The organism is Rhodanobacter sp. DHG33, from assembly GCF_014843005.1.
Lineage (GTDB): Bacteria > Pseudomonadota > Gammaproteobacteria > Xanthomonadales > Rhodanobacteraceae > Rhodanobacter_A.
Genome location: NZ_JACYXM010000001.1, coordinates 512,249 through 568,542, shown reverse-complemented (window position 1 = coordinate 568,542; position 56,294 = coordinate 512,249). Strand labels below are relative to the sequence as shown.

The 56,294-nt window shown below is 68.0% G+C and carries 51 protein-coding genes (1 of these 51 cut by a window edge); 33 read left to right on the top strand and 18 right to left on the bottom strand.

Annotated features, from left to right (window positions below):
* From leuD to IHE46_RS02435, 5 genes are all read right to left on the bottom strand, one after another.
* Positions 1–197, bottom strand: the start of a protein-coding gene (gene leuD, locus IHE46_RS02455) for a 3-isopropylmalate dehydratase small subunit (protein ID WP_192163003.1). It extends 385 nt beyond the left edge of the window; the window shows 197 of its 582 coding nt (coding positions 1–197); its start codon is at positions 195–197; its stop codon lies off the left edge, out of view.
* A 187-nt stretch (positions 198–384) separates the two neighbouring features.
* Positions 385–1,797, bottom strand: coding sequence for a 3-isopropylmalate dehydratase large subunit (gene leuC / locus IHE46_RS02450; protein WP_192163002.1), 1,413 nt, complete (start codon positions 1,795–1,797; stop codon positions 385–387).
* Positions 1,794–2,837, bottom strand: a complete 1,044-nt coding sequence (locus tag IHE46_RS02445; RefSeq protein WP_192163001.1) for a branched-chain amino acid transaminase — start codon at positions 2,835–2,837, stop codon at positions 1,794–1,796. Before IHE46_RS02445 ends, leuC begins: the two co-directional genes overlap by 4 nt.
* Before the next feature lie 18 nt (positions 2,838–2,855).
* A complete protein-coding gene (locus IHE46_RS02440) occupies positions 2,856–4,445 on the bottom strand; it encodes a 2-isopropylmalate synthase (protein WP_192163000.1) in 1,590 nt (529 codons plus the stop codon).
* Positions 4,446–4,828: 383 nt separating this feature from the next.
* Complete coding sequence (locus IHE46_RS02435) at positions 4,829–5,212, bottom strand: helix-turn-helix domain-containing protein (protein WP_192162999.1); 384 nt, start codon at positions 5,210–5,212, stop codon at positions 4,829–4,831.
* 164 nt (positions 5,213–5,376) lie between these two features.
* Between IHE46_RS02435 and IHE46_RS02430 the strand changes: the two genes are divergently transcribed.
* The 7 genes from IHE46_RS02430 (at position 5,377) to IHE46_RS02400 (ending at position 14,517) form a co-directional block, all read left to right on the top strand.
* A complete protein-coding gene (locus IHE46_RS02430) occupies positions 5,377–5,577 on the top strand; it encodes a hypothetical protein (RefSeq protein ID WP_192162998.1) in 201 nt (66 codons plus the stop codon).
* Positions 5,578–5,757: 180 nt separating this feature from the next.
* A complete protein-coding gene (locus IHE46_RS02425) occupies positions 5,758–6,837 on the top strand; it encodes a LacI family DNA-binding transcriptional regulator (protein ID WP_192162997.1) in 1,080 nt (359 codons plus the stop codon).
* Positions 6,834–9,878 carry a TonB-dependent receptor gene (locus tag IHE46_RS02420; protein ID WP_225562723.1) on the top strand — a complete coding sequence of 1,015 codons (3,045 nt, stop codon included), beginning with the start codon at positions 6,834–6,836 and terminating at the stop codon, positions 9,876–9,878. Before IHE46_RS02425 ends, IHE46_RS02420 begins: the two co-directional genes overlap by 4 nt.
* Positions 9,879–10,078: 200 nt before the next feature.
* Complete coding sequence (locus IHE46_RS02415) at positions 10,079–11,542, top strand: glucoamylase family protein (protein ID WP_192162996.1); 1,464 nt, start codon at positions 10,079–10,081, stop codon at positions 11,540–11,542.
* A 10-nt stretch (positions 11,543–11,552) separates the two neighbouring features.
* On the top strand, positions 11,553–12,827 hold the full coding sequence (locus IHE46_RS02410; protein WP_225562722.1) for a sugar ABC transporter substrate-binding protein: 1,275 nt from the start codon (positions 11,553–11,555) through the stop codon (positions 12,825–12,827).
* Entirely contained in the window at positions 12,824–13,699 is an 876-nt protein-coding gene (locus IHE46_RS02405) for a sugar ABC transporter permease (RefSeq protein ID WP_192162995.1), read from the top strand. The genes IHE46_RS02410 and IHE46_RS02405 overlap by 4 nt, the downstream gene beginning before the upstream one ends.
* Positions 13,696–14,517 carry a carbohydrate ABC transporter permease gene (locus IHE46_RS02400; protein ID WP_192162994.1) on the top strand — a complete coding sequence of 274 codons (822 nt, stop codon included), beginning with the start codon at positions 13,696–13,698 and terminating at the stop codon, positions 14,515–14,517. Before IHE46_RS02405 ends, IHE46_RS02400 begins: the two co-directional genes overlap by 4 nt.
* Positions 14,518–14,858: 341 nt before the next feature.
* On the opposite strand, the gene ugpC is transcribed toward IHE46_RS02400, so the two are convergent.
* A complete protein-coding gene (gene ugpC / locus IHE46_RS02395) occupies positions 14,859–15,953 on the bottom strand; it encodes a sn-glycerol-3-phosphate ABC transporter ATP-binding protein UgpC (RefSeq protein WP_192162993.1) in 1,095 nt (364 codons plus the stop codon).
* Between the two features lie 146 nt (positions 15,954–16,099).
* Between ugpC and IHE46_RS02390 the strand changes: the two genes are divergently transcribed.
* The 3 genes from IHE46_RS02390 (at position 16,100) to IHE46_RS02380 (ending at position 19,861) form a co-directional block, all read left to right on the top strand.
* Positions 16,100–17,455 carry a GH1 family beta-glucosidase gene (locus tag IHE46_RS02390; RefSeq protein WP_192162992.1) on the top strand — a complete coding sequence of 452 codons (1,356 nt, stop codon included), beginning with the start codon at positions 16,100–16,102 and terminating at the stop codon, positions 17,453–17,455.
* 37 nt (positions 17,456–17,492) lie between these two features.
* A complete protein-coding gene (locus tag IHE46_RS02385; RefSeq protein WP_192162991.1) occupies positions 17,493–19,094 on the top strand; it encodes a glycosyl hydrolase family 39 in 1,602 nt (533 codons plus the stop codon).
* Between the two features lie 62 nt (positions 19,095–19,156).
* Positions 19,157–19,861: a GNAT family N-acetyltransferase gene (locus IHE46_RS02380; protein ID WP_192162990.1), complete on the top strand. Its 705-nt coding sequence runs from the start codon at positions 19,157–19,159 to the stop codon at positions 19,859–19,861.
* A gap of 16 nt (positions 19,862–19,877) precedes the next feature.
* Here the strand turns inward: IHE46_RS02380 and thrC are convergent, their stop codons facing one another.
* From thrC to IHE46_RS02355, 5 genes are all read right to left on the bottom strand, one after another.
* Positions 19,878–21,188: a threonine synthase gene (gene thrC / locus IHE46_RS02375; RefSeq protein ID WP_192162989.1), complete on the bottom strand. Its 1,311-nt coding sequence runs from the start codon at positions 21,186–21,188 to the stop codon at positions 19,878–19,880.
* Positions 21,189–21,506: 318 nt separating this feature from the next.
* Complete coding sequence (locus IHE46_RS02370) at positions 21,507–22,475, bottom strand: homoserine kinase (RefSeq protein ID WP_192163135.1); 969 nt, start codon at positions 22,473–22,475, stop codon at positions 21,507–21,509.
* A 26-nt stretch (positions 22,476–22,501) separates the two neighbouring features.
* Positions 22,502–23,656, bottom strand: a complete 1,155-nt coding sequence (locus IHE46_RS02365; RefSeq protein WP_192162988.1) for a homoserine dehydrogenase — start codon at positions 23,654–23,656, stop codon at positions 22,502–22,504.
* An 89-nt stretch (positions 23,657–23,745) separates the two neighbouring features.
* Positions 23,746–23,898: a hypothetical protein gene (locus IHE46_RS02360; protein ID WP_192162987.1), complete on the bottom strand. Its 153-nt coding sequence runs from the start codon at positions 23,896–23,898 to the stop codon at positions 23,746–23,748.
* 121 nt (positions 23,899–24,019) lie between these two features.
* A complete protein-coding gene (locus IHE46_RS02355) occupies positions 24,020–26,014 on the bottom strand; it encodes a bifunctional 2',3'-cyclic-nucleotide 2'-phosphodiesterase/3'-nucleotidase (protein ID WP_192162986.1) in 1,995 nt (664 codons plus the stop codon).
* Between the two features lie 163 nt (positions 26,015–26,177).
* On the opposite strand from IHE46_RS02355, the gene IHE46_RS02350 reads away from it, so the two are divergent.
* Both IHE46_RS02350 and IHE46_RS02345 read left to right on the top strand, forming a co-directional pair.
* A complete protein-coding gene (locus IHE46_RS02350) occupies positions 26,178–28,406 on the top strand; it encodes an NADP-dependent isocitrate dehydrogenase (protein ID WP_192162985.1) in 2,229 nt (742 codons plus the stop codon).
* Between the two features lie 231 nt (positions 28,407–28,637).
* Positions 28,638–29,660, top strand: a complete 1,023-nt coding sequence (locus IHE46_RS02345; RefSeq protein WP_192162984.1) for a TraB/GumN family protein — start codon at positions 28,638–28,640, stop codon at positions 29,658–29,660.
* Between the two features lie 99 nt (positions 29,661–29,759).
* On the opposite strand, the gene IHE46_RS02340 is transcribed toward IHE46_RS02345, so the two are convergent.
* On the bottom strand, positions 29,760–30,092 hold the full coding sequence (locus IHE46_RS02340; RefSeq protein WP_192162983.1) for a carboxymuconolactone decarboxylase family protein: 333 nt from the start codon (positions 30,090–30,092) through the stop codon (positions 29,760–29,762).
* Between the two features lie 19 nt (positions 30,093–30,111).
* Positions 30,112–30,525, bottom strand: a complete 414-nt coding sequence (locus IHE46_RS02335; RefSeq protein ID WP_192162982.1) for a cupin domain-containing protein — start codon at positions 30,523–30,525, stop codon at positions 30,112–30,114.
* 115 nt (positions 30,526–30,640) lie between these two features.
* On the opposite strand from IHE46_RS02335, the gene IHE46_RS02330 reads away from it, so the two are divergent.
* The 3 genes from IHE46_RS02330 (at position 30,641) to IHE46_RS02320 (ending at position 34,318) form a co-directional block, all read left to right on the top strand.
* Positions 30,641–31,549, top strand: a complete 909-nt coding sequence (locus IHE46_RS02330) for a LysR family transcriptional regulator (protein WP_192162981.1) — start codon at positions 30,641–30,643, stop codon at positions 31,547–31,549.
* Between the two features lie 132 nt (positions 31,550–31,681).
* Entirely contained in the window at positions 31,682–32,764 is a 1,083-nt protein-coding gene (locus tag IHE46_RS02325; RefSeq protein ID WP_343229976.1) for a TraB/GumN family protein, read from the top strand.
* A gap of 81 nt (positions 32,765–32,845) precedes the next feature.
* Positions 32,846–34,318 (top strand): GGDEF domain-containing protein, encoded by a 1,473-nt coding sequence (locus tag IHE46_RS02320; RefSeq protein WP_192162979.1) that lies wholly within the window; start codon positions 32,846–32,848, stop codon positions 34,316–34,318.
* Here IHE46_RS02320 and IHE46_RS02315 read toward each other — a convergent pair.
* From IHE46_RS02315 to IHE46_RS02305, 3 genes are all read right to left on the bottom strand, one after another.
* Positions 34,315–35,259 carry an aldo/keto reductase gene (locus tag IHE46_RS02315; protein ID WP_192162978.1) on the bottom strand — a complete coding sequence of 315 codons (945 nt, stop codon included), beginning with the start codon at positions 35,257–35,259 and terminating at the stop codon, positions 34,315–34,317. The two genes, IHE46_RS02320 and IHE46_RS02315, sit on opposite strands and share 4 nt — an antisense overlap.
* Positions 35,260–35,305: 46 nt before the next feature.
* Positions 35,306–35,620, bottom strand: coding sequence for an antibiotic biosynthesis monooxygenase (locus IHE46_RS02310; protein ID WP_192162977.1), 315 nt, complete (start codon positions 35,618–35,620; stop codon positions 35,306–35,308).
* Positions 35,621–35,926: 306 nt separating this feature from the next.
* Complete coding sequence (locus IHE46_RS02305) at positions 35,927–36,136, bottom strand: hypothetical protein (RefSeq protein ID WP_192162976.1); 210 nt, start codon at positions 36,134–36,136, stop codon at positions 35,927–35,929.
* A 103-nt stretch (positions 36,137–36,239) separates the two neighbouring features.
* On the opposite strand from IHE46_RS02305, the gene IHE46_RS02300 reads away from it, so the two are divergent.
* The 5 genes from IHE46_RS02300 to IHE46_RS02280 all read left to right on the top strand — a co-directional run bounded on the left by IHE46_RS02300 (position 36,240) and on the right by IHE46_RS02280 (position 40,179).
* Entirely contained in the window at positions 36,240–37,163 is a 924-nt protein-coding gene (locus IHE46_RS02300) for a LysR substrate-binding domain-containing protein (protein ID WP_192162975.1), read from the top strand.
* Between the two features lie 85 nt (positions 37,164–37,248).
* Complete coding sequence (locus IHE46_RS02295) at positions 37,249–37,911, top strand: NYN domain-containing protein (protein ID WP_192162974.1); 663 nt, start codon at positions 37,249–37,251, stop codon at positions 37,909–37,911.
* A gap of 78 nt (positions 37,912–37,989) precedes the next feature.
* The gene (locus tag IHE46_RS02290; protein WP_225562721.1) at positions 37,990–38,832 is read left to right on the top strand and encodes a methyltransferase; all 843 of its coding nucleotides are present in this window, start codon (positions 37,990–37,992) and stop codon (positions 38,830–38,832) included.
* A 23-nt stretch (positions 38,833–38,855) separates the two neighbouring features.
* A complete protein-coding gene (locus tag IHE46_RS02285) occupies positions 38,856–39,392 on the top strand; it encodes a pseudouridine synthase (protein ID WP_192162973.1) in 537 nt (178 codons plus the stop codon).
* 40 nt (positions 39,393–39,432) lie between these two features.
* The gene (locus tag IHE46_RS02280; protein WP_192162972.1) at positions 39,433–40,179 is read left to right on the top strand and encodes a class I SAM-dependent methyltransferase; all 747 of its coding nucleotides are present in this window, start codon (positions 39,433–39,435) and stop codon (positions 40,177–40,179) included.
* A 3-nt stretch (positions 40,180–40,182) separates the two neighbouring features.
* On the opposite strand, the gene IHE46_RS02275 is transcribed toward IHE46_RS02280, so the two are convergent.
* Positions 40,183–40,980, bottom strand: coding sequence for a TatD family hydrolase (locus tag IHE46_RS02275; protein WP_192162971.1), 798 nt, complete (start codon positions 40,978–40,980; stop codon positions 40,183–40,185).
* A gap of 205 nt (positions 40,981–41,185) precedes the next feature.
* Between IHE46_RS02275 and gspE the strand changes: the two genes are divergently transcribed.
* From gspE to hrpB, 12 genes are all read left to right on the top strand, one after another.
* Entirely contained in the window at positions 41,186–42,880 is a 1,695-nt protein-coding gene (gene gspE, locus IHE46_RS02270; RefSeq protein ID WP_192163133.1) for a type II secretion system ATPase GspE, read from the top strand.
* A 114-nt stretch (positions 42,881–42,994) separates the two neighbouring features.
* Positions 42,995–44,212: a type II secretion system inner membrane protein GspF gene (gene gspF, locus IHE46_RS02265; protein WP_192162970.1), complete on the top strand. Its 1,218-nt coding sequence runs from the start codon at positions 42,995–42,997 to the stop codon at positions 44,210–44,212.
* A 41-nt stretch (positions 44,213–44,253) separates the two neighbouring features.
* Positions 44,254–44,679, top strand: coding sequence for a type II secretion system major pseudopilin GspG (gene gspG, locus IHE46_RS02260; RefSeq protein ID WP_192162969.1), 426 nt, complete (start codon positions 44,254–44,256; stop codon positions 44,677–44,679).
* A 67-nt stretch (positions 44,680–44,746) separates the two neighbouring features.
* On the top strand, positions 44,747–45,190 hold the full coding sequence (locus IHE46_RS02255; protein WP_343229975.1) for a GspH/FimT family pseudopilin: 444 nt from the start codon (positions 44,747–44,749) through the stop codon (positions 45,188–45,190).
* Entirely contained in the window at positions 45,187–45,600 is a 414-nt protein-coding gene (locus IHE46_RS02250; protein ID WP_192162967.1) for a prepilin-type N-terminal cleavage/methylation domain-containing protein, read from the top strand. Before IHE46_RS02255 ends, IHE46_RS02250 begins: the two co-directional genes overlap by 4 nt.
* Positions 45,597–46,265: a prepilin-type N-terminal cleavage/methylation domain-containing protein gene (locus tag IHE46_RS02245; protein ID WP_192162966.1), complete on the top strand. Its 669-nt coding sequence runs from the start codon at positions 45,597–45,599 to the stop codon at positions 46,263–46,265. Before IHE46_RS02250 ends, IHE46_RS02245 begins: the two co-directional genes overlap by 4 nt.
* Positions 46,262–47,122: a type II secretion system protein GspK gene (locus IHE46_RS02240; RefSeq protein WP_192162965.1), complete on the top strand. Its 861-nt coding sequence runs from the start codon at positions 46,262–46,264 to the stop codon at positions 47,120–47,122. Before IHE46_RS02245 ends, IHE46_RS02240 begins: the two co-directional genes overlap by 4 nt.
* Positions 47,119–48,279 (top strand): PilN domain-containing protein, encoded by a 1,161-nt coding sequence (locus tag IHE46_RS02235; protein ID WP_192162964.1) that lies wholly within the window; start codon positions 47,119–47,121, stop codon positions 48,277–48,279. The genes IHE46_RS02240 and IHE46_RS02235 overlap by 4 nt, the downstream gene beginning before the upstream one ends.
* Positions 48,276–48,920, top strand: a complete 645-nt coding sequence (gspM, locus tag IHE46_RS02230; RefSeq protein ID WP_192162963.1) for a type II secretion system protein GspM — start codon at positions 48,276–48,278, stop codon at positions 48,918–48,920. The genes IHE46_RS02235 and gspM overlap by 4 nt, the downstream gene beginning before the upstream one ends.
* Positions 48,917–49,594: a general secretion pathway protein GspN gene (locus IHE46_RS02225; protein ID WP_192162962.1), complete on the top strand. Its 678-nt coding sequence runs from the start codon at positions 48,917–48,919 to the stop codon at positions 49,592–49,594. The genes gspM and IHE46_RS02225 overlap by 4 nt, the downstream gene beginning before the upstream one ends.
* Before the next feature lie 3 nt (positions 49,595–49,597).
* Positions 49,598–52,039, top strand: coding sequence for a type II secretion system secretin GspD (gene gspD, locus IHE46_RS02220; protein WP_192162961.1), 2,442 nt, complete (start codon positions 49,598–49,600; stop codon positions 52,037–52,039).
* Between the two features lie 40 nt (positions 52,040–52,079).
* Complete coding sequence (gene hrpB, locus IHE46_RS02215; protein WP_192162960.1) at positions 52,080–54,596, top strand: ATP-dependent helicase HrpB; 2,517 nt, start codon at positions 52,080–52,082, stop codon at positions 54,594–54,596.
* 4 nt (positions 54,597–54,600) lie between these two features.
* On the opposite strand, the gene IHE46_RS02210 is transcribed toward hrpB, so the two are convergent.
* Entirely contained in the window at positions 54,601–55,233 is a 633-nt protein-coding gene (locus tag IHE46_RS02210) for a flavin reductase family protein (RefSeq protein WP_192162959.1), read from the bottom strand.
* Between the two features lie 38 nt (positions 55,234–55,271).
* Between IHE46_RS02210 and IHE46_RS02205 the strand changes: the two genes are divergently transcribed.
* Positions 55,272–56,021, top strand: coding sequence for a helix-turn-helix transcriptional regulator (locus IHE46_RS02205; protein WP_343229974.1), 750 nt, complete (start codon positions 55,272–55,274; stop codon positions 56,019–56,021).
* The last annotated feature ends 273 nt before the right edge of the window (positions 56,022–56,294 follow it).

Here is a 56,294-nt window from a genome sequence, read left to right as displayed (position 1 = left end):
TTCGCCTCCGGCCGGTTGAGCGGGAAGGCGGGGTTGTCGCTGCCGTCCGGCAGGTAGCGCCAGTCGTTGAAGCACAGCTTGCCCAGGCCGGCGCGCGTGGTGGTGGTGAGGAAGCGCGCGGGGATGATGCGGTCGGTGTCGATGTTCTCGTCCGCCATCACGGCGGTGCGCGAATGGATGCGGGTGACAGGGCGCATTAAAAAATCTCCGAAGGACAAATTCCCTTCTCCCCGCCGGGGAGAAGGTGCCCCGAAGGGGCGGATGAGGGGCGGGTGCTCGCGGTGATGTGCATCGAGGCGCGCTCTGATGCCGGCCTTTCGCAACCGTGGCCCCTCACCCCAGCCCTCTCCCCGGCGGGGAGAGGGAGCAAGGCAGCATGCGCATTCATGCCGCCACCTCCGTCAGATATTCGCGGGGGTCGGCGATCGCGCCGGCGACGGCAGAGGCCGCGGCGGTGGCGGGGCTGGCCAGTACGGTGCGTGCGCCCTTGCCCTGGCGGCCTTCGAAGTTGCGGTTGGAGGTGGAGACGACCAGCTGGCCAGGCTGCGCCAGGTCGCCGTTCATCGCGATGCACATCGAGCAGCCGGGAATGCGCCACTCGGCACCGGCAGCGCGGAACACTTCGTGCAGACCTTCGGCTTCGGCATCACGGCGCACCGCTTCGGAGCCCGGCACCACCAGCATGCGCACGCCGCTGGCGACGCGGCGGCCGCGCAGCACGCTGGCGGCTTCGCGCAGGTCGGACAGGCGCGAGTTGGTGCAGCTGCCGACGAACACCACGTCGACCTTGGAACCCTGCATGGGCTGGCCGGCGCGGCTCTGCATGTAGTCCAGCGCGCGCTGTTCGACGGCGTTGCGCGCGGCGGGCACCGGTGCGTCCATCGCGATGGCCATGCCGGGGTGGGTGCCGTAGGTGACGGTGGGTTTCACCGTGCCGGCATCGATGCGCACCTCGCGGTCGTACTGCGCGCCGTCGTCGGTCTTCAGCGTGCGCCAGTGCGCCACCGCGCGATCCCATGCTTCGCCCTGCGGCACGCGCGGACGGCCTTGCAGCCAGGCGAAGGTGGTTTCGTCCGGCGCGATCAGACCCGCGCGCGCGCCGGCCTCGATCGACATGTTGCACACGGTCATGCGCTCTTCCATCGACAGCTTCTCGATGGCCGCGCCGCGGTACTCGATGACGTGGCCGGTGCCGCCGTCCACGCCGATGTGGCCGATGATGTGCAGGATCAGGTCCTTCGCACCGACGCCCTTCGGCAGTTCGCCGTCGACGTGGATCGCCAGCGTCTTCGGCTTGCGCTGCAGCAGGCACTGCGTGGCCATCACGTGGCCGACTTCGGTGGTGCCGATGCCGAAGGCCAGCGCGCCGAACGCACCGTGGGTGGAGGTGTGGCTGTCGCCGCAGACGATGGTGTTGCCCGGCTGCGTGGCACCCAGCTCGGGACCGATCACGTGCACGATGCCGCGCTCGCTGCTGTCCCAGCCGTGCAGCTCGATGCCGAACTCGCGGCAGTTCACTTCCAGCTGCGCGACCTGCGCCTTGGCTTCGGCGTTGGCGTAGGGGCGCTCGCCATCGGCGCCGGCGGGCAGGGTGGGCGTGGAATGGTCCAGCGTGGCCAGCGTGCGATCGGTGCGGCGCAGCTTCAGGCCGCGCGAGCGCAGTTCGTCGAAGGCCTGCGGCGAGGTGACTTCGTGCACCAGGTGCAGGTCGATGTAGAGGATCGCCGGGGTATCGGCGGTCTCGGGCGCGACTACGTGGGCGTCCCAGATTTTTTCGAAGAGAGTTTTTGCACTCATGCCGAGGCTTCCATCGGAGCGGGCTGTTGTTGAGGAGTGCGGCCATGGATGGCCGCTTTTTGATCTTCGCGGTCAGGGACGGCCGCACTGGTAAACCCTTGGCCCAGGGTCGCCGTACGGGCCGGATCAACCACATCCAACCAGCCCCACTTGTCGTGGGTGCGGCCGTCGAACAAACCGAAGAACGCCTCGCGCAGCGCGCGCGTCACCGGGCCGGGCTTGCCGTTGCCCACGGGCTTGCGGTCCACCGAGCGCACCGGGGTGATCTCGGCGGCGGTGCCGGTCATGAACATTTCGTCGGCGGTGTACAGCGCCTCGCGCGGCAGCTCGCGTTCTTCCGCTTCGATGCCCAGCTCGGCGGCCAGCGTGAGCACGCTGTCGCGGGTGATGCCGGCCAGGATGCCGGCGCTGGACGGCGGCGTGACCAGCTTGCCGCGCTTGACCAGAAACAGGTTCTCGCCCGCGCCTTCGCTGAGCAGGCCGTTGTGGCCCAGCGCGATGCCTTCGTCGTAGCCGCCGCGGCGCGCTTCCAGTCCGATCAGCTGGCTGGACAGGTAATTGCCGCCGGCTTTGGCCCAGCTGGGGATGGTGTTGGGCGCTGGGCGGTTCCACGAGGACACGCACACGTCCGCGCCGCGTTCGGCGGCATCGCCGAGATACGCACCCCATGCCATCGCCATGATCGCCACGTCCACCGGCGCGCCGTCTTTCGGCAGCACGCCCAGGCCGCCGGCGCCGCGGAACACGATGGGCCGCACGTAGGCGGACTGCATGCCGTTGGCGCGGATCACATCGTGGCAGGCGGCGTCGATCTCGGCTTCGGTGTAGCCGACGTCGATCTCGTACACCTTGGCCGATTCGAACAGGCGGCGCGTGTGGTCGGCGAGGCGGAAGTAGGCCGGGCCGTTGGGCGTGGCGTACACGCGTTCGCCCTCGAACACCGAGGAGCCGTAGTGCAGCGCGTGCGTGCTGACGTGGACGTTGGCTTCGGCCCAGGGCTTGATACGGCCGTTGTGCCAGAGGAAGGCAGTGTTGCTCATGCGTTGAGGTTCCCGTGCTTACAGGTGGGCGACGATGGCCGGCGCGGGCGCCGGAGCCTGTCGTTCGATGCGGTTGACGATGGCCAGCGCGGCCTGCGCGGTGGCTTCCACGATGTCGGTGCTCATGCCGTGGCCGCGCCAGTTGCGCTCGGCGTGGCGTGCGGTGAGGTTGGCTTGGCCTTGCGCGTCGCCGCCCGCGCTCACCGCGCGCACGTGGAATTCGGTGACGTCCAGCGCGCTGCCGGTGGCGCGTTCGATGGCGCGCAGCACGGCATCCACCGGGCCGTCGCCGATTGCCGCTTCGCCGGTTTCGCGGCCGTCGGCGTGGCGCAGCTTCACCGAGGCCGAGGCGCTGCCGCCCAGGTGGGTGCTGGTGCTCAGCTGCACCAGCTGCCACGGGCCCTGCGCTTCGGGGTCGTGGCCCAGTGCCAGGGCTTCCAGGTCTTCGTCGTGGATCTCGCGCTTCTTGTCGGCCAGCGTCTTGAAGCGCGCGAAGATCGCGTCCATCGCGGTCTCGTCGGGGGTATGGCCCAGCGCCTGCAGGCGCTGGCGCAGCGCGGCGCGGCCGGAGTGCTTGCCCAGCACCAGCTTGGTCTCGGCGATGCCGACGTCCTGCGGGCGCATGATTTCGTAGGTGCCGCGGTGCTTGAGCATGCCGTGCTGGTGGATGCCCGATTCGTGCGCGAAGGCGTTGGCGCCCACGATGGCCTTGTTGCGCTGCACGTTCTGCCCGGTCAGTTCGCTGAGCAGGCGCGAGGCGGGGTAGAGCTTGCGGGTGTCGATGCGCGTGTCGGTGTTGAACCAGGCGCCGCGCACCTTCATCGCCATCACGATTTCTTCCAGCGCGGCGTTGCCCGCGCGCTCGCCGATGCCGTTGATGGTGCATTCCACCTGGCGCGCGCCGGCGCTCACGGCGGCCAGGCTGTTGGCCACGCCCAGGCCCAGGTCGTTGTGGCAGTGGCTGGAGAACACCACGTGCTTGCCGCGCTTGACGTGGGCGATGAGGTAGGCGAAGCGGTCGGCGATTTCGGTGGGCGTCATGTAGCCCACGGTGTCCGGCGCGTTCAGCGTGCTGGCGCCGGCGGCGGCGGCGGCGTTGAACACTTCGACCAGGAATTCCGGCTCGGTGCGCATCGCGTCTTCGGCGGAGAACTCCACTTCGTGCGCCAGCTGCATGGCGCGCTCCACCGAGGCGACGGCGGTGTCCAACACCTGCTGCTTGCTCATGTTGAGCTTGTGCTCGCGGTGCAGCGGGCTGGTGGACAGGAACACGTGGATGCGCGAGCGCTTGGCCGATTCCAGCGCGCGGCCCGCGCTGTCGATGTCGCCCGGCACGCAGCGCGCCAGCGCGCAGGCAGTGGTCTGCGTGAGCATGCCGGCGATCTGCGCGACCGCGGCGAAATCGTCCGGCGACGCCTGCGGGAAGCCCGCCTCCAGCACGTCCACGCCCAGCGATTCGAGCATCTGCGCCATGCGCAGCTTGGCGCGCCGGTCCATCGAGAAGCCGGGCGTCTGCTCGCCGTCGCGCAGGGTGGTGTCGAAGATGCGCACGTGTTCGGCGGCTACGTCGCCGATATCGCTTTGCGTGTCGTTCTGCTGGGTTTCCATGGTTGGCTCCGCTGTGTGGGTGCGGCGCCGAGGGCAACAAAAAACCCCGCTCCATTTCTGGTGCGGGGTTCTTTGGGTGTTTTCAGGTTCTTTCTAGCTACCTGGACACATGCCCTCAGCCCGCACCTCCGTTGGTAATAAGGAGTACGAGTACAAGGGCAAGAAGGAGGGTGCCGCGTAGTTGCAGCAGGCCGGCGACCGTCGCGAGACGGTTCGTTTCGGCAATGTTGCGGTGGCTGCTGCGATGCGACATAGGTTCGACCCTAAGGCATGCCTGTTCGGCCTGTCAACCGCTTTTTCATGAAAAGAACTTCTATGCCGCAGTTTTGGGCGTTTAGACGGCTAGGTGTCCGAATGCGGCGGGCCGCCGCAGGCGCGCGGCTTCAGTCGCGGACGTCGAGCAGCGCCAGCAGGCCCTGGCGGCGGCGCGGCGAGAGCCTGCGGGCGGCCTGCAGCAGGAGCTTTTCGTCGGCGCTCAGCACGTCGTAGCCATGCGCCTGTTCGCCCACCCCGGGCGGCATCACCATGGGGCCGCGGCCGGTGGCGAGCCAGTCGAGGCTGACGCGGCAGTCGTCGGCGATTTCGACCAGGCGGTGGATGTCGGGCATGGCGCGTCCCGCCAACCACAGGCGGGCGGTTTCGCGGGCGACGGCGTAATGGTTGGCCAAGGCGGTAGTGCGCTGCCGACCCGGGAGAATCGCCGTGCGGTCGAGCGCCTGGTGGAGGCGTTGCCCGAAATGGCGGGGTGCGGAGGCTCTGGGGCTCATGGACGAGCGAGTGTTGCATTTGCGACATGTTAGATATCCAAATCAGCATGGTTGACAGTCGCAAATTTGGGTTGCAATTATCGCGCGTCCATGCCCGCGGATTCCGAGGGTTTCCTGCCGGGGGACGCATGGACGCACCGGCCGTGGCGTAGGAGATGCCTGCAATGGACACGATGATCGTGCTGCACCTGCATTTGACGCAGGCCGAGCTGAGCAGCCTGCTGATGGCCCAGATCAACCAGACCCGCCACAGCCGGCTAACCCAGGGCAGGGAAAGCCTGCACGCCCTCACCGATCTCGCGGTGCTGGAGAAGCTGGTGGCGGCGCAGCGTGACGCGCGCCCGGGGATGCTGCTGGAGCCGTAGCCGACCGCCCGGAAACGGCGCCAAACCACCGTTCATCACTTGCCGGACCGCTCTGGCCCGGCATTCCGTGCGTCCGCCGGGCGCCTCGGCGGGGCACTTTACAAGGCTGCATGAAAACGTTTACGTTGTGCGCGCCCCCGGTCCGGTCCGGGGGCTCGAACTCGGGGGAGGGCGGCGGACGTGACGGTAACCATCAAGGACGTAGCGCGCGAAGCGAAGGTCTCGGTGGCCTCGGTGTCGCGCGCCCTGAACGGGGTCGGCGGAGTAACGCCCGCGACCGAGCAGCGCATCCGCGAGGTCGCCGCGCGCCTGCGCTACGTGCCCCACGGCGCCGCGCGCAGCCTGATCACCAAGCGCACGCATACGGTGGGCGCGCTGATGCCCGACCTGCACGGCGAGTTCTTCTCCGAACTGATCCGCGGCATCGACCTGGAGGCGCGCACGCACGGCCTGCACCTGCTGGTGTCCAGTTCGCACAACGGTGCGGACGACGCGGCGGCGGCGCTGCGCGCCATGCAGGGCCGCGTGGACGGCATCGTGATCCTGTCCTCGCCGGGCGTGGACGCGGCCTTCCTGAAAACCAACCTGCCGGAAAGCCTGCCCACGGTGCTGCTCAACAGCGACATGAAGGCCGGCGCCGCCGCGGTGCTGAACATCGACAACTTCGCCGGCACCTACGCGATGGTGCGCCACCTGGCCAGCCTGGGGCACCGGCGCATCGCCTTCGTCACCGGACCGAAGAACAACTTCGACGCCCGGCAGCGCGAGGCGGGTTTCCGCGCGGCGATGACCCGGCTGGTTCCGGGCACCTCGCCGCGCATCGTGTCGGGCGACTTCAGCGAGGCCTCCGGCTACCTGGCCGGGCGCGAGCTGTTGTCCGGCAAGGTGCGCCCGCAGGCGGTGTTCGCCGCCAACGACATGATGGCCGTGGGCTGCCTGCAGGCCTTCAAGGAGGCCGGCATCGCCGTGCCGGGCGACATCGCCCTGGTCGGCTTCGACGACATTCCGATCGCGCGCTACGTCACGCCGCCGTTGAGCACGGTGCGCGTACGGATCGCGGAGTTGGGCAAGAACGCCATGGATTTGCTGGCCGACCTGATAAATCGCCCCGGGTCATCGGCCGCATCGGTACACACGCTCGGCTGCGACATCGTCGTGCGCGAGTCTTGTGGGGGAGCATCGGGGCGGAATCTCAATCATCACAACCAAGAAAATCCATCGCGCGTCGAATCGACGACGAAATTGGAGGGGAGTTCATGAGCAGTCACCAGTCTTTCAAGAAGCGTTTGCTGCCGGCCGCCGTCGTCGCGGCCATGATGGTGTCGGCACCCGGCATCGTGATGGCGCAGACATCCGACGCCACCCTGCGCGGCAATGCCGCGCCCAACACCAGCGTCACCGTCAAGAACACCGCCACCGGCGCGACGCGCGTCACCCAGTCGAGCAAGGACGGCAGCTTCGCCATCGTCGGCCTGCCGTCGGGCACCTACTCGGTGCAGACCGGCGCGGGCGTGCAGAAGACGATCACGCTCAACGTGGCCTCGATCAGCACGGTCGACCTGACCGCCGCCGCGGCCAGCACGGCGGCGCCGGTCAATGCCAAGACGCTGGGCGGCGTGTCGGTATCCGCGGTGACCACGGACATCCCGGAAGTGACCACGTCCGAGGTCGGCAACATCGTTTCGATGCGCGACATCGCGGCGCTGCCGGAGGCTTCGCGCAACTTCCTGGAGCTCGCCGACATCGTGCCGGGCATGGTGTTCACGCGCAACGCCGACGGCACCACCAGCCTGCGTTCCGGCGCCCAGGCCAGCAGCAACATCAACGTGTACATCGACGGCGTCGGGCAGAAGAACTACGTGCTCTCCGGCGGCATCACCGGCCAGAACGCCAGCCAGGGCAATCCGTTCCCGCAGCTGGCGATCGGTTCGTACAAGGTCATCACCTCCAACTACAAGGCGGAGTACGACCAGATTTCCTCGGCGGCCATCACGGCCGAAACCAAGTCCGGCACCAACGAGTATCACGGCGACGTGTTCGGCAGCTTCACCAACACCCGCATGCGTGCCGAGACGCCGGCCGAGCAGGCGGCGGACTACAAGACCCCGTCGCACGAAAAGGACTACGGCTTCGACTTCGGCGGCCCGATCGTGAAGGACATGGCGCACTTCTACGTGGCCTACGAGGGCAAGGAGTTCGACAGTCCCACCACCGTCGTGCCCGGCGTCACCGGCTACACCAGCTATCTCCCGGCCAGCGTGCAGTCGCAGCTGGGACCGGCCAGCCTGCCGTTCAAGGAGAACGACTGGTTCGGCAAGCTGGACTTCGAGCCCACCGACCATGATCGCTTCGAATTGAGCGGCAAGTACCGCGACGAGACCTCCATCAGCGGCGTCGGCGGCACGAATACCGCCACGGCAGGACTCAACACGGTCAATACCGACAAGCGCGTCGACTTGCGCTGGGATCACAGTGCCTACAGTTGGTTCAACCGGTTGCAGTTCACCTACGAAGACGCGTTCTATGCGCCCACGCCGATCATTCTCGGCGACGGCAGCCTGTATTCGCCGATCGGCGCCGAGCAGAACAAGACCATCGTGGTGACGGGCAACTCGCCACTGGCCCAGCAGAACAAGGGCCAGAAGGGGCCGGCGATCCAGGACGACCTGACTTTCAACGACCTGGAATGGAACGGCGACCACGTCATCAAGATGGGCTTCAAGTACAAGGCCGTGAAGCTCACCGCGTTGGACTCCGGCGATTCGAACGCGCTGTTCAATTACGCAGTGACGCCTGCCGGCACGGAGTCGATCCCGTACGAAGTGCAGTTCGGTTCGCCCACACCGGGCTTGAACCCGACGGCGACCAGCTCGGACAAGCAGTTCGGCGCCTACGTGCAGGACGACTGGACGGTGGACGACCACCTGACCTTGAACGTGGGCGTGCGCTGGGATTACGAGAAGACGCCGTCCTATCTCAACTACGTGACTCCCGCGAACGTCGTGTCGGCTTTCCAGATGCAGGATCCGAACGCGCCGGCCGGACAGACCTACGCGCAGACGCTGGCGATGGGCGGCGTGAACGTCAACGACTACATCAGCACCGGCCACAACCGTCACGCGCAGACCAACGAGTGGCAGCCGCGCTTCGGCTTCTCGTACGACATCAACGGCGACCAGAAGCACGTGATCTTCGGCGGCATCGGCCGCTCCTACGACCGCGATCTGTACGAGTCGCTGCAGGTCGAGCAGACCAAGTCGGTGCTGTCGCAGCCCCAGCTGTTCTTCAACACGCCTGACGTGCCGTGCACGGTCGGCGTGAACAGCTGCTATGCGTGGAACCCGGCCTACCTCAACATTTCGACGCTGCAATCCTTGGTGGCCGGAAGCACGGCCGGCAAGGAAGTCGACATGGTCAACAACAACCTCAAGGCGCCGTATTCCGACCAGTTCAGCATCGGCATGCGCAACCAGATCGGCGACTGGAACACCAGCGCGACGTTCACCGACATCCGCAGCTACGATGGCCTGGTGTACACGCTGGGCAACCGTTACCCGAACGGCAGCTTCTGGGCAAGCTGCGGCGCCGGCTGCATCAGCCAGCCCTGGGGCAACGGCATTCCCGGCTTCGGCAGCCTGATCATCGGCAACAACGGACTGGAGACGCATGCCGACGAGATCCTGCTGTCCGCCGACAAGCCCTATACGCAGGAATCACACTGGGGCGCGACGATTGCCTATACCTACTCGCACACCAGCCAGAACAACGACAACAACGATCCCACCGACCAGTACGCGTTCGACTACGAGACGATCGGCAACTACCCGTTCACCTCGTCCGGCGTGGCCAAGCACCGCCTCGTGGCGACGGGCACGTTCGACGGTCCGTGGGGTTTCGTGCTGGGCGCCAAGCTGACCCTGTCCACGCCGGTTCCCGACCTCAACCTCGCCTGCTACGGAGCGACGGGTACCCTGGTGGACAGTGGCGGCATTGCCGGCAGCGGCTGTCGTTCGGTGGCCATCGCGCCGCCAGGCAACGGGCGCTTCCTGATCGGCGGCAAGATCTTCGGTTACCGCGACCTGGACTTCCAGGCCACCAAGAACTTCAAGCTCTACGGCAACCTCAACGCCTACGTGCGCTTCGACCTGATCAACGCGTTCAACTGGAGCAACTACGTCGACTATCTGGAGACCTGGGGTTCGAACGGCGTGATGCAACGCACGCCGGTGATCTACAACCCCACCGGCGACATCACGGGCTACCCGCGCATGGTCAAGCTCTCGATGGGGCTGAGCTTCTGATGACACGGGCTGGGGTGCCTGGTGCGCCCCAGCCTTTCTTCACGCAAGATGTGGGCTGCATCTGTCGGTGCGATGCCTGTGTACCGGGTTTTCATCGACAGGGTTTGTCGGCGGCGGTGATGGAGACCGCCTGAGCACGTGCCGTGGCGTCGGCATGGCGTGGTGCAGCCATGGATCCACTCCATCAACACGAGGTTCGAATGTCTTCATCCCCTTGGCGCGGCCTGCGCGTCTTCGCGGCGGCCGCTCTCGCGGTTCTGGTTGCCGGTGTGCCTGCACGTGCGGCGCAACCGATTGCGCCACCGCAACCCGACACCCTGACCTACCAGGCGCTGGCACCCGACCAGCGGGCTTTCATCGACGACCTGGAACACCGCACCTTCGACTGGTTCTGGCAGAGCGCCGATCCGTATACGGGGCTGGTGCCGGACTCGTGGCCGAACCACACCTTCTCCTCCGTCGCCGCCGTCGGCTTCGGCTTGACGGCCTACGGCATCGGCGCGGAGCACGGCTACATCACGCGCGAGCAGGCGGTGCAGCGCACCCTGACCACGCTGCGCTTCTTTGCCAATGCGCCGCAGAACGGCAGCGAAGACGACACTGCCGGCTACCACGGTTTCTTCTACCACTTCCTCAACATGCAGACGGGCGTGCGCGAGGCGCGCCACGTGGAGCTGTCCAGCGTGGACACCACGCTGATGATGGGCGGCGTGCTGTTCGCGGAGAGCTACTACGACCGCGGCACGCCGCAGGAGAAGGAGATCCGCAAGCTCGCCGACCAGCTCTACCGCGCCATCGACTGGCCGTGGATGCAGGCGCGCAAGCCGCTCATCAGCATGGGCTGGACGCCGGGCGGCAAGTTCATCGATGCCGACTGGCAGGGCTACGACGAGGGCAAGCTGGTCTACATCCTCGCGCTGGGCTCGCCCACGCATCCGGTGGGTGCGGACGCCTGGGCCGCGTGGTGCGCCACCTATCCGAAATACTGGGGCACGTTCCAGGGCTATACCTTCCTCAACTTCGGTCCGCTGTTCGGCCACCAGTTCACCGAGTCGTGGGTGGACTTCCACGGCATCCGCGATCCCTGGGGGCGTGCGCACAACCTGGATTACGTGGAGAACGGCCGGCTGGCGACCTGGGCGCAGCGCGCCTACGCCATCGCCAACCCCGGCCACTGGACGGACTACGGCGCCGACGTGTGGGGCCTGACCGCCAGCGACGGGCTGGGCGACATCACCGAGAGCTCGCCGCAGGGCGTGCGCCGTTTCAGCGCGTACATGGCGCGCGGCGCGGGACTGGACGACATCACCGACGACGGCACCATCGCGCCCGCGGCGGCGGGCGGCTCCATTGCGTTCGCGCCGTCCATTGTGGTGCCCGCGCTGATGACGATGAAGCAGCGCTATGGCCGCTACATCTACAACCGCTACGGCTTCGTCGATGCCTTCAACCCAAGCTTCCACGGCACGCCGGAGAACGGCCGTACCTATCCCGGCTTCGGCTGGGCCGACAACCAGCAACTCGGCATCGACCAGGGGCCCATCCTGCTGATGATCGAGAACTGGCGCAGCGGCATGGTGTGGAACGTGATGAAGAAGAACCCCTACATCCGCCAAGGCCTGCAGCGCGCCGGTTTCACCGGCGGTTGGCTGGAGCGTCACTGAGGCGGCGGGGATGCGCACCCGTGCAAGCGGCGTTATGTGGCGACGGTGGGCATCCATCGTCGTCGCGCTCTGCGTTGCCGGCTGCGCGCGCAAGCAGGACGACACGCTGGTGCTCTGGACGTTCGGGCCCGAGGGCGAAGCCGTCGGCAGCCTGTTGCCGGATTTCGAGCGTGCGCACCCGGACATCCATGTCGAGGTGCAGCAGCTGCCGCTGAGTGCGGCGCACCAGAAGCTGCTCACGGCGATTGCCGGCGACACCACGCCGGACATGGCGCAGCTCGGCAACACCTGGTTGCCCGAGATGGTGACGCTGCACGCGCTGGCGCCTCTGCAGCAGCGAGTGGCCGGTTCTGCGGCGGTGGCGCCAGCGGATTACTTCGCCAGCATCTGGACCACCAATCTCAGCGACGGCCGGCTGTACGGCATCCCGTGGTACGTGGACACGCGCCTGCTGTTCTACCGCAGCGACTTGTTGAAGCAGGCGGGCTTCGATGCACCGCCGCGCGACTGGGCCGAGTGGCGGCGCATGCTGGCCGCGCTCAGCCATCCGGAACGCAAGGTCTACGGCATCCTTTTGCCGACCAACGAGTACGAGCAGCTGTTGTCGCTGGCCTTGCAGCAACCCGACCCCCTGTTGCGCGACGGCGACAGCCGCGGCAATTTCGAGAGCGCCGGTTTCAAGCGTGCGCTGGCGTTCTACGTGGACACCTTCCGCCTGCAGCAGGCGCCGGTGGTCACCAACGTGGAAGTGAGCGACCCGTGGGACGAGTTCGGCCGCGGCGTGTATGCGTTCTATTTCTCGGGGCCGTGGAACGTCGCCGAGTTCCGCAAGCGCCTGCCGGCGGACGAGCAGGGCGACTGGGCCACGGCGCCGCTGCCGGGACCGGACGGGCCCGGTGCGGGTTTCGCCGGCGGTGCCAGTCTGGTGGTGTTCCGTGCATCGAAGCACCAGCGCGCGGCATGGGCGCTTATCGAATACCTGTCGCAGCCGCAGGTGCAGCAGCGCTTCTACCAACTCACCGGCGACATGCCGCCGCGCCGCAGCAGCTGGGACAGCCCGCTGTTGCAGAATGACGCAGCCATGCATGCCTTCCGCGACCAGCTCGAACGCGTGAAACCCACGCCGGCGGTGCCCGAGTGGGAACGCATCGCGGTGATGATGCAGCAGGTCGCCGCGCGCGCCGTGGCCGGCGAGCTGACGGTGGACCAGGCCGCGGCGGAGATGGATCGCCAGGCCGACCGCATCCTCGCCAAGCGGCGTTCGCTGCAGGAGGCGCGGCGATGAAGGGCTCGCGCGCGGCGTGGCTGTTCCTCGCACCGGCGCTGCTGGTGCTGGCCGTGTTCTTCCTGCTGCCGGTGCTAGGCGCGCTCGCGCTCAGCTTCACCGACTACGACCTCTATGCGCTGGCCGACCTGCGCAATCTGCGCTTCGTGGCGCTGGGCAATTACTGGATGCTGCTGCACCGGCCGCAGTTCTGGGCGGCGCTGGGGCATACGTTCTATTTCGTGGTGGCGGGTGTGCCGCTGTCGATGATGGCTTCGCTGGGTGCGGCGCTGCTGTTGCATTCGCCGCTGGCGCGCTGCAAGGCGTTCTTCCGCACCGCGCTGTTCGCGCCGGTGGTGACCACGGCGGTGGCGACGGCGGTGGTGTGGCGCTACCTGTTCAGCACCAAGTACGGCTGGGCCAACCACCTGCTCGGCATGCTGGGCATCCATCCGGTGGACTGGCTGGGCGATCCGCACTGGGCGATGCCCACCATCATCCTGTTCGCGGTGTGGAAGAACTTCGGCTACAACATGATCATCCTACTGGCCGGCCTGCAGGCGGTGCCCGCGGATCTGTACGAGGCGGCGCGCATCGATGGCGCCTCGGCCTGGCGGCAGTTCCGCCACATCACCTTGCCGGCCTTGGGACCGACCCTGCTGATGGTGGCCATCCTCACGGTGTCGGGCTATTTCCAGCTGTTCGCCGAACCTTACGTGATGACCGAGGGCGGCCCGCTGGAAAGCACCACCAGCGTGCTGTACCTGATGTACGAGGACGGCTTCCAGTGGTGGAACCTCGGCGTCGCCACGGCGGAGGCCTTCGTGCTGTTCCTGGTGATGTTCGCGGTGACCGCGGCGATGCTGCGGCTGTCGCGCAAGGCGGCGGCATGAACCCGCGGCTGGCGAAGGCGCTGATCAACGGCCTGCTGCTGGGCGGTGCGGCGGTGGCGCTGTTCCCGCTGCTGTGGATGCTCGCGGTGTCGTTCATGCCGTCCGGCACGTCCAATGCGCTGCCGCCGCCGCTGTGGCCGGCGCATCCCGTGCTGGACAACTACCGGCAGCTGTTCGAACGCGCCGGCATGGGCCGTTACCTGTTCAACAGCCTGCTGATCTCCGGCGCGATCTCGCTGCTGTCGCTGCTGTTCAACGTGCTGGCGGGCTATGCCTTCGCCAAGCTGCGCTTCGCGGGGAGCGAGCACTTGTTCCGCGTGCTGCTCGGCCTGCTGGTGGTGCCGGCGCAGGTGGCGATGCTGCCGCTGTTCCTGATGTTCAAGTATGCGGGGCTGGTGGACAGCTACGTGGGCGTGGTGCTGCCGGGGATGGCCTCGGTGCTCGGCATCTTCCTGGTGCGCCAGTACGCGCGCGGCCTGCCCGACGAGTTGCTGGAGGCTGCGCGCATCGACGGCGCCAGCGAGCTGCATATCTTCGTGCGCATCGTGCTGCCGTTGCTGCGGCCGGTGGTGGCGACGCTGGCGATCCTCACTTTTCTCACCGCGTGGAACGATTTCATGTGGCCGCTGATCGAGTTGACCGGGCAGGGGCATTACACGCTGCCGCTGGGGTTGGCCTCGATGGCGCGCGAGCATACGGAGGGTACAGAGCAGATGATGGCGGGGTCGGTGCTCACCGTAGTTCCAGTGCTGGCGCTGTTCCTGGCGATGCAGCGGCATTACTTGGATGGCCTGTTGCTGGGCAGTGTGAAGGGATGAGAGCGCACTCTCCCGTTGCCTTGTCGCCAGCGACAGAGCGGTTTCGTCCGCCTGCCGGCGGCCGAGCTACTTCTCTTTTGCTTGTCCAAAAGAGAAGTAGCCAAGAGAAAACGACACCCCGCGGCGACGCTTTCCGTCCATCCATGGACGGAAAGTGCGTGAGGCGCGGCCGGGCTTTTCGGCCGGGCTCCTGCCCGGTCGAAAAGGCGTTGCCATCCATGGCAACGCCCGCTGCGCGGCCTGATCGTCCACGCCTCACCGTCGTCGAGGGGCCCCGGGAAGAGCGGGTGCGCGTCGTGCGCACCAGAAGCAAAAGCGCTGCGAGTTCGCAGTGTTTCAGCTCAATGGATGCGTGCGCCGTCGCGCGGATCGAAGAAGTGCAGGCGCTGCGTGGCGATGCCCAGTCGCACGTTTTCGCCCGGTGCACAGGCAACACCCGGCGGCGTGCGCGCGACCAGCGGCAGGTCGTCATAGCGCAGGTTGAGGAAGACTTCGTTGCCCACCGGTTCCAGTACTTCCAGTCGCGCTTCCAGCGCGGCGGCGGGATCGCCGGCGGCGAGCGGATGCAGGTCTTCCGGGCGCAGGCCGAGCACCACTTCGCGGTCGTGCCAGCTGGCGAGTGCATCCGATTGCGGCGGCGCGCCGAGTCGTATCGTGCCGCCTGCGGTGGCCAGCGCGAGGCCGTCCTGCGCATGCAGCGTGCCGCGCAGCAGGTTCATCGCGGGGCTGCCGAGGAAGCCGGCCACGAACAGGTTGGCGGGGCGCTCGTAGAGGCCCATCGGCGTGTCGATCTGCTGGATCGCGCCCTGGTCGAACACCACGATGCGCTGGCCCAGCGTCATCGCCTCGACCTGATCGTGCGTGACGTAGACCATGGTGGTGCCGAAGCGGCGGTGCAGCCGGGCGATTTCCACGCGCATCGACAGGCGCAGCCGCGCGTCCAGGTTGGACAGCGGTTCGTCGAGCAGGAACACCGCAGGCTGGCGCACCATCGCGCGGCCAAGCGCCACGCGCTGGCGCTGGCCGCCGGACAGCGCGGCGGGGCGCGCATCCAGCCGCTGCTGCAGTTCCAGCAGTTGCGCGACTTCATCCACGCGCCGCGCGATTTCCGCCCGCGGCATGCCGCGCAGGCGCAGGCCGAAGCCGAGGTTCTCGGCCACCGTCATGTGCGGATAGAGCGCGTAGTTCTGGAACACCATCGCGATGTCGCGGTCCTTCGGCGCCACGTCGTTGACCACGCGGCCGCCGATGCGCAGCGTGCCGGCGCTGATGGTCTCCAGCCCCGCGATCATGCGCAGCAGGGTGGTCTTGCCGCAGCCGGAGGGGCCGACCAGCACCAGCAGCTCGCCGTCGGCGATGTCGAAGCTGGCGCCGGCCACGCCGACGTGCCCGTTGGGATAGACCTTGCGCAGGTTGTCGAGACTGACGGTGGCCATCGGCGCTGCGCGTTCCCAGGTGGTTGCCGCGATAAGGAGGACGCCGTCGCAGGAAAGAGCGTGCATCCCGGGGCGGCGTTCAGCTATTCTCGGTATGAAAACGGTTACATCAAGCCGCAGTGCGGCATTCGAGAGTTTGGGAATCCATGACGCAACGCTACCGCTTTCCGGACGGCTTCCTCTGGGGTGCGGCCACCTCCGCCTACCAGATCGAGGGTTCGCCGCTGGCGGACGGCGCCGGCCCCAGCATCTGGCAGCGCTACGCGCATACGCCGGGGATGATGGCGAACGGCGACAACGGCGACGTGGCCTGCGACCACTACCGCCGCTACAGGGACGACGTGCAGCTGATGCGCGCGCTGGGCCTGCAGAGTTACCGCTTCAGCGTGAACTGGGCGCGCGTGCTGCCCGAGGGCACCGGTCGCGTCAATGCGAAGGGCCTGGACTTCTATTCGCGGCTGGTGGACGAACTGCTGGAAAACGGCATCACGCCGAACGTCACGCTGTTTCACTGGGACCTGCCGGCGGCGCTGGACGATCGCGGCGGCTGGCTCAACCGCGACAGCGCGCACTGGTTCGCCGAGTACGCGGCGACGATGTTCAAGGCGTTGGACGATCGCGTGCCCTGGTGGTCCACGCTCAACGAGCCGTGGGTGGTGGTCGACGGCGGCTACCTGCACGGCACCGCCGCGCCGGGGCATCGCAACCTGTATGAAGCGCCGCTGGTCGCGCACAACCTGATGCGCGCCAGCGGCGCGGGCATCCAGGCCTATCGCGCGCACGGCAAGCACGCGATCGGCGTGGTGTTCAACATCGAGCCCAAGTACGCGGCGTCCGAGCGTGCGGAAGACCTTGCCGCCACGCGCCGCGCCAACGCCTACATGAACCAGCAGTTCGCCGATCCGGCGCTGCTCGGCAGCTATCCCGCCGAACTGGCCGAGGTCTACGGCGATGCGTGGCCGGATTTCCCGGCGGACGATTTCAAGCTGACCAAGCAGCCGGTCGATTTCGTCGGCCTCAATTACTACACGCGCGCGGTGGTGCGGCACGATGCCGGCGCGCTCCCGCTGCGCGCCGCGCCGGTGCCGCAGCCGCAGCACACCCGCACCGAAACCGGCTGGGAGGTGTACGAGCAGGGCCTGGTCGACATGCTCACCGGATTCCGCGAGCGCTACGGCGACATGCCCCTCTACATCACCGAGAACGGCTCCGCCTTCTACGACCCGTCGACGGCCGAGGGCGAGGTGCTGGAAGACCCGCTGCGCATGGACTATCTGCGCAAACACCTCCAGGCCGCGCATCGCGCCATCGAGGCGGGCGTGAACCTCAAGGGCTATTACGCCTGGTCGCTGATGGACAACCTGGAATGGTCGCTGGGCTTCGCCAAGCGCTTCGGCCTGTACCACGTCGATTTCGCCACGCAGAAGCGCACGCCCAAGGCCACCGCGAAGTTCTATGCGCGGGTGATCGAAAGCCACGGCGGCGCGCTGGGCGAGCCCTGAAAAACCGGATCATGCGCCGCGGCGCGGAGGGAGCGAGATGAAGTACACGAAGACCATGCCGCGATGGCCCATGCTGGGCCTGCTGGCAACCTGTCTGCTGGCCGCGGGCGCGGCGCAGGCCGCGCCGGCCGCCGACGCCGACGTGCAGATCACGGTGGACGCGAAGGCGCAGGGCACGCCGTTCCCGCACTACTGGGAGCAGATGTTCGGCTCCGGCCGCGCGGCGCTGGCGCTGCGCGACGACTACCGCAAGGACCTGGTCGACGTGAAGCAGGCCACGGGCTTCGAGTACGTGCGCTTCCACGGCATCTTCGACGAAGACGTGGGCCTGTTCCATCTCGGCAAGAACGGCCAGCCGTTCTACAACGCTGCCGACAAGTCGGGCGGCGACGGCAAGCCCGTCTACAACTTCTCGTACGTGGACCAGATCTACGACGGCCTGCTGGAACGCGGCGTGCGTCCCTTCGTCGAGCTGGGCTTCATGCCGGACGAGATGTCGTCCGACCCCAAGGCGATCCAGGATTTCTGGTACCACCCCAATGTCGCGCCGCCGAAGGACTATGCGCTGTGGGACGGCATGATCCGCGCCTTTGCGCAGCACCTGATCGCGCGCTACGGCATCGATGAAGTGTCGCAGTGGTATTTCGAAGTGTGGAACGAACCGAACATCGGCTTCTGGGCCGGCAACCCCAAGATGCCCACCTACTACACGCTGTACGACCACACCGCGCGTGCGCTGAAGGCGGTGAGCCCGCGTTTGCGCGTTGGCGGGCCGGCCACGGCGCAGGCCGCCGAAGTCGGCGACTTCCTCAAGCACGTGCACGAAGCAAATGTGCCGGTGGATTTCGTCAGCACCCACGTCTATGGCGACGACACCGCGGACAACGTGTTCCACACCAGCGAGAACATCCCGCGCAAGGACATGGTGTGCCGCGCGGTGGACAAGGCGCACAAGGAGGTACTCGCTTCGCCGTACCCGAAGCTGCCGTTCTTCATGAGCGAGTTCAACGCCTCCTACGCCAACCTGCCCAACGTCACCGACACGGTGTACATGGGCCCGTGGCTGGCCAACACCATCCGCGCTTGCGCGGGCAAGGTGGACGCGATGAGCTACTGGTCGTTCTCCGACGTGTTCGAGGAAGGCGGCGTGGTGCGTTCGCCGTTCTACGGCGGCTTCGGCCTGATCGCCGAGGACCGCATCCCCAAGCCGGCCTTCAACGCCTTCACCATGCTGCACAAGCTGGGCGACGTGCAGCTGCCGGTGTCTTCCGATTCTGCATTGGCCACGCGCCGCGCCGACGGCACGCTGGTGCTCGCGCTGTGGAACTACGCGCCGCCGGTGGGCGACACCGCCAGCTACACCGTCGGCCAGCCGAAGGGCGAGACGAAGCACTTCGAGGTCGACCTGTCCTCGCTGCCGGCGAATGCCGCGGCGACGGTGTGGCGCCTGGACGGAACGCACGGCAATGTCGTCGCCACGTTCGACCGCATGGGCCGTCCGACCTTCCCGTCGCGCGAGCAGATCGCGCAGTTGCGCGCCGCCGGACAGATGGCCGCGTCCGAACAGGTCGCGCTGCACGACGGCAAGCTCGGCCTCGACATTCCGCCGCAGGGCCTGGTGGTGGTCGAGGTGCATTGACGACAGGTCATGCCTCGCACTTCCCCGCATGCGGGAAGTGCAAGGCACGAGGAGAGCCAAGGATGCGTGCAGATCGCGTGGAACTGCTCGATCGCCCCGTATGGGCCAGCCTGACCAGCCTGCATGCCGGGCTCGCCCAGGGCGGTGCGCTGGCGAAGCGCTATCTGCCGGAGGTCAATCGCTTCGCCTCCGCACGCGACGATAGCGACGAAGCGCTGGCGGCTTTGGCCGCGCTGGTGCAGCTAAACGAACCGGTGTTTGTGCTGCAGGTACCGGAGATACGCATCCCGCCCGGACTGATGGCGAGCAAGACTGCCAAGGGCGTGCAGATGGTCGCCGCCGCGCCGCTCGTTGCGGAGACCGGCCCAGACGACGTGGTGTCGCTGGGCGACGCGGACGCGCCGGAGATGCTGGCGCTGGCCACGCTCACCCAGCCCGGTCCGTTTTTGCGCCAGACGCATCGCATGGGTCATTTCGTTGGCATCCGCATCGATGGACGGCTCGCCGCGATGGCCGGCGAGCGCTTCCGCTTTCCCGGCTGCACCGAAGTCAGCGGCGTGTGCACGCATCCCGATTTCCAGGGGCGCGGGCTGGCGGGGCATCTGTCCCGCCATGTCGCCGCCGGCATCGCCGCGCGCGGCGACACCGCCTTCCTGCACGCGTGGAAAACCAACACGGCGGCGATACGCCTCTACGAAAAGCTGGGTTTCCGTCTGCGCTGCGAGGTGAACGTGGCCGTGCTGGAGCGCGCGGCCAGGACGGACTGAATCCGCCCGGCCGGCATCAGGGGCGCCCGCGCAACCATTCCTTCAACGCCTCGTCCGAGGCGGCCAACGGCTCCGCGCTGGCCGAACGCTGCAGCATCGCGGCCAGTGCCGGCGGCACGTCGACGGCGCGGCCGACCAGCGGCTCCACCACCTGCTCGAACTTCGCCGGATGCGCGGTGGCAACCACGGCCCAGGGCCGGTGATCGCCCTGTTCCCGCAGGCGGTCGAGCAGGTGCATGCCGGTCGCCGAATGCGGGCAGAACGTTTCGCCGTGTTCGCGGGCGTGCAGGGCGATGGTGCGGCGGATGGTGGCGTCGTCCACGCTTTCCGCCTGCAGCGTGCGCCGCAGCAGCGCATCGTCGCCGAAGGTCCAGCGCAGGCGCTCGAAGTTGCTGGGCGCGCCCACGTCCATCGCGTTGGCCAGCGTGGCGACAGCTTCGCGCGGCGCGTAGTCGTGTCCGTCGAAGAACTCGGGCAGGGTGGCATTGGCGTTGCAGGCCAGCCGCACTTCGCCCAGCGGCAGGCCCATCGCGCGCACCCACAGGCAGGCCAGCGCATTGCCGAGATTGCCGGTGGGCACGATGAAGTTGAGCGGCTCGCCGTGCCTGCGCCAGAAACCGAGTGCCGCATGCGCGTAGTAGCTCATCTGCGGCAGCAGGCGACCAAGGCTGATGCTGTTGGCGGAGCTGAGCGGCACGACGCGCTGCAGTTCCGCATCGCTCAGCGCGGCCTTCACCATGCGCTGGCAATCGTCGAAACGCCCCGCCACGCGCAAGGCCTGCACGTTGTCGCCGAAACAGCCGAGCTGGTGCGCCTGCCGCGGCGAGACCAGGCCATCGGGATACAGGATCGCCACGCGCACGCCCGGCTGGCGATGGAACGCGGCACCCACTGCCGCACCGGTGTCGCCCGAAGTGGCGACGAGAATGGTGAGCGGCCGTTCGTCCGCGCGCGGCAGCCGACGCAGGCAGGCGGCGAGGAAGCGCGCACCCACGTCTTTGAACGCGGCAGTGGGGCCGTGGAAGAGTTCGAGCACCTGCGCATCGCGATACGGCAATGCACGCAGCGGCACCGCGAAATCCAGCGCCTCCGCGCAGATCGCCGGCAGCTCGGCAGCCAGCGGATCGCCCGCGAAGAACGGTGCGAGCAGGCTGGCAGCGGTATCGGCCAGCGAGCCGTGCGGATCGAAATCCGCCGGCGTTAGCGCCGGCAACCGCTCCGGCACATACAACCCACCGTCAGGCGCCAATCCAGCAGCAACGGCCTCACTCAAGCCGGCGGATGGCGCACGACCACGCGTACTGAGATAACGCAACGAATCACTCATGGCCCGAATTCCCCAGGCGCGATTCTCGGCTGCCCTCAGTTTCCAGATACGGCGAGGAGTGGCCGCTGTGCAGGACGTGTCGCCGTGAGTGGTTCCAACGTCCTCGACACCGCCCGCTTGTAGTTCCGGCGGATTGAACCAGGCCATTTCTCTGGGTTACTTCTCTTTGGGCCAGCAAAGAGAAGTAACTCGGGCGCCGGCAGGCGACCGAAAGCCCGCCGCAGGCGAGCCAAAGCACGGAATCAACAGGCTGTCGCGAGCACCCACCCCTCACCCCAACCCTCTCCCCGGAGTGGAGAGGGGCAAGGTCTGCGCGGCTCATGCCGCCACCTCGTCATCCACCAACCCCGCCGCCGGCCCATCGATCGGCGCCACAAAGGAATCGCTATCCAACCCGGCTTCTGCAAACGCTGCACGCATCGCCACCGCAGCAGTCTCCGCCTCAACGCGATGCTCGAACCAACCGAACACACTGGGCCCGCCCCCGGAAATACTCGCCCCCAACGCACGATGATCCAGCGCCGCCTGCTTCACGCGCCCGAAGTTCGGCACCAGCGGCGCCCGCCGCGGCTCCACCAGCACATCTTTCAGGCCATCGCGCACCAGTGCCGCATCGCCGCGAAAACAGCCGGCAAGCAGCAGCGAGAGATTCGCACTCTGCGCCACGAATTCGTCCAGCGCGTATTGCCCCGCCAGCGCGGCGCGCGCCTTGCGCGTCTCCAGCACGAAATGCGGATGCACCAACGCACAATGCCAGTCGGCCGGCACCGGTACGCGCAGCACGCGGTCGTGCGTGGCCAGCGCCAGGCCGCCGAGCAACTGCGGCCCCACGTTGTCGCCATGGCGTCCGCCGCTGGCCACCGCCTCGCCGTCCATCGCGAAGCCGTACAGCGACTCGCGCGGCAGCGGCTGTTCCAGCAGCGCGTTCGCCGCCACCAGGGCAGCCACGCAGGAAGCCGCCGAACCGGCCATGCCCGAGCCCAATGCGATGCCCTTGTGCAGCACGATCTCGAAACCGTGGCGCAGGCCCAGTGCCTTGCGCAGCGCGAGCAGGGCGGCGCCGGCGGTGTTGTGCGCGGCGTCGAGCGGCAATGCGTGGACGGTGCCGTGGATCGCTGTGATGCGCACCGTGGGTTCGTCGATGCGGCGCACTTCGGCGCGGTCGCCGGCGCCGGCCATGCTGTGGCCGAGGATGTCGAAGCCCACGCCGACGTTGCCGACGCAGGCGGGCGCGAACGCGACGGCACGGACGCGGCGGGGAACAGGGCGGGACGACGAGGTGTTCATGGGTTCCTGCAACAGGGTAGGGGCGTTCATGCGCGCGGCTCCAGCGATTCGGCGATGCGCAGCAGGTCGGCGAACACGCCGGCCGCGGTCACCTCCGGTCCGGCGCCGGGGCCTTGCACGAGCAGGGGATTGTCGCAGTAACGGCGCGTGCGGAACTGCACCACGTTGTCGGTGAGCCGGGTGTGTGCGAACGGATGCGCATCGGGCAGCACTTCGAGCCGCACGCTGGCGCGGCCGCGCCGGTCGAGGCTGGCGACGTGGCGCAGCACGCCGCCGCGGGCCCGTGCCTCGGCGAGTTTGGCCGCCAGCGGCGCGTCGAGCTCGTCGAGGCGCTGCATGAATGCGTCCGCCGGCAAGGCGGCCAGCGTGAGCGGCACCAGGCTCTCCACCGCCACCTGCTCCATCGACAGCGGCCAGCCGGCTTCGCGCGCGAGGATCACCAGCTTGCGCGCCACGTCGAGGCCGGACAGGTCCTCGCGCGGGTCGGGTTCGGTATAGCCCAGCGCGTGCGCCTCGCGCACCAGTGCGGAGAACGGCTGCTGTCCGTCGTGGCGGTTGCACAGCCATGCCAGCGTGCCGGAGAACATGCCGTCCACGGCGAGCAGTTCGTCGCCGGTGTCGAGCAAGTCGCGCAGGGTCTGCACCACCGGCAGGCCGGCGCAGACGGTGGCTTCGTAGCGGAAGCGCGCGCCGCCGGTACAGGCGCTGCGGATCGCGCGCCAGCGTTCCAGCGGGCCGCTGCCGGCCAGCTTGTTCGGTGTCACCACGTGCAGGCCGGCGGCCAGCCAGCGCGGATAGTGCGCGGCCACCGTTTCGCTGGCACTGCAGTCGACCAGCAGGGCGTGGCGGTCGCCCGCGCCGTGCACGTGCGCGGCGAAGGCGTCGAGATCGCTGGGGCGCCACGTCTGCGCGCCGGCGTGGCGGCCGTTGAGTTCGGCATCGTCGCAGTCCAGCCACATGCGCTGGCGAGCCACCACGCCGCAGAGTTTCAGATCCAGCGCGTGATCGCGCGCCAAGCGCGGCTGTGCCGTGCGCAACTGTTCCAGCAGGGCACCGCCGACCCGGCCGGGGCCGATCAGGCCCACCGCCAGGGTGCGCCGGCGCGTAGTGCGTACGGGCAGGGCAAAGGCATGCGGCGGCGGGTTCGGGTGTTCGGCGAGCGGCGAAGCGCAGATGTTCACGATGACCTCCGGTGGAGGCCCCGTCTCGCTTGGCGGTTTCGGCTGCGCCGGCCCGCCTCTTCTCGAGGGCGGGGCCGTTGCGTAAAGGGTTACTCGCGCACGGACACCCACCCGGAGCCGGTGGTACCGGTACCGGTGGTAATAATCGTGGCGGTTGCGGCGATGCCGCCCGCGGCCAGCAGCGTCCGCCCGGCGATGGCCGGGGTCTGGAACATGCGTGCTGGCGCGAAGGATGGCGACATGGATCCGAGCCTAGATGGGCGATTGAGCGGATGTCAACAGGTTTTTTCGAATAAGCGCAAAGCCGGGCGTATGGACGTCCAGACGTCCATCATGCATTCCCTTTCGCCATCGCGCCGGACGTCAGTGCGACAAGTCGATGGCGTAAATTGCCGTGCCGTCACCGTTGTCCTTGACCTGGCGGATGCCTTCGATGCCGTCCGCCCGCACCACATCTTGCTTGCCGGCGGCCGAGCCGAAGGTGACCGGGCCGGCCGTCTTCAGCGGCGCGAAGCGCCAGGAGCCGGCCGGCAGATTGTGCGCGGTGATCTCGCGGTGCTGCGTTATCCAGTGCGCCACGATCTCGCGCGTGCCATCCGGCGCGGCCAGCACGATGCTGCTGCCGTCCAGCCCCGGGAAATGGCCGCCGCCGCTGGCGCGGTAGTTGTTGGTCACCACGATGAAGGGCTGGTCGGGCTGCACCGGCTTGCCGTCGAAGGCGAGCGAGGTGATGCGCTGGCCTTCCGGCTTGGACACGTCGATCACGTACTGGATGCCGCCCTGCATCTGGTCGAAATTGAAGCCGGGATAGCGGGTGTTGATGAGCGGCTGCGCGTCGGTCTTCGCGGGATCGATGCGGTTGAAGCGTTCCGCGGATTTCTCCAGCCACGCCTTCACGCCGGCGCCGTCGGTCTTCACCGCAGCCAGCGTGTTCGGATAGAAGTAGAGGTCCGCCGCGCTGCGCAGGGTGAGCGGGCCGGGGGCCACGTCGGTGTAGTCGTCCGGGCCGCCGAAGCCGGTGCGGAAGGCGGCGGCGGCCGAGAGCACCGGCACCTTGGCCAGTTCCGGATGCTGGCGCGGCAGCTCGGTGCGCACGTAGTCGCGTTGCGCGGCATTGACCACGGCGAGCGCGCTCATGTCGCCTTCGTCGGCGAAATAGCTGGAGAGCCGCACGTCGCTGCGGCCGATCGGCGTGTTGACGTAGGCCACCGCGGACTGCTGCACCTTGGCCACCAGCGGTGCGATGGCGGGATCGGCCGCCGTGCAGCTGGCGGCGTCGCCGGCCTTGGCGCAGATCGGCCGCACTTCGCTGTGCGTCTGGCTGTCGTCGATGTTCCAGCGGCCGCCCTGGTAGTCCAGCGCCAGCTCGACCACGCCGAGGTCTTTGCCGAAGAAGCCACCCATCACCGCGGGCTTGCCGCGCACGAAACCGCGCACGTCGTCCACGTCCTTCATGCTCGCGAAGCGCGGGCCGGGGAATTCGGTGTGCGAGTGGCCGAGCAGCAGCACGTCGATGCCGGGCACGCCGGCGAGGTACCAGCCGGCGTTCTCCAGCGCGGGGGTGTACGGCGCGGTGTCGAGGCCGCCGTGCACCAGCGCCACCACGAGGTCGGGGTGCTGCGCCTGGATCTGCGACAGGTATTTCTTCGCCGCCTCGACCACGCCGTCCACCGCGACCTTGCCTTCGAGGTTGCGCTTGTCCCAGTCCATGATCGGCGGCGGGGTGAAGCCGATGATCGCCACGCGCAGCGGCACCTTCGCGGTCTTGCCGCCGGGCAACGTTACGGCGATGTCCTTGGTCACCATCGTCCACGGCCGAAAGATCGGCTTGCCGTCGCGCACGCTGTCCACGTTCGACAGCACCAGCGGGAAGTGCGGGCCGTCGCAGCGCGCGTGCGCGCCGCCGTCCACGTTCATCGGCGTACCGGTGACCTGCGAGAGCCAGCCTAGCCCGTAGTTGAACTCGTGGTTGCCGATGGTGCCGCCGTCGTAGCCCACCGCGTCCATCGCGCGGTAGATCGCCAGTTCCCCGTCACAAGGCATTTTCTGTACCTGTGCCTGCCAGTCGGCGAGCACCGTGCCCTGGATGGTGTCGCCACTGTCGAACAAGAAGTTGTTCGGGAACTGCTTGCGCGCCTGCTCGATCAGCGTGGCGGTGCGTTCGAAGCCCAGCGTGGGATCGGCCTTCTGCTTGTAATAGTCGTAGCCGAGGATGTTGGAGTGGAGGTCGGTGGTTTCCAGGATCGCCACGGTGGCGCGCGCGCCGTCGGGCAGCGTCGATGCCTGCGACGGCTGCAGGGCGCAGGCGGCGATCAGGGCGGTGGCGAGGAGCGCGGGCGTGCTGCGGTGTGGCGACATGGCGGAACCGGATCGATACGGGAAATCGCCAAGCTAGCAGATCGATATGACGGGTGCGTATCCGTACGGGGAGGCATCGTGCTTTGCCGCCCGCGCGGGAAATCGCGACAATGGCCCGCTGGCCATGCGCCATTCCTCCTCGCCGTCAGAGAGTCCGCCGACCATGTCCGATACGCCGAAGATCATCTACACCCTCACCGACGAAGCGCCGTACCTCGCCACGGCGTCGCTGCTGCCCATCGTGGAGGCGTTCGCCGCTACCGCCGGCATCGCGGTGGAAACGCGCGACATCTCGCTGGCGGGGCGCATCCTCGCGCAGTTCCCGGATCGCCTGAAAGACGACCAGAAGATCGGCGACCACCTCGCCGAGCTGGGCCGCCTGGCCACCACGCCGGACGCCAACATCATCAAGCTGCCGAACATCAGCGCCTCGGTGCCGCAGCTCAAGGCCGCGATCAAGGAACTGCAGTCGCAGGGCTATGCGCTGCCGGATTACCCGGATGTGCCGCAGAACGACGCCGAGAAAGACGCCAAGGCGCGCTACGACAAGACGAAGGGAAGCGCGGTGAACCCGGTGCTGCGCGAGGGCAATTCCGACCGCCGCGCACCGCTCTCGGTGAAAAACTACGCGCGCAAGCACCCGCACAAGATGGGCAAGTGGAGCGCGGATTCGCAGACCCACGTGTCGCACATGGACGGCGGCGATTTCTACGGCAGCGAAAAGTCCGTGGTGGTGGACGCACCGGCCACGGCGAAGATCGAGTGGTTCGGCAAGGACGGCTCCAGCAAGGTGCTGAAGGAAAAGGTCGCGCTGAAGGCCGGCGAGATCCTCGACGCCGCGGTGATGAGCCGCAAGGCGCTGGCCGCCTTCATCGACGCACAAGTCGCCGACGCCAAGGCGAAGGGCGTGCTGTTCTCGGTGCACCTCAAGGCCACCATGATGAAGGTGTCCGACCCCATCATGTTCGGCGTGGTGGTGAACGAGTTCTACAAGGACGTGATCGCCAAGCATGCCGATGTGCTGAAGCAGGCGGGCTTCGACGCCAACAACGGCATCGGTGATTTGTATGCGCGCCTCGGCAGCCTGCCGGCGGAGACGCAGGCGGCGATCAAGGCCGACATCGCGGCCGAATACGCCAAGCGCCCTGCGCTGGCGATGGTGAATTCCGACAAGGGCATCACCAACCTGCATGTGCCCAGCGACGTCATCATCGACGCCTCGATGCCGGCGATGATCCGCGACTCCGGCAAGATGTGGGACGCCGAATGCAAGCAGCAGGACTGCAAGGCCATCATCCCCGACCGCAGCTATGCGGGCGTGTACGCGGCCACCATCGCCGACTGCAAGGCGCACGGCGCGTTCGATCCGGCCACCATGGGCAGCGTGCCCAACGTGGGCCTGATGGCGCAGGCGGCCGAGGAATACGGTTCGCACGACAAGACCTTCCAGATCGCCGCTGACGGCGTGGTGAAGGTGACCGACGAAGCTGGCAAGGTGCTGCACGAGCACGCTGTGGAAGCCGGCGACATCTGGCGCGCCTGTCAGACCAAGGACGCGCCGGTGCAGGACTGGGTGAAGCTCGCCGTGTCGCGTGCGCGCCTCAGCAACACACCGGCGGTGTTCTGGCTCGATGCGCAGCGCGCGCACGACCGCGAGATCATCAAGAAGGTGGAGCGCTACCTCAAGGATCACGACACCAGCGGCCTCGACATCCGCATCCTCGATCCGGTGGCGGCGACCAGGTTCTCGCTGGAGCGCATCCGCAAGGGCCAGGACACCATCTCGGTGACCGGCAACGTGTTGCGTGACTACCTCACCGACCTGTTCCCGATCATGGAGCTGGGCACCAGCGCCAAGATGCTTTCCATCGTGCCGCTGATGGCCGGCGGCGGCCTGTTCGAGACCGGCGCGGGCGGCTCCGCACCCAAGCACGTGCAGCAGTTCCTCGAAGAAGACTACCTGCGCTGGGATTCGCTGGGCGAGTTCCTGGCCCTGCAGGCCTCGCTGGAATTCGTGGGCGACAAGACCGGCGACGCACGCGTGAAGGTGCTGGCGAAGACGCTGGACGAAGCCAACGGCAAGATCCTGGACAACGATCGCTCGCCCGCCCGCAAGGTGGGCGAGCTGGACAACCGCGGCAGCCATTTCTACCTCGCCCTGTACTGGGCGCAGGCGCTGGCTGCACAGGACGAGCACGCGGAGCTGAAGGCGAAGTTCGCGCCGCTGGCCAAGGCCCTCGGCGAGAACGAGGCGAAGATCGTTGGCGAGCTCAACGGCGCGCAGGGCAAGCCGGTGGACATCCAGGGCTACTACCACCCGAACCTGGAGCTGGTCGGCAAGGCGATGCGTCCGAGTGCGACGTTCAACGGCGCGCTGGCGGCGTTGAAGTAATCCGATGTCGGCGGCGTCGGAGCGCAGTGTGGACGATCGACGTCGCCCCGCTGTTTTCCGATGCGATGAGGTAGCCGAGCGCGGCCTATCGGTCCGCGCCGCGCTCGTCCACCTCCGGCATGGGTGTGCCAACGCAATGGGCCGAACCGCCCGGCGTGGGGCTTCGGGTGACCCTGCAACCTCGCGGTGCGCCGCGGTCATCCGGGAGATTCCCGAGCGGAAGTGGAGCGCATGATCCGGGCATCCTGGCTACCGTTGCTGCTTTGCGCCCTCGCCGTGCCGGTGCATGCACAGATGGCCGCCGCGCCCGCCCACGCATCCACGGCGGCCGTCACCCTGGCCCCGGTCAAGGTCACCGGCGTGCAGCCCGGCCCGGGCCTGTGGAAGGTGAGCAAGGGTGGCCACGTGCTGTGGGTGCTGGGCATGCTGACACCGCTGCCCGAGCACATGCAGTGGCGTTCGGCGCCGGCGGAGCGGGCGCTGGCGCAATCGCAGGAACTGCTCGAAGTGCCGGCGGCCACGCTCAAGCTGGACACCAGCGCCTTCGGCAAACTCCTGCTGTTGCCGTCCGCATACGACGCGCGCATGAATCCCGACGACGCCACCTTGCAGAAGACGCTGCCGCCGCCGGTCTTTGCGCGCTGGCAGACGCTGCAGAGCCAATATCGCGTGCACGGTTGGGGCAGTGCGCACTGGCGTCCGATCGTGGCCGCGCTGGAGCTTTACAAGGCTGCCTTGGCGCGAGCCGGCCTGACCAATTCGGACGAAGTGGCCCGTGCGATCGAAAAGCTGGCCCGGCGGCACGGGGTGAAGCGCACGCCGGTCGAGTACGAAGTGGTGATCGCGCATCCGCACGACGCGGACGAGACCATGCGCGAAACCCAGCAGCAGGATATCGATTGCCTGCAGCAGACCATGGACGTGGCGGCGCGCGGCACGGACATGCTGGCGCTGCGCGCCAACGCGTGGTCCTCGGGCGATATCGCCACGCTCCGCAGCACCGAGCCGGAGGCGGCCCACGAAGCGTGCGTGTTCGACGCGATGAATGCCGACTTCGCCTGGCAGCTGGGCGTGCACGACCTTCCCGCGCGCATCGACAACACCTGGCTCTACGCCGCGCAGCAGGCGATGACGCGCAACGCAGTCACCTTCGCCCTGCTGCCCATGGACAGGCTGCTGTCGCCCGAGGGCCCGCTGGCGCGACTGCAGGCGGAAGGCTATGTCGTACAGGCGCCCGACGAAGTCGAGCCGTAAGAGCCTGTCGATACCTCAAGCAGACCGTGTTCTTGTTCCTTGCGGCAACGCGAAGTACGCCCCGACAAAGAAGCCGGGGCGTGCACTGCATTCACAGGATCAGCGGAACGCCGGATTTTCCGCGAACACCGTACGGGCGATTCCCACCGCCGTGCTGGCTGCCGGCCACCCGGCATAAAAAGCCAGATGCGTGATGACCTCGACCAGTTCGTCCTTGGTCACCCCGTTCTGCAGCGCGTATTTCAGATGGAACGGCAGCTCGTTGCTGCGGTATTGCGCGACGAGCGCAGCCACGGTGACCAGGCTGCGGTCGCGCCTGGAAAGCGCCGGCCGCTCCCAGACTTCGCCGAACAGGACCTGGCGAGTGAGCTGGTCGAGCGCAGGCGCGATGTCGGCAAAAGGGCCTTGGGTCTGATGGGCGATATCGATCATGGTTGCTCTCCTCGCTGCTTCACGATGCCGTGCGCGGGCCGGCCAGGTACTGCGCGTCGGTCACGTGCTCCATCCACTCGACCGCCTTGCCGCCGAGCATCTCCTGCACCGCGATATGCGTCATGGACGTGGTCGGGCTGGCGCCATGCCAGTGGCGGTGGCCGGGTGGGCACCAGATGGCGTCGCCGGCACGGATCTCCTCGATCGGGCCGCCCTCGCATTGCGTCCAGCCGCAGCCGGCGGTGACGACCAGGATCTGTCCCAGCGGATGGGTATGCCAAGCGGAGCGGGCGCCCGGCTCGAAGGTGACGCTGGCGCAGCTGACGCGCGCCGGTTCTTGCGCGGTGGCCAGCGGGTCGATCCGGACGTTGCCGGTGAAGTACTCGGCAGGCCCTTTTGCCGAGGGCTGCGAACCGTTGCGGATGATCTTCATGGGATAGGTGCTCCGTTGCCAGGCCGACAGTGTGGAGTGCGGCCGTTGCCGTGATTAGCCGTGGCATTCGGGATTAACCTATGAGCTGTGTTCATGAATGCCCGCGAGGTCGCCGATGGCCCGCCAGAACTTCAACGATCTGCTCGCCTTCGTGGCCGTGGCGCGCGAGCGCAGCTTCACCCGCGCCGCGGCGCGCCTGGGCGTGTCCCAGTCGGCGCTCAGCCACACCATCCGCGGCTTGGAGGCGCGGCTCGGCATCCGCCTGCTCACGCGCACCACGCGCAGCGTGGCGCCCACCGAGGCAGGCCAGCGCGTGCTGGATTCGATAGGGCGCCGCTTCGACGAGATCGAGCACGAGCTGGTTGCGCTGACGGCGCTGCGCAGCAAGCCCGCCGGCCTGGTCAGGATCACCACGGGCGAGCATGCGCTCGCTTCCATCCTGTGGCCTCGACTGGGGCCGCTGCTGCGCGACTATCCGGACATCCAGGTGGAGTTCGACGTCAGCTACGGGCTCAAGGACATCGTCGCCGAGCGTTTCGACGCGGGCGTGCGCCTGGGCGAGCAGGTCGCCAGGGACATGATCGCCATGCCCATCGGACCGGATCTGCGCATGGCCGCGGTCGCCTCGCCCGCGTACTTCGCCAAACGGCGCCGCCCGAAGACACCGCAGGAACTCACCGAACATCGCTGCATCAACTTGCGCCTGCCCACCTATGGCGGGCTGTATGCCTGGGAGTTCGAGCGGCGCGGTCGCAAGGTCAACGTGCGCGTGGAAGGGCAGTACGTCTTCAACACCGTGCCGCCCATCGTCGCCGCGGCCCTGGACGGCGCGGGCATCGCCTTCCTGCCGGAGGACGAAGTGCTGGCGCAACTGGCATCGGGCGAACTGGTGCGCGTGCTTGGCGACTGGTGCCCATCCTTTCCGGGCTATCACCTCTACTATCCGAGCCGGCGGCAGCCGTCGCCGGCGTTCGTGGTGGTGGCGGATGCGTTGCGCGTCCGTACCGGTGCGGCGCCGGGCTGACCGGACAGCCCTGTTCAACCGCCGTTGTCCCGTTTCGGCGAACATCCCGCGTTCGCTGCGGTCACAGCGCTGACGCCGGGCGGACACCGTCCGGATGCCGAATACCCGATATCGCCGACGAGGATGAACTTGATGCGCCCCTGGATCGTGCTGTTGTGTCTCGTGCTGGTCGCGCCCGCAGCGATTGCCGCGTCGGTGCAGACACCGCCATCGGCCAGCACGGCGGCGACTCCGCCGGTGCCGGGCGACGTGCCGCTGCTGGCGCCGGTAGTGGTCAGCGGCGTGGTGTCGGGACCGGGACTGTGGAAGGTGAGCCGGGACGGCCACGTGCTGTGGGTGCTGGGCACGCTGTCGCCGCTGCCGGGGCATATGGAGTGGGAATCGCAGGAAGTGCAGCAGGTGATCGCGCAGTCGAAGCAGGTGCTGCTGCCGCCGAAGATCGAACTGAAGGCGGACATCGGCTTCTTCGGCAAGCTCTTCCTGCTGCCCACCGCCTATGGCGCGCGCAAGAACCCGGACGGCAAGACGCTGGACCAGGTGATGGACGCTCCCACCTACGCGCGTTGGCTGGCGCTCAAGCAGAAATACATCGGCAACGACAGCGGCATCGAGCACTGGCGCCCGCTGTTCGCGGCGGAGGAGCTGTACAACAAGGCCCTGAAGGCCAACGGCCTGAGCCGGGACGGCGGCGTGACGGGTGCCGTGTCCGCGCTGGCCAAGAGTGCCGGCGTGCCGGAAACGCCGGTGCAGTACCGCGTGGAGATCCAGCATCCGCGCGATGCGATCAAGGCCTTCAAGGCGGCGGCGCCCAGCGACATGGAATGTTTCAACCGCACGCTGGACGCCATCGATCACGACCTGCCCGCCATGACGGGCAGGGCGAACGCCTGGGCCACCGGCGACCTGGAAGAACTGCGCCAGCTGCCCGACAGCCATCGCCACGATACCTGCGTCGCGGCGGTCACCGGCGCCGGCTTCGCCCGCCAGCTCGGCATGGCGGACCTTCCCGCCCAGCTGGAGGCCGCATGGCTCACGGCTGCGCGCGATGCGCTGGCAAAGAACGGCACCAGTTTCGCCATGCTGCCGATGGACGAGCTGCTGTCGCCCAGCGGCTACCTCGCGAAGCTTGCGGCACAAGGCTATACCGTGGAATCGCCGGAGCAGCAGGATACGGCGCCCCCTGCCGTCGCGCCCGCTGCTGCAACATCGAGATAGGTCCAAAACGTTTGCGCGGTTTCACACCAAGGCGTATCTAATCTCCGGTACGTTAGGAGGTGCTGCGGAGTGGATCGGCGGATGCGCATGATCGGTTGGCTTGCGGTGGCGTTCATCGTGTTGCACGGGGCCATGATCGTGTGGCTTCCGGGGCATGCGATGGGCGTTTCGTACGCTTTCCTGCTGGCGGCGCCGATGATGGCGACGGTGGCGATGTTCTATCACCACCGCCAAAGGCAACCTGCGCACCCCGGCTGGATCCTCGCGGCGGCCAGCATGGGTCTGTGGACGCTAGGCATGTTGGCAAGCTGCATCCAGGACATGACGGTGGCCACCTATGTCCTGGCTCCGGCCGCAGTCATGCTGATCTACACGCTGTATGGCGTGCCGATCACCTATGCGATCGCCACCGTGGGCACCGATGCGTCGACCTGGTCGCAGCGCGCTATCGACGCGTTTCTCGCGCTGGCCTTAGGGCTGCTCTATTTCGGCCTGATCCAGGCGCTGAACGCATTGAACATCGTCGGCAACGATGTCTCGCCACCACTGATCGCCCATCTTTTCGACCTGGAAAACGCGTATCTGGCCATTACGGCGCTGATCCGCTTCTTCGCCAGCGATTCCAGGCAGCAGCGCGAGTTCTTCGGCGTGCTGGTGGTCTATACCCTCAGTTACGCGCTCGTGGCGTTCTACTACAACCACCATGTGGCGCTGGACGCGGCGCCGCAGACCGGTTCGCTCTACGACCTCATGGTGGATGTGCCGTTCCTGCTGCTGGCGGTGAGCGGTCTGTCGCCGCCGCGGCAGGACGCGCCGTATCCGTCGCCTGCGCTGGCGCGCTTCGTACGCACGGCGAGTCCGCAGTTGCTCGCGCTGTCCGTGCTGGTGGTGGCGATCTTCCTGATGCGGCACCGCTTCGCCTGGGGTGCGGCCGGGGTCGTGCTCGTCCTGCTGGGTTCGGGCTTGCGTAGCGTGCTGGGAGAAGTGCGCCACGCGCAGATCGAAGGGCAGCTGCGCGACGACCAGATGCGGCTGGCGGAACTGGCGCACATCGACGTGCTCACCGGCGTTGCCAATCGGCGCGCCTTCGAAGAGGCCTATGCGCGCGCAACGGCCTTCCGCGCCCGGCGCGGCGTTTCGTTGCTGATGATCGATATCGACCGCTTCAAGCAATACAACGATTTCTATGGCCATCCGGCGGGCGACCGCTGCCTGCAGTCCGTGGCGCGGGTCCTGCGCAGCCTGGAGAAACGGCGTTCGGATGTGCTGGCGCGCTACGGCGGCGAGGAATTCGTGCTGCTGATGCCGGATACCACGCGCGCCGGTGCGTTGCTGTTGGCGCAGCGCCTGTGCGATGCGGTGAGGCATCTGGATATCGAGCACACCGCCAGTCCGGCCGGCCGCGTGACGGTGAGCATTGGTGGCGCCACGCTCGACGCCGCAGGCGGCTCCTTGGGCAGGGAGCTGATCGAGGCGGCCGACCGTGCGCTGTACCTGGCCAAAGAAGGCGGCCGGGACCGGGTCGAATGGGCGAGTGGCCCCGCCCGCGACTAGCCGCTGGCCTGGTCCAGTTGCGCGATATCGGTGGAGCTCAGTTCCAGCGGCAGCGCGCCCAGCAGTTCGCGCAGCTGCTCCACGCTGGTGGCGCTCACGATCGGTGCGGTCACGCTGGGGCGGGCGATCAGCCAGGCCAGCGCCACCTGCGCGGGCGTGGCCCGGTGCGCCGCGGCCACGGCATCCAGCGCGTCCAGCACACGTAGGCCCTGCGGGTTGAGATAGCGCTTCGCCGCACCGCCGCGCGCGATGCTCTTGGCGAGATCGCCTGCGCTGCGGTACTTGCCGGAGAGGAAGCCGCTGGCCAGCGCGTAGTAGCACACCACGCCCAGACCCTCCTCGCGCACCAGCGGTTCGAGTTCCGCCTCGTAGCCTGCGCGGGCTACCAGGTTGTATTCCGGCTGCACGCATTCGTAGCGGGGCAGGCCGTGCTGCTTCGACAATGCCAGTGCGTCGGCGACGCGGTCGGCGCGGAAGTTGGAGGCGCCGATGGTGCGCACCTTGCCCTCTTCGACCAGCCGCGCGAACTCGCCCAGCGTTTCGTGCATCGGCACGCTGGCGTCGTCTTCGTGCGCGAAGTAAAGGTCGATGCGGTCGGTCTGCAGGCGCTGCAGCGAACCTTCCACCGCCGCGCGGATATTGATCGGCGACAGGCCGGGGTGCTCGGCCCATTTCGCTACCTTGGTGGCGATCAGCACGCGGTCGCGCTTGCCGCTCCGCGTCAGCCACTTGCCGATGATGGTTTCCGACTCGCCGCCATGGTTGCCCGGCACCCAGGCCGAGTAGACGTCGGCGGTGTCGACCAGGTTGCCGCCGCCGTCGACGAAGGCGTCGAGCAGTTCGAACGAGCGCGCCTCGTCGGCGCTCCAGCCGAATACGTTGCCGCCGAACACCAGCGGGGCGATGGAAAGCGGCGAGCGGCCGAGCGGGCGGGTTTGCATGGGTATCTCCTGGTGCGCGCCGCCGGATGGAGCCGCGGGCACCGGTTCAGCTGGAACCCTCGAAGGCGGTCATGACGAAGTGCTGGACCAGCGGTTCGAACTCCAGCAGATAGTCCTGGTCCTCGGGGTAGTACTTGGCCTTGAGCAGATCGTCTCCGGCGAAAGCGCGAATGCTTTCCTCCGAATCCCAGTGCGTGACCGTCATGAAGTGGGTGACCTCGGCTTCATCCCGCCGAAGCACTGCGACAAACCGGTTGCCGGGGACGGAACGGTAGTCCGGAATCGCACGCCGCTCAAGGAAGTCCGCATAGGCGTCGGCCTTGGAGCGCGGCGTGATTCCATGCCATTGGCGGTAGATCATGGGTCACCTATATCACTTGGCATGTGCTGGGAACGTCGATGCCTGGGTCCGTATCCATGAGGTGCGGGATCCACGCATCGTTCCATGTCGCGCGCTGTTCGCCGTCCGCTTCCAACGCAGGTGACGGCGCGTGTTTGGTCGTCAGCTTGATCCCGTCGCGGGCGAACGCTTCGCTCGCCATTGGGCGACACGTGCATCGCGTCGACGGCGAGGCCCGCGTACTTTCATGCAAGTCGATGCGAAGGCCGCCCCCACGAATGAGGGCGGCCTCGTCGATATCCGCATGGGTGCGCCCGAACCAACGCTTCAGGGCGAATTGATGAAGAACAGATGCCGTGCGGAGCCGGCAACGCCGCGCCACGAATTGCGCCGGGCCGCGGTCTCCGCCGTGGTCAGTTGCTTGACCGCATCGCGCAGGGGCAGCGGCCGCTGGTCTTCGCGCGTCAGCTGGCGGACGAGTTCGGGGGAATGCACATGGCCGTGCTGCAGCAGCAGGCCGACGAAAGGCGAGCGCATGGTGAATTCCTTGCAAGTGGTGGAGGGGATGGATGCAAGGTAAGGCGTGGCACGGCGCCGAAAAAGCGATATCTTCGCAAGCCTGACTTGAGGATCATTCAAGATGGCACGGCTCTCGTTGGACCTGTTGCAGCAGTTCGTGCTGGTCGCCCGCCACGGCAAGCTGTCGCGTGCCGCGGAGCAGGCCCATCTCACGGTGAGCGCGCTCAGCCACCAGATGCGCCAGCTGGAAGAGCGGCTGGGGCGGCGCCTGTTCGAGCGCGGCCCGCGCGGCGTCACCCTCACGGTGGAAGGCTGCCGCCTGTTCGAGGCGGTGGGCGAGCATTTCGACGGCATCGAACACGCGTTGATGCGCTATCGCGACTATCGCCACGATGCGCTTACCCTCAGCGCCAGCCCCGGCATCATGTCCAGCTGGCTGATGCCGCGGCTGCCCGTCCTGGTGGCGTCGCACCCGGAGCTGGAGCTCAACCTGCAGTCCAGCTCGACCCTGGTCGCATTCGAACGCGAGCCGGTGGACTGCGCACTGCGCTACGGCCGCGGCCAGTGGGAGGGCCTGCATTGCGAGCGGCTGTTCGGCGAGTGGCTGGTTCCGGTGGCGGCGCCCGAACTGGTGGCGCGGATGGGCGACGCCAGCCACGACGATCTCAGCGACTGGCCGTTGCTGGGCGATCCGAATCCGGCCGATCGCTGGCGCGACTGGTTCCAGCGCTTCGGCGGCAAGCTGCCCGCGCGCCGCGTGGCGAACTTCGACAGCACCGACGCGGCGCGCCATGCGGCGCTGGAAGGCCTCGGCGTGGGACTGGGACGCATGGTGACCTCCAAGTCGCTGATCGACGCCGGCCGGCTGGTGGTGCTGGGCCATAACTACCTGCCGGTGCCGGAGGCGTACTGGCTGGTGTACCCGCCGCGCTCGCAGGAACACCGCGGCCTGCAGACCTTCCGCGAATGGCTGCTGGCCGAGGCGGACGATTACTGCCGGCGCCTGCCGATGAAAATGCCGGTTGCCGTTGCGCCGGAAGATTGAAGCGCCGCGCATCGCTTAAAATCGCCGCGACCGGCCGCTATGGGCCGGTCGTCTTCCGATGTTGCGACACCCATGAGGATTTCCTATGCAACGTACCGCCATCCTTGTCGACGGCGCCTATTTCCTCGCCCGCTACCGCAAGGTATGGGGCGATCGCGACGCCGGCGACGCGCGCGCCGTGGCCAAGACCCTGTTCGGCATGGCGCTGGAACACCTGAAGGCGCTGGATCGCCCGCGCGAATCGCTGTACCGCATCTTCTTCTACGACTGCCCGCCGATGGAAAAGAGCTTCGTGCGCCCGGTGAGCGGCGACGTGGTGGACTTCGGCCGCAGCGGCGCCGCCGTGTTCCGCCGCGAACTGCACGACCAGCTGCGCCGCCAGCGCAAGATGGCCTTGCGATTGGGGCGCCTCGCCGAGCGCGGCGAATGGAAGCTCAAGTACGCGGCCCTGCAGCAATTGCGCGAGGGCAGCCTGCGCTGGGAAAACGTGGGCGACGAACACTACGAGCCGGACATGCGCCAGACCCAGGTCGACATGAAGATCGGCATCGACATCGCCGCGCTGGCCTACAAGCAGCAGGTGGACCAGATCGTGCTGGTGGCGGGCGACGCGGATTTCATTCCCGCCGCGAAGCTGGCGCGCCGCGAAGGCATCGATTTCATCCTCGACCCGATGTGGCAGGGCATCGCACCGGACCTGCACGAGCACCTCGACGGGCTGCAGTCGGTGTGCCCGCGGCCGTTCTGAGCCGGCGACGACCGCCGATCCCTCCGCGCACGTCATCCCTCATACTGGGCGAACAGCATCCATCCCCAGGAGCCGTCCATGAAACACACATCGATCTTTGCAGTCGGCGCAGCGTTGCTGCTGAGCGTGGGCCTGGCGACGGCGACGCCGCAATCCGCGGACAAGCCGGTGGCGCCAGGCAGCGCCGGCCAGCTCGACGCCGCTATCGCCGGCAGCTGGCGCACGCCGACGAACCGTGCGCGCGACGTCTACCGCCACCCCAAGGCCACGCTGCAGTTCTTCGGCGTGCAGGCCAACCAGACGGTGATCGAGATCATCCCCGGCGGCGGTTGGTACACCGAGATCCTGGCGCCGCTGCTGCGCGATCACGGCCACTATGTCGCTGCCGTGGAAGCGCCGGCCGGCGGCGAGGCGAAGCGCGACGACGGAGCGTTGCACAAGAAATTCGCTGCCGATCCGGCCGAATACGGCAAGGCCCGCATCGTCGAATTCGACCCCAAGGCGCCGGTGTTCGGGCCGCCCGGTTCGGCCGACCGGGTGCTGACGTTCCGCAACGTGCACAACTGGGCGGAGGCCGGCACCGCGGAGGCGATGTTCAAGGCGTTCTTCGCCGTGCTGCGCCCGGGCGGCGTGCTCGGCGTGACCGACCATCGCGCCGCGCCGGGCGCCACTCTGGATGCGGTGATGTCCAGCGGCTATCTGCCCACCGACTACGTGATCAAACTCGCCACCGACGCCGGCTTCAAGCTCGAGGGCCAGAGCGAGATCAACGCGAACCCGAAGGACACCAAGGATTACCCGAAGGGCGTGTGGACCTTGCCGCCCACGCTGACGCTGGGTAACCAGGGCAGGGCGAAGTACCTGGCCATCGGCGAATCGGACCGCATGACGCTGCGCTTCGTGAAGCCTGCCGCGCACTGAGCTGCAGGCTGAGTGCAACCGCCATGCTGATCGCGCTCAACAAGCCGTACGGCGTGTTGTGCCAGTTCACCAGCGACGACGGCCGGCCCACGCTGGCCGACTTCGTGCGGCAGAAGGGCGTCTATGCAGCGGGCCGGCTGGACCACGACAGCGAAGGCCTGCTGCTGCTCACCGACGACGGCGGTCTCGCGCACCGCCTCACCGATCCGCGCCACAAGCAACCCAAGACCTACCTGGTGCAGGTGGACGGCAGCATCGACGACGCGGCCATCAATGCCTTGCGCCGCGGCGTGGTGCTGAACGACGGCCCCACCTTGCCCGCCCCCGCGGAGTACGCGGCGGAGCCGGACTGGCTGTGGCCGCGCGATCCGCCCGTGCGCTTCCGCAAGGCCATTCCCACCAGCTGGCTCACGATCACCCTGCGCGAGGGACGCAACCGCCAGGTGCGGCGCATGACGGCAGCAGTGGGCTTCCCCACGCTGCGGCTGATCCGCCTGCGCATCGGCGAACACGCGCTGGACGGTTTGGCGCCGGGTGCGACGCGCGTGCTCGAGGGTTGAGGCGCGATAATCGCGGGCCCCGTCCCCACGGAATCCCTGCATGGACTTCAAGGATCACTTCTCCGGCCACGCCGCGCTGTATCGCGACGCGCGCCCCTTGCCTCCCGCCGACTGGTTCGACTGGCTCGCGCAGCAAGCGCCGGATCGTTCGCTCGCCTGGGACGCCGGCTGCGGCAACGGGCAGGCCAGCATCGGCCTGGCCGCGCATTTCGAGCACGTGGTCGCCACCGACCCCAGCGCCACCCAGATCGAACAGGCTGCCGCGCATCCGCACATCGACTACCGCGTGGAGCCGGCCGAACGCAGCAGCCTGAGCGTGGGCAGCGCGAGCCTGATCGGCGTGTCGCAGGCATTGCATTGGTTCGATCTCGATGCCTTCCACGCCGAGGTGCGCCGCGTGGCGAAGCCGGGCGCATTGCTGGCGATTTCCGCCTACGGCAATTGCAGCGTGAGCCGCGACGTGGATGCCGTGGAGCGCCGTCTCTACGCCGACACGCTGGGACCGGACTGGCCCGCCGAGCGTGCGCTGGTGGATGCCGGCTACCGCGACCTGCCGTTTCCGTTCGCACCGGTGGAGACGCCCAGTTTCATGATGCGCGCGGACTGGAACCTCGCGCAGTTCCTCGCCTACTTGAACTCGTGGTCGGCCACCCAGCGGCACACGAAGCGCACCGGCGAGGATGCGGTGAGGGCGGCTGCACCGGATCTGGCCGCGGCCTGGGGCGATCCCGCCGCGGTACGCGCGGTGCGCTGGCCGTTCTTCACCCGCGTGGGGCGCGTGGACTGATCCTCAGCCCGGCGAGGCGAGGCCGAAGAAAGCCTCGGCGGTCGCCGTGGTATCCGCCGCCACGGTGTCCGCACTTTCGCCGCGGTCGCGGGCGATTTCCGCGCAGATGTGCGCGAGGTACATCGGTTCGTTGCGGCGGTGCGCGGGCTGCGGGCGCACGGTGCGCGGCAACAGGTAGGGCGCGTCGGTCTCGATCATCAGGCGGTTGGCGGGAATCTCCTTCACCAGCTCGCGCAGGTGGGTGCCGCGGCGCTCGTCGCAGATCCAGCCGGTGATGCCGATGTGGCAGTCCAGTGCGAGGTAGTCGCGCAGCGCTTCGCCGCTGTCGGTGAAGCAGTGCACCACGGCCGCCGGCACCTTGTCGCGCCAGCGCCGCAGCAGGGCGACGAAATCCCCGTGCGCGTCGCGCTGGTGCAGGAACAGCGGCTTGCCGAGGTCGGCGGCGATCCGCAGCTGCCGTTCGAACACGGCGAGCTGCACGTCGCGCGGGGAATAATTGCGGTTGTAGTCCAGCCCGGTTTCGCCCACCGCGCGCACCGCAGGATCCTGCGCCAGCTCGCGCAGCCTTGCGTCGGTGGCGTCGTCGTACTCCACCGCGTGATGCGGATGCACGCCGGCGGTGGCCCACAGGGTGCCGGGGTGCGCATGCGCCAGTGCCAGGGCGTGCTCGCTGCCTTCGCGCGAGGCGCCGGTGACGACGAGCCGGCGCACGCCATGCGCGGCCGCGCGCTGCAGCACGTCGCCGAAGTCGTGGCGGAAAGATTCGTGGCCGAGATTGGCGCCGATGTCGACGAGCTGCATGGGGTGGTCCGGGGCTGCGAACGCTTATTGTCCCAGACGGCGCCCGGCGATGTGGCATGGTTCGCAAGAATCCAAGCACTGAACTGCCGCGCATTTCCGGGGTCGTGCCTATTGGAGGGGCGGCAGGTTAGAGTGGCGATTCGGTCGGGGGGATCGCAGCTGAGGTGGATGGATGTTGACGACGGCGACCGCTGAAGAGGCATCGATGGCGACGGATGGGCGCGAGGCGGCGGTGTGCGCGCTGCTGGTGGCGCGCGGCCGCCTGAAGGACGGCGATCTGGCGCGCGCGCGGCGACTGCACGAGGAAGCGACCGAAGGCACGCTCACCGCGCTGCTGGCGCGGCTGGGCCTGGTCAACGAACGCGAACTGGCCGAGGCCTGGTCGGAACTGCTCGGTGTGCCGCTGCTCGCCGCGCGCGAGGCGCCGGAGCTGGCGCCGCCGGAGCTCGAACTCTCGCTGCGTTTCCTCAAGCAGCAGCACGTGGTGCCGGTGAGCGACGGCGAGCACGGGCTGGCCCTGGTGATGGCGGACCCCGCCGATCCGTACCCGCTGCAGGCGGTGACGCTGGCGGCGGGCAGGCCGGTCGCGCTGCGCATCGGCCTGCGCTCGGAGATCGACGACCTGATCGAGCGCTATTACGGCAGCGGCCGTTCCGCGATGGGCACCATCGTGGAGAACATCGACGGCGGCGCCGCCGAAGTGGACGACGTGGAACACCTGCGCGACCTCGCCAGCGAGGCGCCGGTGATCCGCCTGGTCAACCTGATCCTGCAGCGTGCCGTCGAGCAGCGTGCCTCCGACGTGCACATCGAGCCGTTCGAAAACCGCCTCAAGGTGCGCTACCGCATCGACGGCGTGCTGCACGAGGTGGAGGCGCCGCCGGCCAGTTCGACCGCCGCGGTGATTTCGCGCGTGAAGATCATGGCCAAGCTCAACATCGCCGAGCGCCGCCTGCCGCAGGACGGCCGCATCCAGCTGCGCGTGCAGGGCAAGGAGCTGGACCTGCGCGTGTCCACCGTGCCGACCAGCTTCGGCGAGTCGGTGGTGATGCGCATCCTGGATCGCGAGTCGGTGGTGTTCGACTTCTCCACGCTGGGTTTCACCGACAGTTTCCAGTCGCGCTTCGTCGAGGTGCTGCAGCGCCCGCACGGCATCCTGCTGGTCACCGGCCCTACCGGCTCGGGCAAGACCACCACGCTGTACACCGCGCTGTCGAAGATCAACACGCCCGACGTGAAGATCATCACCGTCGAGGACCCGGTCGAATACCAGATCGAAGGCATCAACCAGATCCAAGCCAAGCCGCAGATCGGGCTGGATTTCGCCGCGGCGCTGCGCTCCATCGTGCGCCAGGATCCGGACGTGATCATGATCGGCGAAATGCGCGACCTGGAGACCTGCCGCATCGCGATCCAGTCCGCGCTCACCGGCCACCTGGTGCTCTCCACGCTGCATACCAACAGCGCGTCCGGCGGCATCACGCGCCTGCTCGACATGGGCGTCGAGGACTACCTGCTCGGCTCCACCGTCAACGGCATCCTCGCCCAGCGCCTGGTGCGCCGCCTGGATCCGGCCACGGCGGTTCCCTACGAACCTTCGCCCGAGGTGATCGCGCAGTTCGAACTGGAGAAATACGCGGACGGCCGCCCCATCCGCCTGTGGAAGCCCGGCTCCAGTGCGGTCAACCCCAGCGGCTACCGCGGCCGCCAGGCGATCATGGAATTCCTGGTGATGAGCGAGCCGCTGCGCCGTCTCGTGATGCAGAAGGCGGACGCCAGCGAGATCGAGAAGCAGGCCCGCGTCGAAGGCATGCGCACCATGTACGAGGACGGCATCGCCAAATCCCTCGCCGGCGTCACCACGCTGGAGGAGGTGTTGCGTGTCACGCAGGAGGGTTGATGCCCTGAATACGGGGTGCGAAATCAGGCGGGGCAGATTCCCGCAGGTTTGTGGGGCGAGTTTCGGCCGTTTCAGAGAGCCTATTGCCTATGCACGGTTGGCGAGGCGCCAGCCGTGAGCCAGTTCCAGTACAAAGCCATCAGCGAAGCCGGCGAACTGCTGCAGGGCCAGATGGAGGCCGCCAGCATCGACGAGGTGGTGGCGCGCCTGCAGGACCAGGGCCACACGCCGCTGGAGGCGCAGCCGGCCGATGCAACGGGCGGCGGTTCCGGCTTTGCCGCGCTGTTCAAGCGCGGGCCGTTCAATGGCGACCAGTTGGCGCAGTTCACGCACCAGCTGGCGACCCTGCTGGGCGCGGGCCAGCCGCTGGACCGCGCGCTGGGCATCCTGCTCGACCTGCCCGAGGGCGAGCGCGCGCAGAAGCTGATCGAGCGCGTGCGCGACCGCGTACGCGGCGGCATGCCGCTGTCGCAGGCGCTGGACGAGGAGCACGGTGCGTTTCCCAAGCTCTACATCGCCCTGGTGCGTGCGGGCGAGGCGGGCGGCTCGCTGGAAGAGACCCTGCACCGGCTGGCCGACTATCTCGAACGCTCGCAACAATTGCGCGGCAGCATCGTCAATTCGCTGATCTACCCGGCCTTCCTGCTGGTGGGTGTGCTGGGTTCGTTGGTGTTGCTGCTGGCTTACGTGGTGCCGCAATTCGTGCCGATCTTCGAAGACATGCAGGTGCCGCTGCCGTGGATCACCAAGGCGGTGCTGCTGCTGGGCGAGACTTTGCAGTCGTGGTGGTGGCTGATCGTGCTGCTGCTGGCCGGTGGCGCGTTCGTGCTGCGCGCGCGCCTGCGCGAACCGGCTGCGCGACTGGCCTTCGATGCGCGCGTGTTGCGCATGCGCGTGGCCGGCCCGCTGCTGCTCAAGGTGCAGACCGCGCGCATCGCGCGCACGCTGGGCACCTTGCTGAAGAACGGCGTGCCCATGCTTGGTGCGCTGGCCATCGCGCGCCAGGTCACGGCCAACCGCGCGCTGGACGCGGCGCTGGGGCAGGCGCACGAGCAGGTGAAGGAGGGTTCCGGCCTGGGCTTCGCGCTGGGCCAGTCCAAGCTGTTTCCGCGGCTCGCACTGCAGATGGTGCAGGTGGGCGAGGAGGCGGGCGAACTGGACACCATGCTGCTCAAGGTGGCCGACACCTTCGAGCTGGAAAGCCGCCGCTCCATCGACCGCCTGCTCGCCGCCCTGGTGCCCGCGCTCACCGTGGTGATGACCGTGCTGGTGGGCCTGATCATGGCGGCGATCCTGCTGCCGCTCCTGAGTTTGACCAGCAATATCCAATAGCACCGCACACCGTTCCGGAGTTCGACATGACGAGGTCTTGCATGCAGTACAAACGCATTCGTTCCATCCGCCGCACCGCCGGCTTCACGCTGCTGGAAATGCTCGCGGTGATCGTGCTGATCGGCGTGGTGGGCGCGGTGGTGGTGACCCAGGTCGGCAGCAACATGGACAAGGGCAAGTACGGCGCGGGCAAGGCGCAGTTGGTGACGCTGAGCCAGAAAGTCGAGAACTACGCGCTGGACAACGGCTCGCCGCCGCGGCAGCTGGAAGACCTGGTGACCAAGCCGGCCAACGCGTCGAACTGGCAGGGCCCGTATGCGAAGGAATCCGAACTCAAGGATCCGTGGGGCAATGCCTTCGGTTACAAATACCCCGGCGAGCACGGCAATTTCGACCTGATCTTCTACGGCCACGACGGCAAGCCGGGCGGCGACGGCTACAACAAGGACGTGGGCAACTGGCAGTAAGCCGGGCGGCATGTGCCTCGCAGCCCGCCACGATGGATGGCCCGCTGCCCCGCGAACGGGGCGGCGGGTGCGCGGCTTCACGCTGCTGGAGATGCTGGTCGTAATCCTGCTGATCGGCATCGCGGCGGCGGCGGTGTCGGTGTCGGTGACGCAGGGCCTGGCCAGCGCACGCATCAATGCGGCCAGCGGCGAAATCGCCGCCGGCCTGCGCGCCACCCGCGCACAGGCCATCGTGCAGGGCAAAGAGCAGTACTTCGACGTGAACCTGCACAATGACACCTGGAGCGATCCCAAGCGCAAGGACGTGCGCCTGCCCGCGGGCCTCAAGCTTTCCATCACCAGTGCGCTGGAAGACCGCCCGAACGACTACACCGGACGCATCCGCTTCTTTCCCGACGGCAGCTCCACCGGCGGCCACATCATCCTCACCAGCGGCCATCGCGAGTGGCGCATCAACGTGTCCTGGCTCACCGGACAGGTGGCGGTGGTGGACCAGGCGGCACAGCCATGAAGCGCACATCGCGCCAGCGCGGCTTCTCCCTGCTCGAAGTCATCGCCGCGATGCTGTTGCTGGCAATCGCTTTCGCGGCGTTGATGAAGGTGGCGGGCGGTGCGATCGAGCTGTCGCGCAACGCGGCAGCGCACGACGAAGCGGCGCTGCGCGCGCGCAGCATGCTCGACAGCGTCTTCATCGCCGAGCCGCTGGTGCCGGGCAGCAGCAGCGGCAGCTTCGACAAGCGCTATCGCTGGACGCTGGACGTGACGCCGTGGCAGGTGCCCGATGCGTCGCCCAGCAACGCGATGCAGATGTATCGGCTGGACCTCGCGGTGCAGTGGGGCAGCACCGAGCATCCGCAGGTGGCCCATTTCGTCACGCTGCGGCTGGGTCGGCCGTCGGCGCCGGCGGGTGGCGCGCCATGAGGCGGCAACGCGGCTTCACCCTGCTGGAAGTGCTGGGCGCGCTGGCCCTGCTCGCGCTGCTGCTGGTGGCGGTGTACGGCGGCGTGCGCAGCGCGATCCACGGCGTGCGCTCGGGCAGCGCGGCGATCAACCGTATCGAAGAGATCGGGTCGGCGCAGCGCTTCCTGCGCAGCGAGCTGTCGCAGGCCGTGACGCAGCCGATCGCCCGCACCGACAACGGTCAGCCAATCTACTTCAGCGGCAGCGAACACGAGATGCGCTACGTCGCGCCGCTGCCCGGCTACCTCGGCAAGCTGGGTTCGCAGCTGCAGGTGCTGCGGCTGGTGGACGGCGACAAGGGTGAGCAGCGGCTGGAGCTGCAGTTGTCGCTGCTGCCGCCGGACGGCCAGCCGCCCAAGCCGCTGGGCGATCCGCAGGTGCTGCTCGATCACATCGAGAAGGGCAGCTTCGACTATCGCGGCCGCGATGCGCTGAATCACGAGCAGCCCTGGAGCAGCGACTGGACCGACGGCAGGCGCCTGCCGCAACTGGTGCGCATCCGGCTGCAGGCGCAGGGCGGCTACGACTGGCCGGAGCTGAGCGTACCGCTGCGCGTCGACGCGGCCGGGGCTGGCGGGCACGTCGGTCTGCTGCCGGGCAGCATACCCATGGGAGGCGCGCAATGAAGCGCCCGGCCGGCCAGCGCGGCGTCGCCCTGCTGTTGGTGCTGTGGGCCTGCACCCTGCTGGCGATCCTGCTCGGCGGTTACGCGATGCTGGCGCGCACCACGGCCATGCAGACGCGTTACCAGTTCGCGCAGACGCGTGCCCACTACGCGGCGGAGGCCGGGCTGATGCGCGCGATCTATGCCTTGCAGGATTCCGATCCCAAGCGGCGCTGGGCGGACAACGGGCGCGTCTATCCCTTCCTGTTCGACGGCGCCAAAGTGCAGGTGTCGACGGTCGACGAGGGCGGTAAGGTCGATCTCAATGCCGCCTCGCCGCAGGTGCTGCAGGCATTGTTCACGGCTGCCGGGCTGGACGCGACGGCCGCCGGCAAGCTGGCCGCCAATGTAGTGGACTGGCGCAACTTCGTCACCGATGCGGGGCAGGTGGACATCGCGCGCGCCGCCTATGCCGCGGCGGGACGGGATTACGGCCCGCGCCACGGTCCCTTCGCCACGCTGGAGGAACTGCAGCTGGTGCTGGGCATGACGCCGGCGCTGTTCCAGCAGTTGGAACCCGTCATCACGATCTGGTCGGGGCGGGCCATTCCCGATCCCAATACCGCGCCACCCCTGGCGCTGGCGGCCATTCCGGGGCTGAATCCGCAGCAGGCGCAGAGCATGCTGGCCGCACGGCAGCAAAACGGCGGAACGGGCATATCGCCCATTGGCGGCGGGATCACGCATAGTATTCGTTCGCAGGCCGAGCTGGCCGACGGCACGCGCGCGGTGATCCGCGCGACGATCCGTCTGCAGCCGGGCGGGATGGGGTCGCAGCCCTACAGGGTGCTGCGCTGGCAGGAGGGTGACGGGGAATGAGTGCTGCAACGACATCGCTGCGGCTCTGGCTGGATCGCTTGCGCCATGGCTGGCGCGCTTCGCCCTTGCCGGGCTTTTTCGCGTGGTGGGGCGGCGAGCTTGCCGCATTGCTGCCGGCGCGCTGGCGCGCCGCGCTGGCCGATGGCAGCGGCTGGCATCTGCTGCAGAAGGCCGGTGGCGACTGGCGGCTGCGTCGTGCGGGGCAGTCCGAGCCGCTGGCGCGCTGGAGCGACGACCTCGACGCCGCCGCACAGCAGGCCGCGCTGGCCGCCGCGTGGCAGGGCACCGATCCCGAGGATCGCCGGCTCGCCCTGCTGCTGCCCCCCGATGCGGTGCTGCGCCGCGTGCTGTCCCTGCCATTGGCGGCGCGCGGCAAGCTGCATCAGGTGGCCGGTTACGAGATGGACCGGCAGACGCCGTTCAACGTTGCGCAGGTCTATTACGCGGTGCGCGAGCTGGCGCAGCCCGCTGCGGCAGGCCGTTGCGCCGTGGAGCTGCTGGTGATCCGCCGCGATGCGCTCGATCCGCTGCTCGACCGCCTTCGGGCTCTGGGCATCACCGTCGACGCGGTGGATCTGCCGCAGGATGCCGGGCGTCTCGGCATCGATCTCCTGCCGCCGGAACAGGCATCGCATCGCGTGCGGCCGCGGCTGCGCCTGAACCTCGCGCTCGGCGCCGCCTGCGTGTTGCTGTTGCTGCTCGCCATGGGCAGCTGGCTGCACAACCGCGAGAGTGCGCTGGCGCAGATGCAGACGCAGGTCGACGCCATGCAAGGCGACGCGCAGAAAGTGGCCGGGCTGCGCAAGCAGTTGCAGGACGAAGTCGGCGCGGCGGGCTTCCTGGCCCAGCGCAAGGCGCAGCGCCCGACCATGCTCGGCGTGCTGCTCGATCTCACCCGGCGCCTGCCGCCCGCCGCGTGGCTGGAGCGTTTCAGCCTCGACGACAGCGGCCAGATCGGCTTCCAGGGCCAGAGCCCGCAGGCGGCGAAGCTGCTCGACCTGCTCAAGGGTTCGCCGGTGCTCGACAACCCGAACTTCCAGGGCAGCATCCAGACCGACCCGGCCAGCGGCAAGGAACGTTTCTACATGGTGGCGCAACTGCACAAGCCAGCGCCGGAACATGCCGCCGCTCCTGCCAGCAGCGGGAGCGCGCCATGAAGGCACTGAAACTCACGCCGCGCGACAGCCGCATCGCGGCCATCGGGCTGCTGTTGCTGGTCTTGCTGCTGGCCTATTTCCTGCTGCTGCACTGGTGGTTCGTGGCGCCGCTGCGCGACATCGATGCGCAGATGGACGATCTGCGCGACACGCAGAGCCGCTACGCCGCGGCCATCGCTGAAAAGCCGCTGCTGGAAAAACGCATCGCCGCGCTCGGCGCCGGCCAGGCGGCCAGCAATGCCTTCCTGCCCGACGACGATCCGAACACCGCCGCCGCCGATCTGATGCAGCGCGTGGTGGACACGGTGGGTGCCCACACCGCGGGCGGCAGCTGCACGGTGACGCAGAAGATGCCGGTGACCAACCCGCAGTCCGCCCCGGACGAGCCGTACCGCAAGGCGGCGGTCAGCATCAACCTGAGCTGCGACGTCCAGCCGCTGGTGAGCGTGCTGCAGTCGCTGGAGCAGGGCACGCCTTACCTGTTCGTGGACAACCTCAACATCTATCGCAATCCGGTGGCGGCCCAGGGCAACGGGTTGCCGCTGGAAGTGCAGTTCACCCTCTCCGGTTACGTGCATTCGTCGAATACTGCGGCGGGCGCATCGGGTGCGGCAGCGAATCCGCCGGGAGACACGCCATGAACGCCGCCAGCCAACGTCGGCTGACCCCGTTTCTGGCGGCCTTCGCGCTGCTGCTGGGCTTGTTCTGGCTGTCGCTGCTGTTCGGTTTCGGCCGCGGCGTGCACTGGGATGCGCCGCGCGCCCCGACATTGCCGCCCATGTCCGGCAAGCGGGCCGGCCTGCCTCCGCCGATATCGCCGGAAGCGTTCGCACCGGTGTGGCAGCAATCGCTGTTCAGCCCGGAACGCCGGCCCGAGGCGCATGCCGTCAGCGGTGGCGGCAGCCTCGGCGACCTCAAGCTCACCGGCGTCATCCTCACGCCGCAGATGCACATGGCGCTGCTGCACGACAACAGCGGCGACAAGGAGCTTCGCGTGCGCGAAGGCGAATCCCTGCCGGATGGCAGCGCCAGCGTGGTCGAAGTGAAGCAGCGCTCGGTGATCCTCGATTCGCCGCAGGGCCGCACGGAATTGAAGCTGCCCGCCGGCGCGCCGATCACCACGAATGTCCCCGCGCCCGTGCCGGGACCGCCAGGCAATGGCGGCATGCCACCGGCAATGGGTCGCGGCCAGTTGCCCCAGGGATCGCAGCCCCGTCTCAACCCGCAGCAATCCGAACGCCTGCAAAGACTCAGGGCGGCGATCCAGCAGCGCCGCACCGGCGGCCAGGCCGAGAATCCAGAAGGAGCACATTGATCCATGTCCCGTCAGCACACCTCTGAGCATTCGCGGCCGCCGGTCCGCTTCCGAAGAACCCTGCTGCGCGCCGCGGCGCTGTCGGCGCTGACCCTGCTGGCCGGTTGCGCCGGCATGCAGCCGCAACCGGACGACCCCTCGCTGCAACGCGAGGCGATGGCCGGCACGCATGCGCCGGTGCCGGCGCCGCTGCCGCTCGACAACGAGCAGAACACCGCCACGGGCACCATCGGGCAGCCGCAGGTGAGCCGCGGCAGCGGACAGTTCGTGCACGCCACCGGCCTGGCCACGCCGCGCCCGTCGGCGGCCGGTCCGAACGGCGTCGTGTACAACTTCGAGAATCAGCCGGTGCAGGCGGTGGTGAAAGCCATCCTCGGCGACCAGCTGAAGCTCAACTACACCATCGTGCCCGGCGTGCAGGGCAACATCTCCTTCTCCACCTCCGAGCCGGTGGATGCCAAGCAGGCGCTGCCGATCCTGGAAACGCTGCTGTCGTGGACCAACAACGCGCTGGTCGAGCGCTCGGGCAGCTACGTGGTGCTGCCGGCGAAGGACGCGGTGGGCGGCAACCTGGTGCCCAGCCTCGGCGCGGCGGCGCCGTCCGGCGGACTGCAGGCGCGCCTGTTCCCGCTGCACTACATCGCCGCGGCCGAGATGCAGAAGCTGATCAAGCCGTTCGCGCGGCCCGACGCGGTGCTGCTGGTCGATTCCGCACGCAACGTCATCGTGATGTCGGGTACGCCGGAAGACCTGGACAATTACCAGCGCACCGTCAGCACGTTCGACGTGGACTGGCTGCGCGGCATGTCGGTGGGCGTGTTCAACCTGCAGAACGCCGACGTGGATCAACTGATGCCCAAGCTGGACGAGATGTTCGGCTCCAAGGGCGACACGCCGCTGGCCGGCATGGTGCGTTTCATCCCGATCAAGCGCACCAACGCGCTGGTGGTGATCAGCACGCAGCCGCGCTACGTGGATGAGGTGGGCGACTGGATTTCGCGCATCGACCAGGGCGGCGGCAACCAGCCGCAGCTCTTCGTGTACAACGTGCGCAACATGAAGGCTTCGGACCTGGCCAAGTACCTCGGGCAGATCTACGGCAGCAGCACGGGCGGCGGTTCCGGCGGCGGCGAAGTCGGTCCGGGCCTCAGCTCCGGCACGCTGGGCAGCAGCGACAACGCGCGCGGCTCGGCGAGCGGCATGGGCAGCACCGCGGGCAGCTTCGGCAGCAGCAATACCGCGACGGGCGGATTGGGCGGTATGAACGGCGGCGGCTTCGGCGGCACCAGCGGTGCGCTCGGCGGCACGGGAGGCATCGGCAGCAACGGGAGTATGAGCAATGGCATGACTGGCGGCGCCGCCTCCGGCAGCACCTTCGGTACTGCCAATGCCGGCAGCCAGGACCAGCAGTACACCTCGCAGGACGGCAGCATCCACATCAGCTCCGTAGACGCCAACAACCAGTTGCTGGTGCGCGCGCGGCCTTCGCAATGGAACGAGATCGAGACGGCGATCAAGCGGCTGGACAACGTGCCGTTGCAGGTGCAGATCGAGACCAGGATTCTCGAAGTCGATCTCACCGGCCAGTTCCAGTTTGGCGTGCAGTGGTACCTGCAGGGTCTCGCCAACAGCACGCCCACCGGCACCGGGTTCAACGACAACGGCGCCACCAGCATCTATCCGGGCGCGCATCGCCAGATCGCGCTGGGCCAGGGCACCAACGGGTACGGCGGCCAGCCGTTCTTCTATTCCTTCCTCAGCAGCAACGGCAAGTTCCAGGTGGCGATCAACGCGCTGGAGCAGAACGGCAACACCAAGACGCTGTCGGCGCCGTCGCTGGTGGTGCTCAACAACCAGGTGGCGCACATCGAGGTAGGCAACCAGATCCCGGTCAACCAGACATCCATCGTCGCGGGCCTGACCACCGGCACGGGCACCAACGCCACGGCCAACAGCGTCACCTACCTGCCCACCGGCGTGATCCTCAACGTGCAGCCACGCGTCAATCCCGGCGGTCTGGTCTATCTCGACATCGATCAGCAGGTCAGCTCCACCCAGGGCGCCGCGAATTCGCAGGGCAACTACACCATCGCGCAGCGCGAGATCGGCACCCAGGTGGCCGTGCAGAGTGGGCAGACCGTGCTGCTCGGCGGCCTGATCCAGGACGAGCGGGACAATACCGACACGGGGATCCCCGGGCTCAACCGTGTTCCGATCCTGGGGCGTCTGTTCGGCAGCACCAGCCACACCCGCAACCGCACCGAGCTGATCGTGCTGATCACCCCGCGCGTGATCCGCGATAGCGAAGAGGCCCGCCAGATCACCGACGACTACCAGCAGGGCTTCGAATCGCTGAAGCCGCTGTACACCGCACCGGCGGCCAGGGCGACGAACACTTCTGCGACACAGGCGGCTCCGGCGCAGACGGTGCCGTTGCAGCACTGAGAGCGCGAAGGACTCATGCCGGCCGGTATCATCGCCGCGCATGAGTCCCGCATCACCCAGCTTCCCGATCGCCCCGCTGCTTCCCGACATCCGCGCGTCGCTCATCGCGACGCCGCGACTGGTGCTGGAAGCGCCGCCGGGCGCGGGCAAGACCACCCAGGTTCCGTTGGCCTTGCTCGATGCGCCGTGGCTGGCCGGCAGCAAGATCGTGATGCTGGAGCCGCGCCGCATCGCCGCGCGCGCCGCCGCGCAGTTCATGGCGCGGCAGCTCGGCGAGGAGGTGGGGCAGACCGTCGGCTACCGCATCCGCTTCGAATCGAAGACCGGCGCGACCACGCGCATCGAGGTGGTCACCGAGGGCATCCTGACGCGGCTGATCCAGGACGATCCCGAACTCGGCGGCATCGGCGCGATCCTGTTCGACGAATTCCACGAACGCCATCTGGCCGGCGACCTCGGCGCCGCGCTGGCGCTGGATGTGCAGGCCACGCTGCGGCCCGATCTCCGGCTGCTGGTGATGTCCGCCACGCTGGACGGCGAGCGCATCGCGCGCTGGCTGGACGCGCCGCGGCTCAGCAGTCCCGGCCGCAGTTTTCCGGTACGCATCGAACATCCGCCGGCGCGTGCGCAGGAAAGCCTGGAGCACCAGCTCGCGCGCGCAGCGCGGCAGGCGCTGGCGGAAAACGAAGGCGACGTGCTGGCCTTCCTGCCGGGGCGCCGCGAGATTGCGCGCTCGCAGGCGGTGCTGGAAGAAACCCTTTCCGGCAAGGGGGAGCACATCGAGGTCGTGCCGCTGCACGGCGAACTGTCGCTCACCGAGCAGCAATGGGCGCTGGCTCCCGCCGAACCGGGCACGCGCCGCATCGTGCTGGCGACCAACGTGGCCGAGTCCAGCGTCACCCTGCCCGGCATACGCGCGGTGATCGACGCGGGCCTGGCGCGCGAGCCGCGCTTCGATCCCAACTCCGGTTTCACGCGGCTGGAAACGGTGGGCATCTCGCAAGCCTCGGCCGATCAGCGTGCCGGCCGCGCGGGCCGCGTGGCGGAAGGCACGGCATATCGTTTGTGGCCGCAGAGCAAGCGACTCGATCCATCACGCACGGCGGAAATCGCGCAGGCCGAACTCTCCGGCCTCGCGCTGGAGCTGGCCGCCTGGGGCATCGCGGCGGACAGCCACAGCGCATTGCCGTGGCTGGATGCGCCGCCTGCCGGCGCGCTGGCGCAGGCGCGCGAACTGCTCGCGGACCTCGGCGCGCTGGATGCGGACGGCCGCATCACTGCACTGGGCCGGCGGATGCTGGAGCTGGGCGCCACGCCGCGACTGGGTGCGGCCGTCCTGCGTGCGCCGGACAATCTGCGCGCGCTGGTCGCCGACCTGCTGGCGCTGATGGACGCGCGTTCGCCGCTGCGCGGCGAGCAGGCGCGCAGCGACGATTTCCGCGTGCGCGTGGCCGCGCTGCATGCGTGGCGCGACCGTCGCGGCCACGGTGCGGATGCCGGCGCGCTGGCTGCGATCGAGCAGGCTTCCAAGGGTTGGCGCCGGCGCCTGGACGTCCGCAGCGCCGCCAGCGGCGTGCCGGACAGCCACGCCGTGGGCGACCTGCTGCTGCATGCTTTTCCCGACCGCATTGCGCGTCGCGACGAGGCGAATCCGCTGCGCTACACGCTCGCCAACGGCCGCGGCGCGCGTCTGCACGACAACACCGCACTGCTCGGCGAACCCTGGCTGGTGGTGCTGGACCTGCGCCATGAGGCGCGCGACAGCCTGATCCTCGCCGCCGCGCCGTTCGATCCGCGCGTGCTGGAGCGCGATTACCCGCAGCGCTTCGTGCGCGAACGCGCGCTGCGCTGGAACGAGTCGCGCGATGCAGTGGAGGCATTCGAGGAGCGCCGCTACGCCGCCATCGTGCTGGAACGCCGCAGCGTGCCAGTGCAGCCGGAAGACGCGTTGCCCGCCTTGCTGGCCGCCATCCGCAGCAAGGGCCTGGAGGCGTTGCCGTGGAGCGAGCACGCGCGCCGCCTGCGCCTGCGCGTGCAGGCCCTGCGCGAATGGATGCCGGAATTGGATCTGCCCGATGTTTCCGACGAACACCTGCTCGCCACGTTGAACGATTGGCTGGCGCCGTATCTCAGCGGCAAGCGCAGGCTCGACGCGCTGGATGAGGCCGAGCTCGGCCAGGCGCTGTCGTCGCTGCTCAACCACATGCAGCGGCAGTCGCTGGATGCCCACGCGCCCGACGCGCTGGAGGTGCCCAGCGGCCAGACGCGCCGCCTGGAGTACGCGCCCGATGCGCCGCCCGTGCTGGCGGTGAAGCTGCAGGAACTGTTCGGCCTGGCCGACACGCCGCGCGTGGGCGGCGGCCGCGTGCCGGTGACCCTGCATCTGTTGTCCCCTGCGGGTCGACCGATCCAGGTCACGCAGGATTTGCGCGGTTTCTGGGAGCGCACCTATCCCGAGGTGAAGAAGGAACTGAAAGGCCGCTACCCCAGGCATCCGTGGCCCGACGACCCGTGGACGGCCACGCCCACGCATCGCGCCAAGCCCCGCAACGGCTGAGCCGTCAGACTTCCGCCTTGAACGTGCGGCCCAACGCGGGTCCAGCACCGCAGTAATGGCGGAACACGTAGAACAGTGGCTGATAGCGGCGCGGATCGATGTGCGAGCTGCCGGGCACCACGATGTCGGCATGCGCATGCACTTCGCACACTTCCAGTTCCAGCGTGAAGTAGCCGCCGGCATCGCCCTGCCAAGCCTGCAGCGGACGTTCGTCGACATGCAGCAGGCGCGCCTCCAGTTGCAGCGGCGCTTCGGCGATGCGCGGCGCGCCCACGCGCAGGGAGGGCGATGCGTGCCAGCCGGCCAGTGCGAATTTGTCCGCCTCGTGGCGATAGCCGTGCTTCCACGACGGCACCGGATTGGCGCCGCTGGTGGGCGCCAGGCGTTCCACCGATTCGTGCATGGCTGCGCTGGCGAGATTGAGTACGCATTCGCGTTCGCGCAGCAGATTGGCGAGGCCCTGGCCGCCGCCAGTCAGACCTATCGTCACGCGATCGGCGAGGGCCCAGGCCGAGGACATGGGCGTGATGTTGGTCGAGCCATCCGGGTTCCGCGTGGTGATCAGCACGACCGGTGTGCCGAAGTAGAGGATGGAGGGGCGGATCTGCAGGGTGTCGGGAGCGCGGTAGATGTCCATGCCGGCAGTGTCGTCGGCATGGCCGGACGGATGTTTCGGTGTGTGGCGAAACGAGCGTGCGCAGCGGCGACTACACTGCGCGCATGAGTCGCGCCGACCTGCCCAATCGCTATCAGCTCGCCGAGTTCGGCGCCTTGCTGGCCGAGCCGGCCCGCGCGGCGATGCTACTGATGTTGATGGACGGCAGCGCGCGTCCGGCGGGAGAGCTCGCGCGCGTCGCGGGCGTGGGTGCGGCCACCGCCAGCGCACACCTGAAACGCCTGCTCGAAGGCGGCCTGCTTGCCGTGCACGAGCAGGGCAGGCACCGCTACTACCGGCTCGCCGATGACGATGCGGCGGCGTGGCTGGAGGCGATGGCACTGCCGCGTGCACCGCGCGCACCGCGGCCGCAGGGCAGCGATCCCGCGCTGTGCCGCGCACGCACCTGCTACCGGCACCTGGCCGGGCAGCTCGGCGTGGCGCTGTGCGATGCGTGGCTCGCACGCGGCTGGTTGCGCAGCGATGGGCAGGGTTTCCATTTCGAAGCTGCCGGCGCGGAGGCATTGATAGCCAACGGCCTCGACCGCACTCCGCCGGGACAGCTCTTGCGCCTCGTCGGTCGCGGCTGTCTGGATTGGACCGAGCGCAGGCTGCACCTGGGCGGCCCGCTGGGCGTGGCGATCACCACGGCCATGCTCGATGCCGGCTGGCTGCGCCGCAGCCAGCGCAGCCGCGCGCTGCTGCCCAGCGACGACGGCCTGCGCCGACTGGCCCGACTTGGCGTGCGACTGGACGAAGCGGCGCGCTGAAACGTCTCGCTGGCATCCGGTCCCTGAATCCGTCGCAATGACTGCCCGTCACTCGCTGGAGTGCTGGATGCAAAGTTACGTTTGAAACGATTGGATCGAACAAAATAGCCAAAACGTAAAAAGTTTCGATATTGGCTAGTTAATGCGATCTCGCCGTGACGAATGGCACAAAAATATGCCCTTGGGGCCGAGCCGGATTTTCGCGGTGATTAAAGGCCCTGGACGTAATCGATAACGTCCGACATCTCGGATAATCGTATTCAATTACGAATT

What these genes read in the sequence shown, in the direction of transcription:
- IHE46_RS02360 (WP_192162987.1), bottom strand. Translation starts at nt 23,898, where the DNA reads ATGTCGCCATCCTTCGCGCCAGCACGCATGTTCCAGACCCCGGCCATC.
- IHE46_RS02435 (WP_192162999.1), bottom strand. Translation starts at nt 5,212, where the DNA reads ATGAGCCCCAGAGCCTCCGCACCCCGCCATTTCGGGCAACGCCTCCAC.
- IHE46_RS02210 (WP_192162959.1), bottom strand. Translation starts at nt 55,233, where the DNA reads ATGGACATCTACCGCGCTCCCGACACCCTGCAGATCCGCCCCTCCATC.
- IHE46_RS02300 (WP_192162975.1), top strand. Translation starts at nt 36,240, where the DNA reads ATGGCACGGCTCTCGTTGGACCTGTTGCAGCAGTTCGTGCTGGTCGCC.
- IHE46_RS02325 (WP_343229976.1), top strand. Translation starts at nt 31,682, where the DNA reads ATGCGCCCCTGGATCGTGCTGTTGTGTCTCGTGCTGGTCGCGCCCGCA.
- gspG (WP_192162969.1), top strand. Translation starts at nt 44,254, where the DNA reads ATGCAGTACAAACGCATTCGTTCCATCCGCCGCACCGCCGGCTTCACG.
- IHE46_RS02245 (WP_192162966.1), top strand. Translation starts at nt 45,597, where the DNA reads ATGAGGCGGCAACGCGGCTTCACCCTGCTGGAAGTGCTGGGCGCGCTG.
- IHE46_RS02380 (WP_192162990.1), top strand. Translation starts at nt 19,157, where the DNA reads ATGCGTGCAGATCGCGTGGAACTGCTCGATCGCCCCGTATGGGCCAGC.
- IHE46_RS02225 (WP_192162962.1), top strand. Translation starts at nt 48,917, where the DNA reads ATGAACGCCGCCAGCCAACGTCGGCTGACCCCGTTTCTGGCGGCCTTC.
- IHE46_RS02280 (WP_192162972.1), top strand. Translation starts at nt 39,433, where the DNA reads ATGGACTTCAAGGATCACTTCTCCGGCCACGCCGCGCTGTATCGCGAC.
- gspD (WP_192162961.1), top strand. Translation starts at nt 49,598, where the DNA reads ATGTCCCGTCAGCACACCTCTGAGCATTCGCGGCCGCCGGTCCGCTTC.
- IHE46_RS02390 (WP_192162992.1), top strand. Translation starts at nt 16,100, where the DNA reads ATGACGCAACGCTACCGCTTTCCGGACGGCTTCCTCTGGGGTGCGGCC.
- IHE46_RS02370 (WP_192163135.1), bottom strand. Translation starts at nt 22,475, where the DNA reads ATGAACACCTCGTCGTCCCGCCCTGTTCCCCGCCGCGTCCGTGCCGTC.
- IHE46_RS02350 (WP_192162985.1), top strand. Translation starts at nt 26,178, where the DNA reads ATGTCCGATACGCCGAAGATCATCTACACCCTCACCGACGAAGCGCCG.
- IHE46_RS02385 (WP_192162991.1), top strand. Translation starts at nt 17,493, where the DNA reads ATGAAGTACACGAAGACCATGCCGCGATGGCCCATGCTGGGCCTGCTG.
- IHE46_RS02310 (WP_192162977.1), bottom strand. Translation starts at nt 35,620, where the DNA reads ATGATCTACCGCCAATGGCATGGAATCACGCCGCGCTCCAAGGCCGAC.
- IHE46_RS02355 (WP_192162986.1), bottom strand. Translation starts at nt 26,014, where the DNA reads ATGTCGCCACACCGCAGCACGCCCGCGCTCCTCGCCACCGCCCTGATC.
- ugpC (WP_192162993.1), bottom strand. Translation starts at nt 15,953, where the DNA reads ATGGCCACCGTCAGTCTCGACAACCTGCGCAAGGTCTATCCCAACGGG.
- IHE46_RS02345 (WP_192162984.1), top strand. Translation starts at nt 28,638, where the DNA reads ATGATCCGGGCATCCTGGCTACCGTTGCTGCTTTGCGCCCTCGCCGTG.
- IHE46_RS02330 (WP_192162981.1), top strand. Translation starts at nt 30,641, where the DNA reads ATGGCCCGCCAGAACTTCAACGATCTGCTCGCCTTCGTGGCCGTGGCG.
- IHE46_RS02405 (WP_192162995.1), top strand. Translation starts at nt 12,824, where the DNA reads ATGAAGGGCTCGCGCGCGGCGTGGCTGTTCCTCGCACCGGCGCTGCTG.
- IHE46_RS02305 (WP_192162976.1), bottom strand. Translation starts at nt 36,136, where the DNA reads ATGCGCTCGCCTTTCGTCGGCCTGCTGCTGCAGCACGGCCATGTGCAT.
- IHE46_RS02400 (WP_192162994.1), top strand. Translation starts at nt 13,696, where the DNA reads ATGAACCCGCGGCTGGCGAAGGCGCTGATCAACGGCCTGCTGCTGGGC.
- IHE46_RS02295 (WP_192162974.1), top strand. Translation starts at nt 37,249, where the DNA reads ATGCAACGTACCGCCATCCTTGTCGACGGCGCCTATTTCCTCGCCCGC.
- IHE46_RS02445 (WP_192163001.1), bottom strand. Translation starts at nt 2,837, where the DNA reads ATGAGCAACACTGCCTTCCTCTGGCACAACGGCCGTATCAAGCCCTGG.
- IHE46_RS02250 (WP_192162967.1), top strand. Translation starts at nt 45,187, where the DNA reads ATGAAGCGCACATCGCGCCAGCGCGGCTTCTCCCTGCTCGAAGTCATC.
- leuC (WP_192163002.1), bottom strand. Translation starts at nt 1,797, where the DNA reads ATGAGTGCAAAAACTCTCTTCGAAAAAATCTGGGACGCCCACGTAGTC.
- IHE46_RS02285 (WP_192162973.1), top strand. Translation starts at nt 38,856, where the DNA reads ATGCTGATCGCGCTCAACAAGCCGTACGGCGTGTTGTGCCAGTTCACC.
- gspE (WP_192163133.1), top strand. Translation starts at nt 41,186, where the DNA reads ATGGCGACGGATGGGCGCGAGGCGGCGGTGTGCGCGCTGCTGGTGGCG.
- IHE46_RS02320 (WP_192162979.1), top strand. Translation starts at nt 32,846, where the DNA reads ATGCGCATGATCGGTTGGCTTGCGGTGGCGTTCATCGTGTTGCACGGG.
- IHE46_RS02415 (WP_192162996.1), top strand. Translation starts at nt 10,079, where the DNA reads ATGTCTTCATCCCCTTGGCGCGGCCTGCGCGTCTTCGCGGCGGCCGCT.
- IHE46_RS02235 (WP_192162964.1), top strand. Translation starts at nt 47,119, where the DNA reads ATGAGTGCTGCAACGACATCGCTGCGGCTCTGGCTGGATCGCTTGCGC.
- hrpB (WP_192162960.1), top strand. Translation starts at nt 52,080, where the DNA reads ATGAGTCCCGCATCACCCAGCTTCCCGATCGCCCCGCTGCTTCCCGAC.
- IHE46_RS02410 (WP_225562722.1), top strand. Translation starts at nt 11,553, where the DNA reads ATGCGCACCCGTGCAAGCGGCGTTATGTGGCGACGGTGGGCATCCATC.
- IHE46_RS02340 (WP_192162983.1), bottom strand. Translation starts at nt 30,092, where the DNA reads ATGATCGATATCGCCCATCAGACCCAAGGCCCTTTTGCCGACATCGCG.
- gspM (WP_192162963.1), top strand. Translation starts at nt 48,276, where the DNA reads ATGAAGGCACTGAAACTCACGCCGCGCGACAGCCGCATCGCGGCCATC.
- IHE46_RS02315 (WP_192162978.1), bottom strand. Translation starts at nt 35,259, where the DNA reads ATGCAAACCCGCCCGCTCGGCCGCTCGCCGCTTTCCATCGCCCCGCTG.
- IHE46_RS02290 (WP_225562721.1), top strand. Translation starts at nt 37,990, where the DNA reads ATGAAACACACATCGATCTTTGCAGTCGGCGCAGCGTTGCTGCTGAGC.
- IHE46_RS02430 (WP_192162998.1), top strand. Translation starts at nt 5,377, where the DNA reads ATGGACACGATGATCGTGCTGCACCTGCATTTGACGCAGGCCGAGCTG.
- IHE46_RS02420 (WP_225562723.1), top strand. Translation starts at nt 6,834, where the DNA reads ATGAGCAGTCACCAGTCTTTCAAGAAGCGTTTGCTGCCGGCCGCCGTC.
- IHE46_RS02240 (WP_192162965.1), top strand. Translation starts at nt 46,262, where the DNA reads ATGAAGCGCCCGGCCGGCCAGCGCGGCGTCGCCCTGCTGTTGGTGCTG.
- thrC (WP_192162989.1), bottom strand. Translation starts at nt 21,188, where the DNA reads ATGAGTGATTCGTTGCGTTATCTCAGTACGCGTGGTCGTGCGCCATCC.
- IHE46_RS02440 (WP_192163000.1), bottom strand. Translation starts at nt 4,445, where the DNA reads ATGGAAACCCAGCAGAACGACACGCAAAGCGATATCGGCGACGTAGCC.
- IHE46_RS02335 (WP_192162982.1), bottom strand. Translation starts at nt 30,525, where the DNA reads ATGAAGATCATCCGCAACGGTTCGCAGCCCTCGGCAAAAGGGCCTGCC.
- IHE46_RS02275 (WP_192162971.1), bottom strand. Translation starts at nt 40,980, where the DNA reads ATGCAGCTCGTCGACATCGGCGCCAATCTCGGCCACGAATCTTTCCGC.